Raw genomic sequence first — 57,671 nt, 5'->3', positions numbered from 1 at the left:
GAGTAGAACTGACCCATGCAGGGCAAGTCTTTTATACGGATGCGGTAAATATTCTTGCTGATGTGGAACGCGCTAAAGCAAAAGCCCGACAGATTGCCCGTGGTGAAAATACGCAGGTTAAAATTGGGTTCGCGACGTCAACATCAACCTGCATTAAGGTATTGGAGAGGATTGGGCGTATTCAAGAGAATGGGGTTCATTTACAGACGGCGGAACTATCAATGCCAGAGCTTGCCACTCAGTTAAAAAGCAAACAACTTGATCTCGCAATCATGCGGCTACCCTGTTACGCCAGTGAGCCTTTTGAGCACAAGGTGTTGTTTAACGACCCGTTTGTCGCGGTGATTCCGGCGGGCCACGAACTGGCAAAATATCCCTGTATCCAGATGAAACAGTTGAGAGGCCATAAAATTGTACTGTTTCCACGAGAGACTGGACCTGCATTGTTTGATGGTATGAGCACACTTTTTGCCGACGCAGGAGTAAGGCTCGAACCACAATTCGCAGCACCGCAACTTCGTACGACGATCGCCATGGCGCAGGCTGGGTTAGGCATTGCTATCGTTCCGCGTTCACTGGCTGAACATCTCGATGACTCTGCGACAGTCGCCGAGATTGATGATATCCCCCTAACCAGTCGTGTTGTCGTTGCTTGGGAGGCGTCTAATCTCAATAAACAAGCGTTGAAAGTAGCCATGAACATCGGTCATGTTGAGGCTTAAAGATGAGTCATCGAACTGGCTCTGATAGCCACAGACAAATGTGATACTCTCACTCGTTATATGCAAAGCTATGCTTTGGTTGAATAGACAAATCTTACTCAACGAATAGAACTTACTGAGGATGTACCAATGATATACGCTGCGGTCTTTGATATGGACGGGTTGCTGATTGATTCAGAACCTTTGTGGAAGGAAGCGGAAAAGCAGGTGTTTTCATCAGTTGGTGTCCAAGTGACCGAAGTGCTGTCAAAGCAGACTGCAACTATGACGACAGGTGAAGTAACAAGGTTTTGGTATGAACGTAATCCTTGGCAAGAAAAGAGCCTAGAGGAAGTAGAGAATGCTGTTGTGGATAAAGTGGAGGCATTAATAATTGAAAAAGGATGCGAATTAGAGGGTGTTACAGAAACACTCAAATTGCTTAAGGAAAAAGGGTTTAAGATAGGGTTGTCTACTAATTCACCTTATCAACTCATTCCCATCATTTTGAACAAACTCGGTATTGCCAGTTACTTTGACGCGATATCATCGTCAGACGATGTAGAGCAGGGTAAGCCAGAGCCAGATGTCTACCTTTCAACAATCAATAAACTAGGTGTAGATTCAAGTAACTGTATTGCCTTTGAAGACTCTTATTCGGGTATGCTTGCGGCAACACGAGCAAACATAAAAACAGTCGTGATACCTCAACCTGATAAGTTCTACCAAGAGTTCAATGAAGCCAGACTAAAGCTGCAAAAGCTATCAGAGTTTAATGAAAGCCATTTGGCGAGTTTAATGGACTTGAATTTGAAAGCAACAATTGCACCAACACCGCATGAAAGTTTTTTAGAAGAAGGACTTGATTGTGAATAGTCGGTCACTGAAAAAATACCTACTGCCAATGTTCTTATTGGTTTTACCTATAGAATCATTCGCAAAAGATACGACTATGTTGGACGAGCTCAATAATCGATTTGTTACATTTGAAAGGCGATTTGATGATTGTATCAACTCTGCTTCTCAAAATGATGTGAGTGAAAACATTGTCGATAAGATTCAAGCGCTTAATATTGATTTTGAAATTTCTGTTGGCTATTTATACAAACAATCACTTTATTTATGCTCTGATAATGAATTCAGTGAGTTAGCAAGGATTATCATGATAATTGAAACCTCCGATAATGATGGATTGCAATTATCAAAGGAAAAAGCTAGTCAAATTAGAAAGCTACTTTTTAGCAAAGTGGATTTACGTTTAGAGTCGAAGTTTCAAAGTTTACCGCAAGATAAAAAGGAAGCATTACTGAACCTTGCGAAAAAGCTTGAACCTTTTGATCTCGTAAGCATGCATGAACGACTTCAGGCAATGTAGACTTATGAAAGAGTGTTTTGAGTAGATTCTTAACGCTTGGCTTTTTCATTAAGATTGAGTATTAGGTTCAACGCCTCTAGCTCTTACACAAGATCTAGAGGCATCCATTTTTTATTGACTTAAACGTGTCGAGCTAAGATTTTAACCCTGCAGCGGTCATCATGACGCGAAATAACATAGACACTAACCCTAATGCAGCGACGCTAACGACCCAAATTCCAACCATCCAAGCCCACTGGCGGCACCAATTTTTGATTTTCATACTCACTCCTTATCAACTCGTTAATGGTACGCTTCGTCTTCTTTCACTTTTCCGGAGAAGACGTAGTAACTCCAAAAGGTGTAAGCCAGAATGATCGGGATGATGATCACCGCTCCAACGAGCATAAAGCGCTGACTGCTTGCAGGAGCCGCTGCTTCCCATATCGATATGCTAGGAGGAATGATATTTGGCCAGATACTGATGCCAAGCCCAGCGAACCCGAGAATCACGATCACCAATGCCATCACGAAAGGGCTGCGCTCTTTACGCTTTTTAACGGAGTCGGCAATCTTCAAACATACCAGCCCAGTAATGACAGGTACGGGCAGTAAGTAGAACAAATTAGGCAGAGAAAACCATCTTTCCGCAATGGCAGGGTAAGCAAGTGGAGTCCAAGCGCTCACAATGACTAATGCGGAGATCATTGCCAGTAGTGTTTTGTTAGTGAAGCGGTACATCGTGTTTTGCAGTTCACCTTCCGTCTTCATGATGAGCCATGTGCTACCAAGCAGCGCGTACGTTGCGACTAAACCCAAACCACAAAAGATGGGAAAAGGGCTGAGCCAGTCGAGTTGGCTACCTACGAAGACGCGGTTTTCCACCGCAAAGCCTTGAATTACCGCGCCAACAACGATGCCTTGGAAAAACGTGGTTAAAATCGAGCCGACCATAAAAGAGCGATCCCAGAACTTTAAGTGGCTTTCCAATGCTTTAAAGCGAAACTCAAACGCGACGCCACGAAAGATCAAAGCAATCAACATCAACGTTAAAGGGATGGTTAGCGCTTCAATAATCACCGCGTAAGCCATCGGAAAAGCGCCAAATAGAGATGCGCCTCCAAGCACAATCCAAGTTTCGTTGCCGTCCCAAACTGGCGCGACACTGTTGACCATGACGTCTTTTTGTTTTTCATCCTTGATGAAGGGCATCAGTATTCCAATACCCAAATCGAAGCCGTCCATGATGATGTACATCAAAGTGGCAAAAACGATGATCGCGAACCAAATCACGGATAAATCAAAATGCATATTCTCTACCTTCACTTTGTGACAAATTCTAAATGCGACCTGAAACGGTCGTCATGTCGTGCTCATCGTGTTCGATTGCATCGGGGCCTTTCTTGATTTGGTGGATCATGTAGTAATAACCAAAACCAAATACCAAGCTGTATACAACAAGGAAACACAGCAGGCTGATGCTCATTTGTAGGTCTCCGTGTGCAGAAACCGCATCACGCGTTTTTTGTACGCCATACACGACCCAAGGTTGCCGACCAACCTCTGTCGTAAACCAGCCAGCGAGTATTGCGATAAGACCAGATGGCCCCATAAACAATGAAAACTTGAGGAACCAACGCGAAGTATAAAGCGTGTTCTTTTTTCGTAACCATATGCTGTAGAAGCTTTGAAAAATCATCAGAAGTCCTAGCCCGACCATGATTCGAAATGACCAAAAGACGATAGGTGAGTTCGGTCGTTCCTCTTTCGGGAAGTCTTTCAGCGCCGGGATTGGCTCAGTTAAACTGTGGCGTAGGATCAAACTTCCTAAAACAGGAATTTCTAAGGCATAGTCTGTGCGTTCTTGTTCCATGTTTGGCATGCCGAACAATATCAATGGGGTTGGTTTGCCATCGCTGTTATCCCAATGTCCTTCGATGGCAGCGATTTTGGCGGGCTGGTGTTCCAGAGTGTTTAGCCCGTGCACATCGCCAATCACGGCTTGGAGTGGCGCAAGGAACACTAAGATCCCGAGCGACATCGAAAACATGGTTTTTACCGCAGTCGATTGATTGCCTCTCAATAAATGCCAAGCGGCTGACGCGCCTACAAAGAGTGCTGAACTGACGAAAGCCGCGACGCTCATGTGCGCCAAACGATAAGGAAATGAAGGATTGAAAACGATAGCAAACCAGTCGGTTGGCACCACACGTCCGTCGACAATTTCATAGCCTTGTGGCGTTTGCATCCAACTGTTGGAGGCGAGAATCCAGAACGTCGAAATGATCGTTCCTAACGCCACCATCGAGGTTGCAAAAAAGTGCAGCTTTTCGCCGACGCGACGCCACCCAAACAGCATTACGCCAAGAAATCCGGCTTCGAGAAAGAAAGCCGTTAACACTTCATAAGTCAGTAATGGGCCTGTGATAGAACCAGCGAAGTCGGAGAAACCACTCCAGTTGGTGCCGAATTGATAAGCCATGACAAGACCAGATACAACACCCATTCCAAAGTTAACCGCAAAAATTTTCGACCAGAAGTGATAGAGCTTTTGGTAATCGGGATTACGTGTTTTTAGCCATAAGCCTTCCAGCACGGCGAGATAGGTGGCCAAACCTATGGTGATAGCGGGGAAAATAATATGAAAGGATACCGTAAAGGCGAACTGTATCCGTGCAAGCATAAATGCGTCGAGGCCAAACATTAAACTTCCTTTGATCTTTTAAGTTTTATGAGAGAGCTATTTTAAAAGGAGCGGAATGAGGGAAGTAGGTACAGACAGTGACTATAAACCTATAACAGATTAAATATTGAAGTGTTATTATTTTGAATTCGGCTTTATGGAAGGGGATTTGCGTTTGGCGAAGTATCAAGAGTTAGTGGAACAGCTTAAAAGGCAGATAAAATCGGGGATATGGCATCCGGGTGACAAGCTGCCTTCGCTGCGTCGCCAATCTGAACACTCGGGTTTGAGCTTGATGACGGTGTTGCACGCGTATCAAATTCTGGAATCTCAAGGCTGGGTCACGTCACAGCCGCGCTCTGGTTATCGAGTCGCGCCCAATATTAAGAGTTCAAGTGAACCCCAAGCGCCAGCAGCAGTTTCGTGGACAGAGCAGGTAGACATCAATGAGTTTATCTTTGATGTTCTGCAGGCGAGCAAAAATCCATCCATGATCAATTTTGGCTTTGCCTATCCAGACCCAAGTTTGTATCCACGCTATCACGTGAATCGGGCGATGAGCGCAGCCGCTCGCAATATGCCGATTTCCACCACCTTTGATAACTTACCGCCGGGAAACGAACAATTACGCACCATCATCGCGAAGCGTTATGCTGCGAAAGGCATTGAAATTTCACCCGATGAAATTGTCATTACGGCAGGCGCGCTGGAGGCGTTAACGCTCAGTTTGCAAGCCTGCACAAGACCGGGAGATTGGGTGGTTGTGGAGTCGCCTGCATTTTATGGTGCTTTGCAATCCTTAGAGCGGTTAGGCTTGAAAGCGCTCTCAGTAAGAACAGACCCAGTCACGGGCATTGACCTAGACTCATTGGAACGAGCGCTGCAAACACACGATGTGAAAGCATGTTGGCTGATGTCGAACTTCCAAAATCCTCTGGGTTTTACGCTCACCAACGAGAAAAAACAAAAGCTGATTGAGCTGACACAGCGATATAACGTGCCAGTGATTGAAGATGATGTGTACAGCGAACTGCATGCCGAGAATGACTCGGTCTACCCACTAAGAATGTTTGATGACACGGGCAATGCCATGTTGTGCTCCTCGTTTTCAAAATCATTAATCGCAGGGCTACGTATTGGTTGGGTTGCGGCGGGAAAGCGGGCGCTAGAGGTACAAAAGTTACAGCTAATGAGTACATTAGCGACGAGTGCACCAGTGCAAATGACATTGGTGCATTATTTAACAAGCCGCAATTATGAATCGCATTTGAAGCAGTTACGGAAAAAGCTGTTTGAACGTAAAAGTAAGATGACGGATCTGCTTAGTGAGCTGTTACCTGAAGCAGTCAAAGTGTTAAGCCAAAGCGGCGGGTACTTTATTTGGTTAGAGCTTCCCAAGCATATCGACGCCTTGCAGATATATCGAGAAGCGCTAAAAGATAATATCAGCATCGCACCGGGAAAGATGTTCAGCCTGACAGAACAATACGATCACTGTATTCGTCTTAACGCTTCTTTTGAGCTCAATGACAAATACGTCCATGCTCTCAATCTGCTTGCCAACATTATTCGCTGTCATTTGGCGAAATAGCGACTTTCTTCAGTTTTTTGGTTTAATAGAGCGCGCGGGATTTCCAGCAACTCGATCGCCCGGCGCAACGTCTTTGGTTATGACAGAGCCAGCGCCGACGACGGCCTCATCGCCAATGGTCACGCCTGGCAGTATGATAGCGCCCCCACCAATCCAAACGTTATTGCCGATTTTTACCGGTTTGGCGATCTCATCTCCGGCTAAGCGTCTTTGTGTATCGAGTGAATGAGCGGCTGTGTAAATTTGCACTCTAGGCCCAATCATGACGTCCGCGCCAATCTTAACCTGCCCATTGTCCAGAATAATGGCATCCCAGTTGATGTAGGAGTTTTCCCCGATGGACAAGTGACAACCGTAGGTAAGTTGAAGCGGTGGCTCTATACAGGCGCTGTTTTCTAATTGGACGCCCATTTCCGCCAATAGTTGTCTACGGATACTTGGGTTTGGCTCGTGGTTAAATTGGAAGACAAGCTGCGCGGTTTTGGCGCGCATCAGCTTTAGTTCTTCATCCAGACAATTATAGGTTTCTCCAGAGCGCATCCGAGTCAGTTCTGACATAACAATCATTCCATCAATGTTGTTTGCAATAAGGTGCATAATAATAAATGAAGGTGATTCGAAGTGAAAATTTGATGCTTAAAAATCAGAAAGTTATCACTGATTTGCCTTGCGTATTCAGTCGGTTGATTGGCTCGTTGAGTACACAAAGACGTACTCCTTAAATGGCTTAATCGTGTTGAAGCCAAAGCGGGAAACCACTCGAAGCGTTTTACGTAGATTACAATATAGTTAATAAGTAGAACTTAATTGAGTCGCTTGCGCTATCGATTGACCTAAAAATTTAAGACTTATGCGCTCTGGCTTGCTGGCAACGATGAATCAAGAGTGAGCACTTTATGTTCGAACGGGTCATTTCATTTTTAGAAACAACGCTGTTTACCTTTAACGAACAACCTATCACGTTGTGGGCGATATTGATGGTGCCGACATGGGTGATTGTCGCTTTATGGTTGTCCAAAATTTTAATCAAAACCGTTACGTCAAGAATGTCCTCATCGGGGAAAGATCCAAACGTCATTCATTTGGTTAAACGGATATTATTTGTCATCGCTCTCGCCATTATTTTTATGACCACACTTTCGATGATCAATGTGCCAATCACCGCGTTCGCCTTTCTGTCTGGTGCCATCGCTATCGGCTTCGGTTTTGGTGCACAAAACATCATTAACAACTTCATAAGTGGCTGGATTTTGATTGGTGAAAAGCCAATCCGAATTGGGGACTTTTTAGAGGTCGAGGGAGCCAAAGGCATTGTCGAGCAAATAAATACGCGTTCAACGCGAATCAGGCGAACCGATGGCGTTCACATGCTCATTCCCAACAGTCAATTGATTGAGAACGTGGTGATCAACTGGACGTTATGCGACAGATTAGTCCGTGGCTCGGTCGTCGTCGGCGTCGCGTATGGGAGCGATGTCAAACAGGTTGCTGCCTTAATGGCGGAGGTGACTTCGCAGCAAGCGCAAGTTCTGAGTTCGCCAGCTCCAGACGTGTTTTTTCAAGACTTTGGCGATAATGCTTTGATCTTCGAATCTTATTTTTGGATTAACTCAACGGTTGAAGGCGGGATTCGATCGGTCGCAAGTGCCATACGTTTTGAAATCTATGAAGCTTTCGAAAAGCACGGTATTGAAATCGCGTTTCCACAACGAGATGTGCACATTGATGGGGAAATCAAGTTGTCTAGGGAGAGAAACGGATAGGGCGATAAGCGGTGTAGGTGCCCTTATCTTGGCTTCGAGTAGTGATAGCGAGGCGGTCACAATATGGATTCACCTCGCTAGAAACCAGTTTGAAGGCGTTATTGGTTGTCCCACATGACTTCGCATTCTTCTTTGATTGCTGATTTTAGCAACTCAATCAGTGGAAACGCTCTGCGTCCTAGGCTTACCGCGGGCTCTGCTTGTTCTTCCTCTTCGTCTACATCAGTAGGGAGGTTTTCTTCAGCTGCATTTTTCGCAGATAGAGCAGAAGTTAATCTTGATAGCGCGTCAGGAACATCTTGAGCGGAAATTGATCCCGGCACCGTGCCGCTGTGACCCATCATTTTGAGCATATCTAATGCAATATCACCAAACATTGTGACGTTTGAGTGGCTTCGACAACGAAATGTTATGAGCATTTACCTGATCCTGTTTTATATGTTCGGTTTGAAACTAAATTGTAGCTGAAATCAGACACTAATTAATGTGATGAAGACCGTTGAGCGTTAAGGTTTTTATGAGTAACAACAAAAAACGGGCACGTACGTCTGCATGCCCGTTGAAATACATTACCTGATTGGTTGTTGATGATTTACAAGCTATACGGATCGCCTAGAGCCAATGCGACCCTAGAAGCAGGAGACTTTCCTAACGCACGGCAAATTTGCCAACCCGCTTCATTGATGACGCCAAGGTCAACGCCTGTTTCAATCCCAAGTTGCTCACACAGATAAAGTACATCTTCCGTTGCAACATTGCCACTGGCTCCTTTCGCGTAAGGGCAGCCGCCGAGCCCCGCTACTGCGCTATCAATGGTGTTGATGCCCATTAACAAGGCTTGGTAGATATTGGCTAATGCTTGTCCATAAGTGTCATGAAAATGTACTGCGAGCGCGTCTTTTGGCAGTAGCGTTAACAACGAATCCAGCATGGCGATAACGCGATTAGGCGTTGCTTTACCGACAGTATCACCGAGCGAAATCTCATAACATCCCATATCAAACAACGTATTGGCGACCTTGGTAGTTTGCTCTGGCTTGATTACTCCCTCATATGGACACACCATGGTACAAGACAAGTACCCGCGTACAGGAATGTTGTGCTGGTTCGCCAATTCGATAACGGGTTCAAATCGAGCGAGACTTTCGGTAATGCTGCAGTTGATGTTCTTCTGGCTGAACGTTTCTGAAGCGGAGCCAAACACCGCAATTCGCTTTACACTGCTTTCCAGCGCACGTTCTAACCCTGCGAGATTTGGTGTGAGCGCGCTATAAACCACGTCAGGCTTTTTTGAGATACCAGCAAACACCTGATCGGAATCGGCCATTTGAGGCACCCACCTTGGAGAGACGAAAGATCCCGCCTCAATATGCTTTAAGCCACTGCTGCTTAGTTGGTTAATCAAACGGATTTTATCAACCAGCGTCACTGCCGTTTCATTTTGCAGACCATCACGAGCGCCGACTTCGACGATATTAACCTTCGCTGGTAGCATATTCGCGCTCCTTATCTTCACTGACGTTATCCGATATCAAAGACAAATTCAGCAGTATGGAACCGTGCTGTACTTGGTCCCCGTGCTGATAAAACAATTCGTCGACTGTTGCTGCGACCGGAGCCGTGATGGTGTATTCCATTTTCATTGCTTCGAGTACCAAAAGCGGATCGCCCGCCGCCACTTCGTCACCTTTAGCCACCATAACTGCTGAAATTATGCCGTTGAGTGGTGCGGTTGGACTTAGTTCATCATCTACATCTTTTGCAGAGTCAAAGTTAGGTTGATGAGCGAACGTACGCTGCTGACCAAGATAAAATAGTGTTGTTCTTTGTTCATCGCTAAGTGCATTAAAGGTGTAACGCACATTATCAATATCGACGATAATCTGGTTGTCACTTTCAAGCAGGATGACCTGATGCACCTCCTCACCACATCGGACAGTGAAGTGAGATCCTGTATCTTGCGATGATTGTTGCAAACGTACCTGATGGTTGGCATTGGCATCCGTGAAGTTAAATCGGTAAACGTTGTCAACTGACAGTCTAAAACCTCGTCTGGTTGGCGCGGGTAACGTTGAGCTGTCTGATTTTGAAATGAGATCATTCCGGTGAGCAACCGCCGCCAATGTAAGCCAGATTGAATCCGACACGTCTTGCTGCTCATTTATGCCTTGTTGATGTGTTACGAGGAAACCTGTATCGAGCTCAATCTCGGCAAAGGCTGGCTGCGAAATAATACTGTGCAGATAACCAATGTTTGTCGTTACTCCACGTACGTGATATTGAGTTAACGCCTGCTTAAGCTGCTTTAGCGCGATATCACGAGTTTGCCCCCAGACGATCAGTTTGCTGATCATTGGATCGTAATATTCGCTGATGCTATCGCCTTGGGTAACACCACTATCAACGCGTACGCACGCTAGGCGCACATTACTGTCTGATACGGGTTCTTTTAAGTAGTCAATGCGGCCAGTCGACGGCATAAAGTCATTGTCTGTATCTTCTGCGTAAATTCGCAGCTCAATTGAATGGCCGTTGTGGGTGATTTCAGATTGCGAAATAGGTAAATGCTCGCCAGCTGCAACTTTGAATTGCCACTCCACCAAATCAACGCTGGTGATCAATTCAGTGACAGGGTGTTCAACTTGCAGACGGGTATTCATCTCCATGAAGTAGAATTGACCTCGGCTATCGAGTAAGAACTCCACCGTGCCCGCGCCAACATAGTCGATCGCTTGAGCGGCCTGAACCGCAGCTTCACCCATTTGTTTACGCAGTTCATCACTAAGACCGGGAGCTGGTGCTTCCTCCACAACTTTTTGGTGACGGCGTTGAATGGAGCAATCGCGATCAGAAAGATAGACACAGTTGCCATGTTGGTCAGCAAATACCTGAACTTCAACGTGGCGAGGCTGCAATATGCATTTTTCGATTAGAAGCCGCTTGTCGCCAAAGCTTGAAAGTGCTTCACGCTGCGCACCGTCGATGGCCAGCGGCATTTCGGCTGCGCTATTGACTACTCGCATGCCTTTACCGCCACCCCCTTGGGTTGCTTTAAGCATCACTGGGTAACCGATTTTTTCAGCTTCCGCTAATAAGTGCTCTACGCTGTTGTCTGTGCCGTGATAGCCGGGAACCAAGGGCACGTTCGCCTCAGACATGATGGCTTTGGCTTGCGACTTCGAACCCATCGCCTCAATTGCGCTGGTGGAAGGGCCAATAAAGACAATGCCATTTTCGCTGCACGCTTTGGCTAGTTTCGGGTTCTCGGAAAGAAAACCATACCCAGGGTGGATAGCATCGGCTTGCCATTTTTTCGCAGCGCCGATAATCGCATCGATATCGAGATACGATTCACTCGCAGGAGCGGGGCCAATGAATTCAGCGAAATCCGCTTGTTTAACATGTAAGCTGCTGCGATCCGCTTCGGAATAGACGGCTACCGTCTCGATAGCCATGCTTTTTGCGGTTTTAATGATTCGGCAGGCAATTTCACCGCGGTTTGCGATCAGTATTCTTTTAAACATGATTCCTCCAATTGGCGGCGCGCTTTTCAAAAAATGCAGCTAGTCCTTCTTGTCCTTCACTGGACACGCGAGCGGTTGCAATAGCTTGGCTGGTGTATTCAATTAATGAATGATCGATAGGTTGGTTATCACAGCGTAAACAAAGTGCTTTTGCAGCCTGCATGGCTTGTGGACCGTTGTTGAGCAGGTGATCAATGGTGCGATTGACGGCTTCACGTGGTTGAGCGTCTATCTGATGAAGAATACTCATCGATAGCGCGGTTTCGGCATCAATCAGTTCCGCGGTTAAAAAGTAGCGTCGGTTTTGTCGTTGTCCAATCGCTCGGATTACGTAAGGTCCGATGGTGGCGGGTAACAAACCGAGCTTCACTTCACTCAAACAGAAGCGGCTTTCAGGTGTACCAATAGCGATATCGCAGCAGCAGATAAGCCCAAGTGCGCCGCCAAATGCAGCGCCATGCACCATAGCAATGGTTGGTTTGCTAAAGGTATCCAGTTTGTGCAAGAGCAACGCTAACTGCTGTGCATCTTGCAGATTTTCCCCCTCGGTTTTGGTGGCCATTGACTGCATCCAGCCAAGATCCGCACCCGCAGAAAAGTGTTTACCTTGCGCCGTTAGTACCAATGCACGTAGAGAGTTGTCTCTCTCAAGTTTTTCCAAGGTTTCGATAAGTGAAGCAATTAATTCATCATTAAACGCGTTGTGTTTCTCTGGTCGATTGAGGCTCAACCAAGCAACGCCATTGCTGTCTTTTTCAAGCAGTAGTCCGGTCATGTGACTTCCTTTGTCTGACATTTCAGTCTGTATTTCAATGCTCGCTAACCATTAGTTTTTAAACATCGGTATTCGCGAGGAGTTAAGGTTTGCCTTGCATCCGGCTACATGCGGAAGATGCCAAATTTACTGTTTGGTATTGGCGCATTAAGCGCAGCAGACAGAGCAATGCCGACAACATCACGGGTTTTCGCAGGGTCAATAATGCCGTCGTCCCACAGGCGTGCACTGGCGTAGTATGCATGGCTTTGAGTCTGATATTGCTCCGCAATTGGACGTTTGAACGCTTCTTCTTCCTCTACGCTCCAGCTTTCACCTTTGCGAGTTTTGATATCGCGGGTCACTTGCGCCATCACGCCAGCCGCTTGCTCTCCACCCATGACGGAGATGCGCGCGTTTGGCCACATCCACATCATGGTTGGATCATAAGCGCGGCCACACATGCCGTAGTTCCCAGCGCCATACGAGCCACCAATAACCACGGTAAACTTCGGCACGTCTGCACACGCAACAGCAGTTACCATTTTCGCACCATGTTTGGCGATGCCTTCGGCTTCGTACTTCTGACCGACCATAAAGCCCGTGATGTTCTGTAAGAAGAGCAGAGGAATTTTGCGTTGTGCGCACAGCTCAATAAAATGCGCGCCTTTTTGTGCTGATTCCGAAAATAGAATGCCGTTGTTAGCGACAATGCCAATCGGCATACCGTGAATATGGGCAAAGCCACAGACCAAGGTTTCGCCGAACAAGGCTTTAAATTCATCGAACTGGGAATCATCAACAATTCGGGCAATGACCTCTTTAACATCAAACGGCTTTTTGAGATCGGTTCCGACGATGCCGTACAGCTCTTGGGCAGGAAAACGCGGCTCCAGTGGCGTTTTTTGCTTGAGTTGGACGGGTTTCAAGTGGTTAATTTGAGAAACCGCTTGTCTTGCCAACTCTAACGCGTGGTGATCATTTTCTGCGTAATAGTCCGCCACGCCAGAGGTGCGACAGTGAACGTCTGCGCCACCAAGATCTTCCGCGCTGACTTCTTCACCTGTCGCTGCTTTTACAAGAGGTGGACCTGCCAAAAAAATCGTGCCTTGTTCTTTGACTATGATGGATACGTCGCACATGGCAGGAACATAAGCGCCGCCAGCGGTACATAGCCCCATGACCACCGCAATTTGTGGAATGCCTTTGGCCGACATACGGGCTTGGTTGTAGAAAATACGGCCAAAATGGTCTTTATCTGGGAATACCTCATCTTGGCGGGGTAGGTTAGCGCCGCCAGAGTCGACTAAGTAAACACACGGCAGTTGGCATTTTTCTGCAATTTCTTGTGCTCTTAAGTGCTTTTTCACGGTGAGTGGGTAGTAACTGCCGCCTTTTACCGTCACGTCGTTGGCAACGATCATACACTCGGTGCCGTCAATTACACCCACACCGGCAACCACTCCAGCACATGGAACGTAATCTGGATACACATCCCAGCCAGCAAATTGACCAATTTCTAGAAAGGACGAACTAGGGTCGAGTAGGGCAAGAATGCGCTCACGTACCGGAAGTTTGCCTTTCTTCTGCTGATGCTCGCGGGCTTTCTCACCGCCACCATCTTCTATTTGGGCAGTCACGGTATAAAGTTGATCTACAAGTGACGCCATAGAGCGGTAGTTTTCCTGATACTGCTCTGAATGGGTATTAATATTGGTCGTCAAACAAGCCATAAATAGCCGATCTCCATTCGGTAGACGGGTGTCACCACCCGTCTTTATTTAGGTTGAATAAGATTTAGATTGAATAAGGAAGTTGTTTCGAGTTCGAACCGCCTAGGTATGATGATTAGGCGCTTTCGTTAAACAATTCGCGACCAATAAGCATGCGGCGAATTTCTGAAGTGCCCGCACCGATTTCATACAGCTTGGCATCTCGCAACAAACGGCCCGTATCAAACTCGTTGATGTAGCCGTTACCGCCAAGTAGTTGAATCGCATCCAGTGCCATCTTGGTTGCCAGCTCTGCGCTGTAGAGGATCGCGCCAGCAGAATCTTTACGTGTGGTTTCACCGCGATCACAAGCGGCAGCGACGGCGTAAACATACGCTTTAGCGGCATTCATTTGTGTGTACATATCCGCGATTTTTGCTTGAACTAGCTGGAATTCACCGATGGATTTACCGAACTGTTTACGGTCGTGAATGTAAGGCACAACGATATCCATACACGCCTGCATGATGCCAAGTGGGCCGCCTGCAAGCACCACACGTTCGTAGTCGAGGCCGCTCATCAATACTTTCACGCCTTGGTTTTCTTCGCCGAGAATATTTTCCGCAGGGACTTCGCAGTTTTGGAAGACCAGCTCACACGTATTCGAGCCGCGCATACCCAACTTGTCGAGTTTTTGTGCTTGAGTAAATCCAGGGAATCCGCGTTCCACAATAAATGCCGTGATGCCTTTGGAGTGCTGGCTTGGGTCGGTTTTTGCGTAGACAACATAGGTGTGTGCATCAGGGCCGTTTGTGATCCACATTTTGTTGCCGTTTAGCAGGAAAATATCGCCTTTACGTTCGGCTTTAAGCTGCATAGAGACCACATCAGAGCCGGCGCCGGGTTCACTCATTGCAAGGGCGCCGATATGTTCACCGGAGATGAGCTTAGGTAGGTATTTCTCTTTTTGCGCTTGTGTGCCGTTACGGTGGATTTGGTTGACGCAAAGGTTGGAGTGAGCGCCGTAACTTAACGCAACCGAAGCGGATGCTCGGCTGATTTCTTCCATAGCGATAACGTGGGCGAGATAGCCCATGCCTGCACCACCAAACTGTTCGCTGGTGGTCACACCTAAAAGACCCATGTCACCTAATTTGGACCAAAGATGGTTTGGAAAGTCGTTAGTTTGGTCGATAGATTGCGCTAGCGGCGCAATTTCTCTTGCAGCAAAACTATTGATTTGCTCGCGAAGCAAATCGGTATTTTCGTCATAAACAAAGTTCAGGGAAGAGTAGGTAGATTTCATTGCGTGTCCTTGCCTTTACGTCACCTACATCCCAGAGTTGAGGTGTTAGGTGACTTTTTCGCCTTTCATGGATCTCAGTGTGTTTTGGCATCGCAACTGCGCAGCATTTAACTCCATCATTACCGCTTGAATGTCGTTTGCTTGCTGTTGCAATGCTGCCTTCTTCTCTTCGATCAACCGAATCATATAGTTCAACTGCTCAGTACTTTGATCGGTATCGTAGAGTTCAAATAACTCTTTGATATCTGCAAGAGAAAAGCCCAATCGCTTACCTCGCAAAATCAGTTTTAGTCTAATTCGATCACGACCATTGTAGATTCGAGTGTTGCCTTTACGTTCTGGAGTTAGGAGACCTAAATCTTCGTAGAAGCGAATGCTTCGAGTAGTAATGTCGAACTCTTTCGCGAGCTCGCTGATCTTAAATGTGTTCATTCCTTAACCTTACGACTTTCGTATAACATTTACATGAATATACAATTCGTTAACGTTAAAGTAAACAAACAACATTCACTCTTGAGCCTTGATATCACTCGCATTTACTCGAAATCAAAGAATCACTCGAACAAACAATAACCTCAAACTTGACGTTAACGTAAATGTTAGTATAGTTATGACGTAAACGTCAACAAAAGGTTAATGGAATGAAAAATGAAACATGGATTGTTGCCGCTAAGCGAACGCCTATCGGCTCTTTTCAAGGTGCATTAGCTTCAACAGATGTCACGGAACTCGGTGCGAAAGCCATTCAAGGGGCGCTAGCCGAAAGCCAACTCGATGTGCACAAAATAGACGAAGTGTTGATGGGGTGCGTTTTACCCGCCGGTGTGGGGCAAGCGCCTGCAAGACAAGCAAGCCTTAAAGCTGAAATGCCACAATCGATTGGTTGTACGACACTGAACAAAGTTTGTGGATCGGGTATGAAAACCGTGATGCTGGCATATGACCTTATTCAATCTGGTAATGCGCATGCTGTCATCGCTGGTGGCATGGAAAACATGTCGTCTTCTCCTTATCTATTAAAGAAAGCGCGTGATGGTTTCCGTTTAGGTCACGAGCAAGTGCTTGATCACATGTTTTATGACGGTTTGCAGGATGCCTACCAAGGCGAGCTGATGGGTGTCTTTGCAGAACAGACGGCGCAAAAGTATCAGTTCAGCCGTGAAAGTATGGATGCCTGGGCGCAGCAGTCGGTGACTCGTGCGCAGCAAGCAATTGAACAAGGTTTGTTCAAAGAAGAGATCGTGCCCGTTAACGTAAAAAGTCGACGCGGCGAAACCTTGGTTGTAGATGATGAGCAACCGAGCAAACTCGACGTCACTAAAATTCCTACCTTACGCCCTGCGTTTGCCAAAGATGGCGGCGTAACCGCAGCAAACTCTAGTTCCATTTCGGATGGTGCGTCGGCAATGATCTTAGTCGATAGTGAGTTTGGTCGTCAGGAAAACCTTCAGCCTCTAGCCAAAATTGTCGCGTACAGCACGCATGCAAGACAGCCTGATGAGTTCACCATCGCACCAGTCTTCGCGATTGAATCGCTGCTGGAAAAAACGGGCTGGGACAAATCAGACGTGGACCTTTGGGAAATCAATGAAGCTTTTGCTGTCGTGACTCAATACGCGGTGAAAGCTCTCGAACTGAACGAGAGCAAAGTGAACCCTCGCGGAGGGGCTTGTGCGCTGGGGCATCCAATAGGCGCAAGTGGCAATCGAATCCTTGTCACTTTGATTCATGCGCTAAAACAAACTGGTGGTAAGCGTGGCGTTGCATCGCTTTGTATTGGCGGCGGCGAAGCTACCGCTATCGCGATTGAAATCTGCTAAATCACTCTCAACAAAGTTTCACTTACATAACAGTAGTCAGTAACAAGCTGAAAAATACAAGGATGTCATCATGACAGAACAAGTAAAGCAGTATATCGGTGGTGAATTTGCCATCTCCGATTCAAAACAATGGCTAGATGTAACCAACCCGGCAACCAACGAAGTGATTGCACAAGTACCTTGTGCCACGGAATCGGAAATGAATGCGGCGATTGCCAGCGCAACAGAAACGTTCAAACGCTGGAAAGAAGTTGCAGCGCCGGAGCGTGCTAGATTGATGTTGCGCTACCAACATCTGTTAAAAGAGCAACACGATGAGTTGGCGATACTGCTTTCAAGTGAGACAGGCAAAACCCTCGCGGATGCAAAGGGTGACATTTGGCGCGGAATTGAAGTGGTAGAGCAAGCTGCAAACATTTGTAGCTCAATGATGGGCGAAACGGTTGAGAACGTCGCGACCAATATTGATGGTTACTCTTACATTCAACCGCTCGGCGTTTGTGCTGGCATTACACCGTTTAACTTCCCTGCGATGATCCCATTGTGGATGTTCCCGATGGCGATCGCTTGTGGCAACACCTTTGTTTTGAAGCCGTCAGAGCAAGTGCCACTAACGGCAATGAAACTGGCGGAGCTGTTTGAACAAGCTGGCGCACCAAAAGGCGTATTGCAAGTTGTTCACGGGACCAAAGAGCAAGTCGACCGCATTCTGACTGATCCAGTTGTTCGTGCGATCTCTTTTGTTGGCTCTGTGCCCGTTGGTGAGTACATCTACAAAACAGGTACAGACAACCTGAAACGCGTGCAGTCATTTGCAGGTGCTAAGAACCACATGGTCATCATGCCGGATGCAAACAAACAGCAAGTCATCAATAACCTAGTTGGCGCGTCAGTTGGTGCTGCAGGCCAACGCTGTATGGCTATTTCGGTTGCCGTATTTGTCGGCGAAACCAAAGAATGGATTCCAGAGCTTAAAGAGGCGTTAGCTCAGGTTCAGCCTGGCGCGTGGGATGATGAAACCGCTGGTTATGGTCCGCTGATTAGCCCTCAAGCGAAGCAGCGAGTGGTGAATCTGATTAATGAAGGCAAAGCGTCAGGCGCGAATTGTGTTCTGGACGGGACAGACTGCCAAGTGCCTGGCTTTCCGAACGGTAACTGGGTGGGGCCAACACTGTTTACCAACGTGACCACAGACATGTCGATTTATCAGGAAGAAATTTTCGGGCCTGTGCTGTTAACTATGGAAGTGGATGACCTAGATGAAGCGATTGAACTGATCAATGCAAACCGCTTTGGTAATGGTACGTCTATTTTTACGGCGAACGGCGCTGCCGCGAGAAAGTATCAACACAATATCGAAGTAGGTAACGTAGGCATCAACGTGCCGATTCCGGTGCCATTGCCATTTTTCTCATTTACTGGGTGGAAAGGCAGCTTCTACGGCGACCTGCATGCTTACGGTAAACAAGCGGTTCGCTTCTACACCGAGACGAAAACTGTCACCGCGCGTTGGTTTGAAGATGACATTCCAAGCGGTCCAAACATGACTATTCAACTTAGCTAATTACTGGATTAGCGACACCTCTAGCCAAGCCCTTCATCCTTTTAGAGGGCTTGGCTCGGATACAAATGCAACGAATTAGACCTTAGGACTTCAAGATGGATTTTGAATTAAACGAAGATCAACTCGCGTTTGCCGAAGTAGCAAAGCAGTTTGCAGACCAAATGTTAGCGCCGCACGCGGCCGAGTGGGATGAAAACCATCACTTCCCTAAAGATGTACTGCGTCAGGCGGGTGAGCTGGGCTTTTTGAGTATCTACACGCCACCAGAGCACGGTGGCTTGGGGTTATCTCGTTTGGATGCGGCGATCATTTTCGAGCAGTTGGCTATGGGTTGTACCGCGACTACTGCGTTTATGACCATTCACAACATGGCGACGTGGATGATCACCAGCTTTGCCAAAGCCGAAGTGGCGCAGCAATTTAGCGCGGATCTAATTTCGGGTGAAAAGCTCGCTTCCTACTGTTTAACCGAACCTAATGCCGGCTCTGACGCCGCTTCTCTAACGACTAGCGCAGTGCGTGATGGCGATGAGTTTGTTCTCAATGGCGCAAAAGTGTTTATCTCGGGTGCCGGTGATACAGATGTATTAGTCGTGATGGCGCGTTCCTGTGGTGAAGGAGCGAGTGGCGTTTCTGCATTCGTTGTTCCTGCTGATTGCGAAGGCATTAGCTACGGTAAAAAAGAAGCCAAAATGGGTTGGAACTGCCAGCCAACTCGCATGATTACCTTCGAAAATGTCCGCATTCCGGCTGACTATCTGTTGGGTGAAGAGGGAGAAGGCTTTAAGTTCGCCATGCTTGGTCTGGATGGCGGTCGAATCAATATCGCCACGTGTTCCGTCGGTACTGCGCAACAAGCACTGAACGAAGCCAAGCAATACATGAACGAACGCAAACAGTTCGGCCGTTCACTGGCGCAATTTCAAGCGTTGCAGTTCAAGCTTGCTGATATGGCGACTGAGCTGGTCGCTGCGCGTCAAATGGTGCGACTCGCTGCCGCTAAACTCGATGCCCAGCACGCAGAAAAAAGTGCGTACTGTGCCATGGCAAAACGCTTTGCTACTGATGTGGGCTTTAAAGTCTGCGATCAGGCGCTGCAAATTCACGGTGGTTATGGCTACATCAAAGAATATCCAGTCGAGCGCTATTTCCGAGACGTTCGTGTTCACCAAATTCTTGAAGGTACCAACGAAATCATGCGTCTGATCGTCGCAAGACGATTACTAACGGAAGGCGTTGAGCTGCTTTAGTCAGCGAGACACAGCCTTACCTAAAGAAATTAAAAAGGACTGAAAGATTATGACGGCACAAATCAAACTAGAGCGTGAAGCGCACATTGCCAAGCTCACGATTAGTAACCCGCCAGCAAACACCTGGACGCTTGAATCTTTGAATCAGCTAAAAGAGTTGGCGATTGAACTCAGTAATGATCGCTCCATTTATGCGTTGGTATTAACAGGCGAAGGCGAGAAATTCTTTTCTGCTGGAGCGGATCTCAACAACTTTGCATCCGGCGATAAATCGCAAGCAGCAGATATGGCGTTCGCATTTGGTGAAGCCTTTGAAGCGCTGTCTGCGTTCGATGGTGTTTCCATCGCAGCAATTAATGGTTACGCGATGGGCGGCGGTTTGGAAGTGGCGATGGCGTGTGACATTCGTATCGCAGAAGAACAAGTACAAATGGCACTTCCTGAAGCATCGGTAGGCTTGTTGCCGTGTGCGGGCGGGACGCAAAACCTGACCGCGTTGGTAGGTGAAGGTTGGGCGAAGCGTATGATCCTGTGTGGCGAGCGTGTGACGGCCGAGCGAGCGGAAAAAATTGGGTTAGTCGAAGAGGTGGTGGCGAAAGGTCAAGCACTCGAAGCGGCTATGGAGCTAGCACAGCGTGTTGCAGGTCAATCACCGAAATCTGTGTCTGCGTGCAAAACGCTCATTCAAGGTCGACGCAGCCAAACTCATGCAGCTGGATTGGTTTTGGAGCGTGAACTGTTTTTACAGCTGTTCAATACACAAGATCAGACTGAGGGTGTGAATGCGTTTTTGCAAAAGCGCAAGCCACAATGGACAAACAGCTAGCGGAGGCCAAATGACAGGTACAGTAAATGTTTCAAAACTTGAGTGCGCTGATGGCTCTGTTATTGGTGTGCTAGAGCTTGATAACCCAGCAGCTCTCAACGCGTTGAGTTACGTGATGATTGAGAAGTTGTACAAACAGCTTAATGAATGGCAAACGGACGACAGCGTCGTCGCGGTATTCTTGCATGCTCAAGGTGAAAAAGCGTTTTGTGCTGGTGGTGATATTCAAGCGATCTACCGTGCACTTGAAAACAAAGAGCAAGACTTTGATTCTGCGTTTTCAGCGATGGAAACCTTCTTTGACCTCGAATATCGCTGTGATCATCTTATTCACACTTATCCAAAACCGATCATCGCGTGGGGGCATGGTTATCTGATGGGCGGCGGTGTGGGCTTATTTATGGGCGCAAGTCATCGCGTAGCAGAAACCACCACACGCTTTGCGATGCCAGAGATCAAGATCGGCCTTTACCCAGACGTAGGCGCTACCTATTTCCTAAATCAGTTACCAAAACATTTGGCACTTTTCTTAAGTTTGACGGCTTGCCAAATTAACGCGACAGACATGAAAGCGTTGGGATTAAGCCAATGGATTGCAAAGCCAGAAAGCAAACAAGCACTGTTGGATCTGCTTGCATCGGTAAGTTGGAAAGGTGAAGCGAACATCAACGAAAAAATCGCCACTGTGCTGCGTTCGGTACAAGTGGACGAGCCAAGCGAAGGGATGTTGATGCCATATGCGGGATTGATTGAGCAGCTTTGTTCGGGTGATTTAGATTCGATTGTTCGCGCAATCAGCAGTGCCGACGTTGATGATAAGTGGTTCATCAATGCGCAAAAAGCATTGAATTATGGCAGTCCGTTATCGCTCAATATCACTTATCAGCAGCTAACACAGTATCAAAACCTCTCTTTGAAAGCGTGTTTTGATATGGAATTTAATCTGACGTTACGTTGTGGCTTAGAAGGTGATTTTAGGGAAGGGGTTCGTGCGCTGATTATCGATAAAACCAATCAACCGACTTGGCAACATCGCACGGTTTCTGACGTAACGCCACAAGTTTTGGAACGCTTCTTCGCGCCAATTGATTCAGCAGAATGCCCACTGACCGCATCGTCGGTCGCTATAGCGGCACTTTAGTACAAGGAAGAAATACGATATGGACAAAATTGCATTTATTGGCCTGGGTAACATGGGTGCGCCTATGGCTAAGAATCTACTCAAAGCGGGCTTGAACGTCGAAGTATTTGATTTGAACCCAAACGCAGTTGAGGAGTTGACCGCATTGGGCGCTTCAAGTGCCGATTCCGTTCAGCAGGCAGTACAAGGTGTTGACGTGGTTGTCACTATGCTGCCAGCGAGCCAACACGTTCAAAGCGTTTATCTTGGTCAAGATGGCATCTTAGATAGCGTCGAATCAGGTACCTTGCTGATTGATTCTTCCACCATCGATCCGGCGACTGCTCGTTTGGTTGGCGAAAAAGCATCGCAACTTGGTATCAGTTTTGTTGATGCACCAGTATCTGGTGGCGTTGCGGGCGCAGCAACAGGCACGTTAACTTTCATTGTTGGCGGCTCACAAGAGAACTTTGTTCAAGCCAAAGCGGTGCTTAGCCACATGGGTAAAAACATCTTCCATGCAGGCGATGCTGGAGATGGTCAGGTGGCGAAGATCTGCAATAACATGATGTTGGGCATTTTGATGAGCGGCACCTGTGAAGCACTCAATTTAGGGATGGAAAACGGACTCGATCCCAAAGTGCTTTCCGACATCATGTTGCAAAGTTCAGGACGTAACTGGGCGCTAGAGCTTTATAACCCTTGTCCAGGTGTGATGGAAAATACGCCTGCAAGCAATGGTTATCAAGGCGGCTTTATGAGCCAGTTAATGGCTAAAGATCTGGGTCTTGCGATGGAAGCGGCAGTTGCCAGTCAAACATCAACGCCAATGGGCAGCTTGGCTCGTAACCTGTTTAATTTTCACAACGGTCAGGGCAACGGGCAAAAAGATTTCTCAAGCTTGTTTGAGTTCTACCAAAAGCAAAATCAGGCCTAAGGAGCGCTTATGGAGTTAGCAAATAAGGTCATTGCGATCACGGGGGCAGGGCAGGGGCTGGGTAAACAAATGGCACTGTCACTGGCGGAAAATGGCGTTCATCTTGCGCTTATCGACCTCAATTCAGATCAACTGGCTGAAACGAAAGCGGAATGTGAATCTCTCGGCGTTACCGCTCGTTTTTATGTGACGAACGTGACTGACGAACAGCAGGTGTGCACTGCTTTTGAGCAAATTGAGGCAGATTTCAAGCAGCTCAATGGCGTTATCAATAACGCAGGTATTATGCGTGATGGTATGTTCATTAAAGTCAAAGATGGTCAGGTTAACACGATGTCGCTGGAACAATTTCAGTCTGTTCTAGATGTGAATGTAACAGGCACTTTCCTGTGTGGCCGTGAAGCGAGCAAGGTAATGCTGAACACCGATAGCAAAGGGGTTCTGATCAACATATCCAGCGTTGCGCGTGCCGGGAATATTGGTCAAACCAACTATTCAGCATCTAAAGCGGCGGTAGCCACCATGGCAACGGTGTGGGCGAAAGAGTTAGGGCGTTTCGGAATTCGCTCAGTGGCGATTGCTCCGGGTGTCATCAAAACTGCCATGACAGACCAAATAAAACCTGAAGCGATGGAACGTTTAATCGGAATGATTCCGGTTGGACGTTTAGGTTTGGCGGATGAAATTTCATCGACCATAAAATACGTGTTAACCAACGAATTCGTGACCGGAAGAGTGTTCGAAGTCGATGGCGGAATGCGAATGTAACCCCTTCTGCAACATAAAAAAGGGGAGCGAGTTTGATTGTCCGCTTCCTTCCATTTTCTCCTTTCTTTTATTGCTTCTATCTGAAAAATGTATTGGATGCATGGTCGACTGCTATCTCATCGAACGGTATAAAAATTGATTCTATTTCTAATGTGAATGGTTAGTTCTATATTGCTTGTCATGTAAATGTATCAACTCACAACTAAGACGATCTTTTGTCTCACTAACGAGATCGTCATTCTTGGTGTGTAAAAAACATTCTTATTGGTCATATTGTAACCGAAAACTATTTCGGCATCTAAAGATGGTGATTTATTATTCAGCGCAAAATACATGGGAATATGAGGCTGACTGAATAACCTTCAGTTGTCTTAATAATAAATAATCAGAATTCTCAATTACACTGAAGTAACTACCCATTAGGGAAGAGCAATAATGTCACTATTTCATTCGCTTAGGACGATGCCGCTATTATTGGGGTGTCTGTGTTTTTCTGTTCAGGCCTCCACAGAAAAGGTGGAACAGAAAGGTAAGTTTTTACAGTCGTTAGAAGGCATCGAAAATCAAATTTACGCATTACCTCAGAGTTCTTTAGCTTTGATTGAAGCGTTAGAAGAAGAGTCTTTACTACAAAACCAACCAACAGCGCTGTTGGTGCGTTACTGGCTTGCCAAGGCCACGGTTTTAGAGCTGCTAGGGCGCGTAGAAGAGAGTCAGAGTGTCGTTCAAAAAGGATTGGAGCTTGTGCGTCCACAGAGCCATGAGTATCTCCTGTTTAAGTTGATTCAGATGCGAACTATGGTTGGAAAGAGCGATATCGATACCGCGCTTTCTGCGTTGGATAGCTTGTTGGAAACATCGCGTGAGAATGGTGATAAGCAACTTGAATCAGAAATCCTGTTGCTAAAAGGACGCTATTACGATGAGCAAGGTGAGTTTAAAAAATCCTATGCTGCACTTATGTCGTCCATGGATGCGGCTGAATCTTCAGGTGTTCACGGGTTGGTCGAACGTGCAGCATTAGAGCTAGGTGACGTGCTTGTCAAAATTCAGGGCTACGACCGATCTGAGGCGCTTTTGGAACAAGCATATCGCTACTTTAGGGATAGGCGTATGTCGTTCAATGAGTTGTTGAGCGTTTTGACGATAGCGAAACTTCATAAAGCACAGTTCCAATACGAAGAGGCGATAGCGTCATATCAGCGAGCGTTAAAGCTGGCTCAAATTATCGGTGATGGACGCTTTAGATTTCGAGTTAACCTTGAACTTGCAGCTTTATATCGCGAGACGAATCAAGAAAAGAAGATGGTTAACCACTTGAAGCTGGCGGAGAATTTACAGTACAGAGAAACGTCTAGCGCATATTTGGCAACATTTAAGTTGTTACAAGCCGAATATATGTTAGAGCAGCAGCAATTTGAAATACTTTTAGCGATGATCGCGCCAATGCTGCCGGAGATTATAGAGAGTCGATACGTCAAGCAACAGCAAATGGAGCTACTAAAAGTCGCCGCTATGGCCTATGCGGGAAGCAATGACTTTAAACTAGCATTCGAAACTTACGGTAACTATCACGATAAATTTATCCAATTTAGCAATCAAAGAGAAGTTGAAAATCTTGAGCGCCAGCAGACGTTATTTGAGTTGGAACGACTTGAATATGAGAACGAAGATCTCAATTGGAACAATGTGTTGCAGCGTATGGAGCTAGAAAATAACCGTCGTACTTTTTACTTATTGGGTGAAGCGCTACTTGCGCTCATCGGTGTTCTATTTTTGATGGCGGTAGTATTTCTCGTCGTCAATCGCTCGCGTTTGAGAATGCGTCGCCTCGCAAAGACAGACACATTGACAGGGTTGTTCAATCGCCGTTTTTTAGAGGACTGGTTCACTAAGCCAGTAGAAGTGAGGCGTGAGCGAAAAGAAAAACCGGTACCTCAATCTAAGCAAGAAAAGATACAACACTTTGTTTTTGAGCAAGTCGAGCAAGTTAAGTACGGTTATCTAGCTTTAAATAAATGGGTAGATAGCAAACTCGATAAACAGAAAATGGTGCCAAATAAACCACAATCGGGGCCAGTAACTTTAGCGTTAATCGATGTGGATTATTTCAAGCAGGTAAATGATACCTATGGGCATGTGTTTGGAGATACCGTACTAACGGGCGTTGCCAAAGTGTTGGAGGAAACTGTACGTGAGAACGACATTGTTGCTCGCTTTGGTGGTGAAGAGTTTGTTGTTGTTATGCCCAATACAGACCATAAAAACGCCCTTATTACTGCAGAACGTTTACGTAGCGCTTTATCCCTACATGGCTTTGTTACGGAACAGAAAGAAGAAGTGAGAGTGACCTGTAGTTTTGGAGTCGTTACCACTGAAGATAATGAGATGAGTTTTAAATCACTTTGCGATCAGGCCGATAAATTGCTTTATCAAGCGAAAGCGAACGGACGCAACTGCGTGAAAGGTCGCTCGCTAGCGTAACAGAAATCAAAAGTTCAGGCTCATCGCACGATGAATCTGAACTTATCCCTCCCATTTACTTTGATAGCCAAGTGACTTTGAGATCCTTGCTTCGAATATAAAACGCTGAATCTAACATCTTAAAGTCACTTGGCGATATTACTTAAAAATGGCTTAAGGATATCGAATCGCATATTCATGGCGTTCAATATAACCTCTCTTTTTGCCTCCTTCACCTTCAAAGTGCGAATGCCACTTGTGTATACAAAACTATAACAAACTAGTGTGTCTATTCTTTGTACAAACAAACCATGTACAGGTGAAATGATTAGTGGTCGATATAAATTTTTTGTGGCACAGATTTTTGTTGTTCAAAAATCAACTCGTTCATCATCGTTTTAAAAATAGAGAAAGAGTTAAGTGTTTGATTTTGTTTTTCTTGTTTGTTTGTTCTTAAACTGAAATCTAGTTATCCCAACAAGTTCTTACCGAGCGATTTTTCGTACACCCTCAACTTTTCATCCTTTTTTACTAACATTTTTCTTTAAAAATAATTTGAGTTCGAATTAATTTTCAGGCATTTTATATTTAACTAACCGTTCAATTAAAAATAACAGGGACGCAAAATGCCAAAGGTGGGGATGCCTGAAATCAGAAAACCGCAGCTTGTGAAAGCGACAATGTCAGTGATTGATAGAGTCGGTTTACACGCGGCGAGTATTTCGTTAATCAGCAAAGAAGCCGGTGTATCAACGGGGATTATCAACCACTATTTCGGTGGTAAGCACGGATTGCTGGAGGAAACGATGCGAGAAATCTTGCGTCAGCTTTCGTCCACTATCACACAGAAGTTACGTGAGCTGCCAAGTGATGCTCATCACCAAAGAATTAACGCCATCATTGATGGTAACTTTGTCGGCTATCAGGCAGAAAACCAAGTTGCTAAGACTTGGCTGGCGTTTTGGTCGTACTCAATGCATGACGAGCAGCTCAAGCGTTTGCAGCGTGTCAACGAACGACGTCTATTGTCCCATCTAAGAAAAGAACTCAAAGCATTATTAAATGCAGAGCAGGCTGAATTGGTTGCTCATGGTATTGCATCACTTATTGATGGAATTTGGCTGCGCGGAACGCTCAACCCGCAAGGCATTGATGCAGAAAGAGCGAGAATCATCATCAACGATTATCTCGAAAAACAACTTACGTTTTATTCTGAAAAAATATAAAAGTTACAGGTCTTCAAAATGGAAATGAAAGCACACTATATCAATGGTGCGATGTACGACGGGTGTTCAGATGAACACTTCACCACTTACAATCCGGCGAATGGTGAGCCATTGGCCAACATTAAACAAGCGAACCAAGACGATCTTCAAGCAGCGATTGAATCGGCCAAGAAAGGTTTTGCTGCATGGTCGGCGATGACTGCGATTGAGCGCAGCCGTATTTTACACAAAGCCGTTGCCATTTTACGTGAGCGTAATGACGAGCTGGCTGCATTGGAAGTGGCAGATACTGGTAAGCCCATTCAAGAAGCTATCGCGGTTGATGTCACAACAGGTGCCGATGTTCTTGAGTACTACGCTGGCCTTGCTCCAAGTCTACAAGGTGAACAGCAGCCACTCAGCGACGATCAGTTTTTCTATACACGTCGTGAGCCATTGGGCATTTGCGCGGGTATTGGCGCTTGGAATTATCCAATTCAAATTGCGATGTGGAAATCGGCGCCAGCACTCGCTGCGGGCAACGCAATGATCTTCAAGCCATCAGAAGAAACACCATTAACGGCGCTTAAGCTCGCCGAAATTTATTCAGAAGCGGGCATGCCAGATGGCGTATTTAATGTCGTGCAAGGGGATTACCGAGTAGGACAGATGCTAACGGCGCATCCTGATATCGCAAAAGTGTCATTCACGGGTGAGTCAGGCACCGGTAAAGTCGTCATGAGTGACAGCGCTAAGACACTAAAACAAGTAACGATGGAGCTGGGTGGCAAGTCTCCGCTGATTATTTTTGATGATGCGAAGTTAAACGATGCCGTTTCTGCGGCCATGGTGGCGAACTTCTACACCCAAGGTGAGGTTTGTACGCATGGTACACGTGTATTTGTCCATGAAGGTATTTATGACGACTTTATCGCACAGCTTAAAGCCCGAACCGAGCTGTTAGTCGTCGGCGATCCGCTTGATGAGAACACGCAAATTGGCGCGCTAATCTCTAAAGATCATGAATCGAAAGTTCTAGGAGCGATTGAAGCCGCGAAAGCGAGTGGCGCGACGTTACTGACTGGCGGCTACAAAGTAACAGACAATGGTCTAGCTAATGGTAACTTTGTTGCTCCAACCGTATTTGTCGATTGCGATGATGACATGAGCCACGTTCAACAAGAAATCTTTGGCCCGGTAATGTCAGTTCTGAAATTCCGCGATGAGTCGGAAGTGATTGCGCGTGCAAATGGCACCGATTATGGCTTAGCGGCAGGTGTATTTACTCAAAACCTATCTCGTGCGCACCGTGTGATCCATCAAATTCAAGCGGGTATTTGTTGGGTGAACACATGGGGTGACTCACCTGCAGAAATGCCAGTTGGCGGCTACAAGCAATCAGGTGTTGGCCGTGAAAACGGAGTCGAAACCCTTAAACATTACACGCAAACGAAGAGTGTTCTGGTTCAGCTAAGCGACTTCGAAAGCCCTTACAAATGATACCAATCGTAGTAGATAACTGACCACTTTAGCTTGAAAAAATGCTCGATAACTGCGTTGTCAATTTTGATTGTAGGTTAACTACTTATCGAAAATTTCCGCCTTGTTCTCAAGCATTTTTCCTACGCTAATTTCGTTCACTTATCTACGGTGATGAGTATTAACTCCTAGGAGAATAAAAATGCAACAACACTACGATTACATCATCGTCGGTGCGGGTTCGGCCGGCTGTGTGTTAGCGGATCGCTTAAGTGAAAGTGGTCAAAATTCGGTCCTATTACTCGAAGCGGGTGGGTCGGATAAAAGTATTTTTATCCAAATGCCAACGGCGCTTTCTTACCCGATGAACACTGAAAAATACGCGTGGCAGTTTGAGACGGTTGAAGAGCAAGGGTTGGATGGCCGTCAACTTCATTGCCCTCGCGGAAAAGTTCTGGGTGGTAGCTCATCCATCAACGGCATGGTTTACGTTCGCGGACACGCTTGTGACTTTGACCAGTGGGAAGAGGAAGGCGCGAAAGGCTGGAATTATCAGTCGTGTTTGCCTTATTTCCGTAAAGCAGAGTCTTGGATTGGTGGTGCTGATGAATATCGGGGCGATCACGGTCCAGTCGGCACATGTAACGGCAACGATATGAAGCTCAATCCACTGTACCAAGCTTTTATTGATGCAGGCAAAGAAGCGGGCTACCCAGAAACAAAAGATTACAACGGTTATCAACAAGAGGGCTTTGGCCCAATGCATATGACCGTCGACAAAGGCGTACGCGCTTCGACCTCTAATGCATACTTAAGCCGCGCTAAAAAACGCAAAAACTTCACCCTAATGAAGAGGGTGACGGTTCATCGAGTTTTATTAGAAGAAACTGGTGCAGAAGGTAAGAAAGCGGTAGGCGTTGAATTTGAAAAGTCAGGTTCAATTCAGCAATGTTTTGCGAATAATGAAGTGATTTCGAGTGCGGGTTCGGTTGGCTCCGTTCAGCTGTTGCAGCTTTCAGGCATTGGCCCTAAGGCAGTATTAGAAAAAGCGGGCATTGAGGTGAAACACTCGTTGGAAGGGGTAGGTAAAAACCTGCAAGATCACTTAGAAGTGTACTTCCAATATCACTGTAAGCAACCTATCACGCTCAACAGCAAATTAGGTTTGGTGAGCAAGGGCTTGATTGGCACTGAGTGGATATTAACTCGCAAAGGCCTTGGTGCTACTAACCACTTTGAATCGTGTGCGTTTATCCGCTCTCGTGAAGGACTAAAGTGGCCAAATATTCAATATCACTTCTTGCCAGCGGCAATGCGCTATGACGGGCAAGCTGCTTTTGATGGTCATGGTTTCCAAGTGCACGTTGGACCTAACAAGCCAGAAAGTCGCGGGTCGGTTGAAGTTGTCTCTGCGAATCCGAATGATAAGCCGAAGATTGAGTTTAACTACATTTCCACTGAACAAGATAAGCAGGATTGGCGTGATTGTATTCGCCTTACTCGCGAGATCCTCAATCAGCCAGCCATGGATGAGTTTCGTGGGGATGAGATCCAACCCGGTCTGAACATCACAACGGATGAACAGATTGATGAATGGGTGAAGCAAAACGTCGAGAGTGCTTACCATCCATCTTGTACCTGCAAAATGGGCGCAGATAACGACCCATTAGCCGTCTTAAATGAGCGATGCCAAGTACGCGGTATTCAAGGCTTGCGTGTGGTGGACTCTTCTATTTTCCCAACCATTCCGAACGGTAATTTAAATGCGCCAACGATTATGGTGGCAGAACGCGCCGCGGATATGATTTTGGATAACGCCCTAGAAACGTCGAACAACGTACCAGTTTGGATTGCACCGGACTGGCAAGAGATGCAACGAATGCATCCGCCAAAAAGAGATCTCGATTCGATCTCATAAAATGAAAAAGTCAGTAATCATTACAAGGAATTCAACATGTCTAAGATGACAAAAATCTTCTCAACAATTGCACTAAGTACTTTAGCAACAGGCGCTTACGCCAACCAATGTGAAACGGTTCGTTTCGCAGATGTAGGTTGGACTGACATCACTGCGACCACTGCCGTTACATCAGAGTTACTTAAAGGGTTGGGGTACAAAACGAAGACTGACCTTCTGTCTGTGCCTGTAACTTACTCCTCTATGGCTAATGGCGATATCGACATTTTCCTAGGTAACTGGATGCCAACGATGGAAGGTGATATCGCGAAATACCGTGATGCAGGTACTGTTGAAACCGTACGCGCGAACCTCGTTGGCGCAAAGTACACGCTAGCGGTTCCAAAATACGTTTATGACGCAGGCGTAACCAACTTCGCTGACCTAGTAAAACATGCCGACAAATTTAAAGACCGCATTTACGGCATTGAACCAGGAAACGATGGCAACCGCTTAATTCAGTCAATGATTGATAGCAACGCATTCGGCCTAAAAGATTTCAGCCTAGTTGAGTCCAGTGAAGCTGGCATGGTGTCTCAAGTATCACGTGCCGCACGCCGCAATCAATGGATTGTGTACCTAGGTTGGGCGCCGCACCCAATGAATAGTAACGTTGAAATGGAATATCTAGCGGGTGGCGATGACTTCTTCGGTCCTAACTACGGCGGCGCGAACGTCTACACAAACGTACGTAAAAATTACCTCGCTGAGTGTCCAAATGTAGGTCAGCTAGTGAAAAATCTAGAGTTTAACCTAGAAATGGAAAATGAACTGATGGAAGCGATTCTTAACCAGAAACAGAAGCCATCAAAAGCAGCGCAAGCATGGTTGAATGCAAACCAAGAGCAAATTGAAGCGTGGCTAGAGGGCGTGAAAACGGTAGATGGCCAAGATGCGCTAACAGCTATTACAAACTACTTAAAAACAAACGCTTAATAAGCAGTATTTGAGCTCGTTTTTTTAAAAGAAAGTGGGCAGAGTTTTGCCCGCTTCATTAACACAAAGGTTTTATTTTGAATTTTATTACGGACAACAAACTACCGTTGGGCCAATGGATGGAAACTGGCGTCGATTGGTTAACCATCAATGCATCGGGTTTTTTCGATGCAATCTCTATTACACTTGAAACGATCATTCTTTTCGTGGTGGACATTTTTAAATGGATGCCACCTGCAGCGCCAATCATTATGACGGCGGCAATTGCTTGGTTCTTACACCGCAGCATTCCGCTTGTTGTATTCATCGTGTTGGCCTTGCTCGCAATTCTCAACCTTGGTTACTGGCAAGAAATGCTGGAAACCTTTGTCCTTGTGTTTGCAGCGACAACGATTTCCGTATTAATTGGCGTGCCGTTGGGCATTATGGCGGCGCACCGTCCTTGGTTATACACCTTGTTGCGGCCAATACTCGATTTAATGCAGACCGTCCCGACATTCGTTTACTTAATTCCAACCTTGGTTCTGTTTGGATTGGGTATTGTCCCTGGTCTAATCTCGACCATCATTTTCGCTATCGCTGCGCCAATTCGATTGACGTACCTCGGCATTATTAAAGTGCCGGAGGAGCTACTTGAAGCGGGTAAAGCATTTGGTGCCAGCCGCATGAAGCTACTGTTTAAGGTGGAGTTACCTGCGGCATTGCCAAGTATTATGGCTGGCGTTACGCAGTGCATTATGTTGTCTCTGTCTATGGTAGTCATTGCGGCGCTTGTTGGTGCTGATGGACTTGGTAAACCAGTCGTACGCGCACTGAATACGGTAAACATCTCGCAAGGTTTTGAAGCTGGTTTAGCGATTGTACTCGTTGCCATCATTCTTGATCGCTTGTGTAAAGCACCAAACCAGAAGGAGGCATAATCATGGACGCTATTACTATTAAAAATCTTGATGTCGTTTTTGGTCAGCAACAAGCACAGGCGCTAGCACTGTTAGATCAAGGGAAGTCTCGACAAGAAATCATCGACGAAACTGGCCAAGTGGTTGGGGTTGATAATGTTTCGCTGAACGTGAAACAGGGTGAGATCTGTGTTTTGATGGGGCTTTCAGGCTCGGGTAAATCAAGTTTGCTGCGAACAGTTAACGGGTTGAACGAAATTTCTCGTGGCTCTCTGAAAATTAAAGACGGCGACGACATGGTTGAGCTCTCTAACTGTGACGAACAGAAACTGCGCCACCTTCGTACGCACCGCGTGTCCATGGTGTTTCAGAAGTTTGCATTGATGCCTTGGTTAACGGTGTTAGACAATGTAGCGTTTGGTCTAGAGATGCAAGGCATTGGTAAAGCAGAGCGTCGTAAAAAGGCGCGTGAACAGCTCGAAATGGTCGGTTTATCTGAGTGGGAAACCAAATTCCCGCACGAGCTTTCTGGTGGTATGCAGCAGCGTGTTGGCCTAGCGCGAGCGTTCGCGATGGACACTGATATCTTGTTAATGGATGAACCGTTTTCAGCACTTGATCCATTGATTCGTGCTCAGCTTCAAGATGAATTGATTCTGCTTCAGGAAAAGCTAAACAAAACCATTCTTTTTGTGAGTCACGACTTGGATGAAGCACTTAAAATCGGTAACAACATCGCCATTATGGAATCAGGAAAGCTGATTCAACATGGCAAGCCAGAACAGATCATTCTTGCTCCAGAAAACGATTATGTGGCGGACTTTGTTGCTCACACTAATCCATTAAATGTGCTGAAGGGACGTTCCTTAATGCGTGACGATTTGGTTCGCGAAGATACGCGTGTTCTGATTTGCCCTGATAAAGATATTTGGGTGATACAAGAGAGCAAGGGGTTAAGTTTAGCGGATAAAGATAAATCGTTGATTCAATGGAAGAGCGATTCTTCGAACCTTGACGAAGTTAATGAAAACTCTCTGGTTCAGGTTAGTCCAGAAATCAGTATGCGAGAAGCGATTGAACTTAAACAGCGTAGCAATCAGCCTCTGCTTATGGTTGAAGATAATAAGCTGGTTGGTGTGTTAAGCGACAATGAGCTTTACGATGCATTGCTTGGTAATTTTAAGTCAGAGCAAGTTGCGTAAAGTTGACGCAGAACCAAGTAAAAAAGAGCCGCACATTAATGCGGCTCTTTTTAGTTTAAACAATGATTTAAGTCGCTAAGCTAAGACAATGGTCGACTATAGAGTCGTAATTACGTCATCCATTGCAAGGCGCGCTTTTGGAAGACCATGATTATAATCTTCCCCATCTTTATGGTAGCCAATCGCTAGCGCAACTTCACAAATATGGCCCTCGAGCTCTTCTTTAAACTCTTCTCCAATCAGAGCCGGATCGACACCTTCCATCGGTGTTGAATCAATGCCTAGTCGAGCCAATGTGTGTAGTAGGTTACCTAGTGCCAAATAGACTTGTGCTTTTGTCCAGCTTCCGTTGAAGCCATTTTCGTCCGTATTTGCATCGGCAAAAGCGTAAGCACCCATAAAGTTGTTGTACATCTCCGCTGGCAAGTGGCCAGATGTTACTTCTGCATCCACACGCTTCGCAAATTTCTCTTTAGTAAATTTAGGATCGTAAGCAAACAGAATCGTATGTGATGCGGCTTTCGCGTGTGGTTGGTTAAACTGATGCATATTTGCAAACGTATTGTGGAAACGTTGCTTCGCTTCATCACTTTCAATAACGATGAATTTCCATGGTTGTGAGTTGATAGAAGACGCCGACAAACGCAGTGCTTCTTTGATTATCGCCATGTCTTCTTGAGAAACGCGCTTGGTTTCATCATATTTTTTTGCAGTGTAACGGTTATTTAGATCGGTAATGATTTGATGGGACACGTTTATATCCTCTTTATGTGATGACAGATGAAGATGCACTAGCATCGACAACCATGCGTACCTCGAATATGGGTTCATGATAATGGATATTTTTTCATTGATAAGAGGGTGTTTATTTAAATCACTTTTTACTTTTTGTTGAAAATCGATGTGAGTTGATCGATTTGAAACTTAAAAGTCCTTATTTGGAAGCTTTTATTTGATATTAAATTAAACTCATATTGAGGCGTAGGGGAAAGCAACATGAACGTGATTGAAGTTTTTAATGATAGCTATGAACGTTGTACTTCAGATCAGGAGTTTTTCGACTTGTTCTACAAAAATTTATGGTCGAAAAGCGCCAACTTTAGACAGAAGTTTGACGGTATAGACATGCACCAACAAGTGAGAATGCTTAGAGGGTCTATCGTATTTTTTATGATGGCAGATACCTCGACCGAAGCGCACAAAATGGTGGAAAAGTATGGGAAAAAGCATGCAAGTGCCGAAATTGGTATAGAGCCGCAGGATTTTGATGTTTGGCTTGAGAGTTTGTTAGAAACGGTTCGACAGTGTGATTCCGGGTACGATACCGATGTTGAAACCGCTTGGCGAACATGCTTTAAAACGGGCTTAGAAGTAATGAAACAAGAGTGTGATAAAGAAGATGGGCACATCCTTAAAGCGAGTTCCAAATAAGGAAGTAACGTGAGTGGTCGTTACTTCCTAGGGTCAGAACCTTACTTATCTTGTGTCTCTTTATTCTTTTTCACCGCTTCGGCGATATCACTGACAGCTTCGACAAGATTGATCGGCATTGGAAAAATAATAGTGGATGTTTTGTCTGTAGTGATTTCAGTGAGTGTCTGCATGTAACGTAATTGCAGTGCATTCGGTGCTTCGTTGAGCATTTGCGCTGCTTCTTTTAATTTATTTGAAGCCTCTAACTCACCAGTAGCGTGAATGATCTTCGCCCTACGGTTACGTTCTGCTTCTGCCTGACGGGCTAGGGCTCTGACCATGCTGTCATTTAAATCAACATGTTTGACTTCAACCGTAGCAATCTTGATTCCCCAGTCATCAGTCTGTTGATCGAGAATGGATTGTAAATCCTTATTGAGGCGTTCTCGCTCTGATAGCAATTCATCGAGTTCATGCTGACCCAATACCGAGCGCAGCGTGGTTTGTGCTAACTGACTGGTGGCATCGCTGTAGCTTTCAATATTGTTAATCGCCATTTGAGGATCGACTACGCGAAAATAAACGACCGCGTTGACGCGCACAGAAACGTTATCTTTGGTAATTAAATCTTGTGTCGGCACATCCAAAACGACAGTACGTAAATCAACCCTCACCATTTGCTGAATAAATGGGATAAGGATGATCAAACCAGGTCCTTTGACTTCTTGAAATCGACCAAGAAAGAACACAACCCCACGTTCGTATTCTCTCAAAACCTTGAACATTTGGGTCGCTAGTGCGAACAGCAGCACCACGATCACCGCAACGGTATAGAGCATCATAAAGCGCCTCCTATTTATTTTGGCGGTCATCAGGCATCACAGTTAAGGTCAGCCCTTTAACATTAACAATGGTGACGTGATCACCTTGTTTGAATTGTTGATGGTCTTTGGCTTTAGCTCGCCATAACGCACCGTTGAGTTGAACGCGTCCTTCGCCATCGATAAAGTCATCGCTTACCACGGCGACCTTCCCAGGGTAAGTCTCTAAACCCGTCGTTACACGCCGGCGACGAATTTTGAGCAGCAGGCCGACGGTCAGCACGATTAGAGCCACGGAAAATATGGCAATACCAAAAATCAAAGGAAGGGCGATCTGGAATCCTGGTAACTCACTGTCCATGAGAAATATCGAACCGAGTACAAAGGCGACAACGCCGCCTAAGCCCAAAATACCAAAGCTCGGGCTGAATGCTTCCGCTATCATTAGTGCAATACCGAGTAACAGCAGACCAAGACCTGCGTAGTTGACGGGCATCATTTGTAGTGCGTACATGGCAAGAAGCAGACAAATCCCACCTAGCACACCGGGTAAGCCAATTCCTGGGTTGTAAAATTCAAGAAGTAAACCGTAGATGCCGATGAGCATTAGAATGTAGGCAACGTTTGGATTGGTTATAACGGCTAGCATTTCTGCTCGCCAATCGGGTGTTCTTTCAATCCATACGGGATTTTCCAGTGACAATGTCACATCACGATTGTTAACTTTAACAGTTTGTCCATCAATGGCTTTGACTAAATCCTCTGGTGAGTTGGCTATATAATCAATAACGTTTAATTCCAATGCCTCTGTGGCGTCCAAACTCGCTGCTTCGCTCACTGCTTTCTCTGCCCACTCTGCATTTCGGCCATGAAGCTTTGCTAAGCCTTTAATATAGGCTCTAGCATCATTAATCACCTTTTTCTCCATTGCGGTTTTCGCGGGAACTTTCTCTGAACCTTCGTTGGTTCCTTCTGACGTTTCTTCCGCGTTTTGATCTTTGCCATCATCCGATGAAGGGGGCTGAGGGGCACCACCTAACGCGACGGGCGTTGCCGCGCCAAGGTTGGTGGCTTCAGCCATGGCGGCAACGTGGCTGGCGAGTAAAATGTATGTCCCTGCGCTAGCCGCTCTAGATCCTGACGGGCCAACCCAAGTCGCAATTGGAGTGGAGGAGGTGGTAATCGCGTGAATAATATCTCGCATTGCGCTATCTAAGCCGCCTGGTGTGTCCATCTCTAAGATCATTAAACTGACACCGTTTAGTTGAGCTTCTTCTATTTCACGAGATAAATAGTCGCTAGTAGCAGGCCCTATAGCGCCTTTGACAGGAACAATCCAAACGGTATTCGCCAGTGCTTGACTGGCAATCAAGAGTAAAGGTAAGAACCATATCCATAGTCGTTTCATGCAGTCCTCCTTGTGTGGTCACAGGGACTTTTTGAAATCCTAATTCAAGTATATCCAAATAACTTAGAGATGCTTGAGTATAGGTTCTAATGAATAAGTTCCCGAGGCTAATTAGGAGACTACTTTTTTATATATAAACGCTGTGTGAGATAGTAAACTATACCGAATCAACTTGAAGATGCTGGCTTGAGAACCTGAAAATTATCATTAATTCGAGATGTCAAAGAGCCTGCGATCTCTGGAAGAGTCACTGCAAAAAATTGGTCTATTGCCGCCTTGAAGTCCCGTTTTCTTTTGAAGTAAACGTTGTTCCTCGACTTCTCATTCATTACTTTCCATAGCCGCTCGATTGGGTTGAGGTTTGGACTGTAAGGTGGAAGATAATGCAGTTCAATATTCAGGACAAACGCCGCATCTTTGACTAAGTCACTGCGGTGATATCCCGCACCATCCAAGATGATATGAAGCTTATGAGCTAAGGGATAACTCTTTCTTAACTCACAGAAAAAGCGAACAATCGATTCACTGTTAATGCTCTCATAGTTGTGAACAATGGTTGCTCCAATATCCGACAAGTTCAGTGCGCCAATAATGTTCAATCGGCTACGATTACCCGTTGTTTCAATCACTTTATCCTGACCAGTTCGTATCCAGCCATGAGATATTTTTGTTGATAGTGTTGGGTGAACTGCGTCGATAAAGACTATCGATTCATCCTTGCCACAGCTTGCCTTTAACGCTTCATAAGCCTCTATAAATGCTTGCTGTTGTGCTTCATCAAACTTGTGTGGTACGCCTTTCGGTTGCTTGTAGCTAAAACCATTGTGGTGAAGCCATTTATTCATACCAGAAACCGTGTAATCCAGTCCAAATGTCTCTTTAACGTAAGTGACAATTTGATGCGTATGAGAATAGGTTTTCTCAGTCAAATGCTCGATTAGGTGCATGGTTTGAGTAGCAGAAAGCTTGCTTTGGCTTCCGCCATTTTCAGGCTTAAGTTTTTCAGAAAGAACGTAGTCGCTGAGATGACGAGCAACGGTCGATTCATGAATACGAAGAGCTTGTGAAATCATAGTCTGACTCCAGCCTTCAGAAGCCAGCAAAACAGCCTTAATACGGTCGCAAACTCGACTATCACGTTCAATGTCGTGCATTTGTTCGAGTTGCAGTTTCTGTTGAGGAGTCAGTGTAATTTTCATGGTTCGTAGCATGCTCCTGATTCTATCGAAAATCAAGCATCTTCAATGATCACGGGTATAAAGCAAATTATTGGTAATTGTGATGTTTATGTTTATTGTTCAGCGTTTGATTAAGTTGGCCGTTATCTGTGCCGTATTCTTTACTATTTTCGATCTGATCTCGTATGGAGAGGTGACTTGGTTTCAACGGTTTTTGGCTTTTCTACACTAAACTCAGATTTCAATACGTTAGCTACTCATAAGGCGATCGATTTCTTCCTATTCGCCTTATTACTCCTTCTTCAACCAAAGCCTTAAACAAAGCAATACTTAACTCGTTTTTTCAACTTCCTGTCGGTGGAAAAAACGTCAAAATGCAACTAAATTCATATCAATGACAAGTTTAAGGTATGTAGTTGATGAGGCAATTCAGCGCAATCGCACTAGCTGTTGTAACACTCATTTTGAGCCAAACAACAACCGCAAGAAACGCGAAGATGTTAGGTGATATCTCTCTAGTTCAGCCCATACAGGGTGATCCTAATGTGGATATTAAGCTAGCGAGAATTGGCTGGCATCTCTTCCGCGATCCTCAATTATCGTCAAATGGTAATGTCAGCTGCGCGACATGCCACAATCTGCAAACCAATGGCGCTGAAAATACACCTGTCTCTACGGGGGTGAAAGGTGATGGAATTAGAAATTCTATAACAGTGTTTAATGCAGCGTTAAATTATCGTTTTTTATGGGATGGTACGGAAAACACCTTGATGGCTCAGATTGATGGTCCAATCCATAATCCAATGGAAATGGACTCAAACTGGCAAACAATAGAGCAATATGTAAAAGAGAGTGAACATTATCAAGCGCTATTTAGTCGTGACGATGAATTGCCGATTAACGTTCATAATATCAAGTCCGCTATTGTGGAGTTTGTTGAAGGGCTGCAGACGCCTGGCGCACCATTCGATGCTTACTTATTGGGTTACACGCATGTACTGAGTGAACAGCAAATCAGAGGTTGGAAAACATTTCAGACTTCAGGTTGTGTGCAGTGTCATCAGGGCAAAAATATCGGCGGAGCGATGATCCAAAGGTTCGCCTATTTCAAGGATAAGCCAGTAGTAGAGGACTCGGGCCGGCAACTCGTTACGATAGAAGATGAAGAGCGATTCTATTTTAGAGTAGCCAGTTTACGCAATGTCGCGCTAACGAGTCCTTATTTTCATAATGGGCAAGTCGATAAGTTATCCGACGCGATACAAATCATGGCTAAAACCCAGCTCGGTATTACGATGAACGATGAGAATGTCGCGGACATTGAAGCATTCTTGCAGTCGTTGACAGCACCTAGACCCATAATTTTAGAGGTGTTGGAAAATGAATAAATTCAAACTGATCAACTTTTGCTTTTTTATTGGGATACTGACGTGCTGCACACTGGCGTATATGTCGTATATGAATTCAAAAAACGCTCAAGAATTTCATGCAGGGCTAATGAATATCGGACATGAGTTGATTGAAGAGCGTGATGTTATCGTGAACCGATATGCCGTTGAAGATAGGAAAAACTATGAGTTAACAACATCTTTAGTAGAGATAGAAATCGCAGCACAGGCACTGTTGGAATCATCAAAGGCATCAGTTTGGTTTCCCGTGACACCCAATCGTATAAAAGTTAGGGATACGCTTGAACAGTTTAAGGAGCGAGTGCTTCAAACAACGTTGAAGCTTGATATGTTAATTGGTGTTCAGGTAGAAAATCGGTATGCATTACTCATGTTGTTCAATTTATATCAGCAAGAGGTTTCTACCGAGAGCGGTCAATCATTGGGTGGCAGTCGTTATTTTGAATTTCTCAACCAGTTGCTTCTAACACAAACTGAAGTTGAGAGTGAAAAAGAAGCGAACTTCCTTAAACGGCTTCAAACGAGTGATAAAAGAATTGAATTGCTGACGAATGAACTGCTTGATCACACTTATATTGAGTTTGTCGAAAGCTTAGAGCATCGGTTACTCAATATTGCTCAAAGTGAGGCGCGTTTTACGTGGTTGTTTGTATTTATCGCGGTGATGTTTCTAGTTAGCGCGTTTGTTTATCAGTCACATCACCGAATGCATAACTTAAAACAGTTGAATCTTGAAATTGAAGAGGCGAGAAACAAAGCCGAGCGAGCGGCAAAAGCGAAATCAAATTTTCTCGCTGCAATGAGTCACGAACTAAGGACGCCGATGAATGGTGTACTAGGGCTTTCTCAAATGATTGCAGAAGAGACCAAAGAGCCGACGACGAAAGAGCATATTAGGGTTATTCTTGATTCTGGCCAGCATCTGATGACTATCCTCAACGATATTTTGGATTTTTCTAAAGTTGAAGAAAACAAACTGGAATTTGAGCAAGCTAAGTTTAAGCTCGATCAAGTGCTTTCTCCGGTGTGTAGCGCAATAAAACCACTTGTTGATGAAAAAAATATCGAGTTAATCTTGGAAAACGAGGTTTCTGAATATACTGAATTTACTGGAGATTGTGCGCGTTTACGACAGATCTTGTTTAATCTCGCCGGTAACGCGGTGAAGTTTACCAATGAAGGGCATGTGCTGGTTAGAACTGAGTTAGATGAATCGAATCAGTTGTTGGTCATGCGCGTGAGCGACACCGGTATTGGTATTGCGCCAGACAAGCACGAGCATATTTTTAACTCGTTTGAGCAAGCAGACTCATCAACGACTCGAAGGTTCGGCGGAACAGGGCTTGGGTTAGCCATCGTCAAAAAACTAACCGATTTGATGGGTGGCCATATTACTCTGAAGAGTATAGAAGGCGTTGGAAGTCAATTTATCGTTGAGTTGCCGATTCCTTGGGTAGAATCTGCTCCGAAAAAGCAGCAAGAAGCGCCGAAACCTCGTGCAAAATCACACCATTTAAAGATACTACTTGCTGATGATAACCGTGTGAATGCCATTGTGGCAAAAGGGTTTTGCGAAAAGCTTGGGCATGAAGTGGAAGTTGCAGAAAATGGATTAATCGCGGTTAAAAAGGCGAAAGAGAACGAGTACGACCTGATCTTGATGGACAACCATATGCCCGAGATGAATGGCGTTGAGGCGACACGCGTTATCCGACAAGAGTTAGGTATCAAGACATTACTCTTTGCGTACACGGCAGACGTATTTCGTGAAGCTCACGATAGCTTTATTGAAGCAGGAGCAGACCATGTGCTTACAAAACCGCTACAGCATGAGAGCTTTTCAGACGCTCTCAAACAGTTTGCCGCCAGACTCGAACCGAAACAGAATCCGCCACTAACGAGTGACAGCAATGTGCTTCAATTGCAACGTAAGCCAATCGAGAACTTAAGGTTAACAGAGGAAGAACTCTCCCGTTCAGGCATGTTTACTTCTTTACGAGATGAGCCAGAAGCGCTCGACGAGTTGCTAAAAAGCATTATTGTCGATTTTGAGACTTCTGTTGATGAACTTATTGAATACTTTATGGCTGAAGACTTTGCTTCATTAGCGCTGACGTTGCACAAAACGAAAGGGATGGCACTGAACCTAAGTTTACCTATTTTGGCGAGCCAAACGGAGGCCCTGGAAACTCAACTTAAAGCCAACCAAAGTCCCGAGATTGAGCAGTTGCAGATGCTGATCAATCGGTTACAGGTCAACATCCATCAGTCTCATAGACTTTTGGATGATATCCAGAAGAACAATACCGATCCTCAACAGATTTTATAGTCCCTGTGAGTGCGATGCTTTCCTTAACTCATTTTGTTGTGGTTTACTGTGGCAAGGACGGATAGTGTTGATTCGTCGTCGGAAAATCAGGGAGTTAGAATGAGTAAGCATTCCGCTTTAATCAAATGGCATCGTAAAGCTGGGGAAGAGTTTAGTGATAATAAGTATAGTAGGGCACACATTTGGCAATTTGATGGAGGGTTGCAAGTCCCAGCATCTCCATCTCCCCACGTAGTACCATTACCACTATCCGTAGAAGAAAACGTTGATCCAGAAGAAGCGTTTGTCGCGGCACTTTCTAGTTGTCATATGCTCGTTTTCCTGTCTATTGCAGCAAAGCGACGTTATGTTGTGGACAGTTACTTAGATGAAGCAGTAGGGGAGCTTGAAAAAGGCGAAAACGGAAAAGAGTGGGTATCAAAGGTAACGTTAAACCCTAAGATAACATTTTCAGGTGAAAAACAACCGACACCATCTCAATTAGAAAAACTGCACCACATGGCCCATGAGAATTGCTTTATCGCCAACTCCGTTAAAACAGAAGTGACAACGCTTATTGCGAATTAAGTGAAGCTCTTTATCAAAAGCGCGGCCTATTACAGAGTTATATTAAGCCAGCAGTCATCCCGCTGGCTCGTTCATCTAGACGACACCTTGCTCAATCATTGCATCAGCGACTTTTCTAAAGCCTGCAATGTTGGCGCCTAAAACTAAATTTCCAGGTTGGCCAAACTCTTTACTGGTTTCGTTTGCATTGATGAAAATATTTTTCATGATGGTTTGCAACTGACTATCCACTTGTTCAAACGTCCAGTTTTGCATGCTCGCGTTTTGCGCCATTTCAAGTTGACTGGTTGCAACGCCGCCTGCATTGGCTGCTTTGGCAGGCCCATAAGCTATGTCCGAGTCCACGATAATATTGGCAGCATCACGGGTGGTTGGCATGTTCGCCCCTTCACTAATCAAAATACATCCGTTTTCGATAAGAGCCAGTGCGTCGTCTGACGTTAATTCATTTTGAGTCGCACAAGGGAAGGCAGCATCAGCCTGATATCGCCAAACAGCATGTCCTTCATTAGGATAGTCGCCCTCTGGTGTGTATTCTGCTTCAGGGTAAGTTTCTAAATATTCTTCTAAGCTTGCTCTTTTCACTTCTTTCAGTTGTTTTAGGAGCTTAAGATCAATACCGTGCTCATGATAGATCGTACCTCGAGAGTCGCTGCATGTAACCGGCGTTGCTCCCATATGGTACAGTTTTTCAATGGCGTAGATAGCCACGTTGCCAGCACCAGAAACGAGGCAAGTTTTCCCTTTCAATGAATCGTTGCGGTCGTTGAGCATGCATTCTGCAAAATAGACGGCGCCATATCCTGTCGCTTCTTTTCTGGCGAGTGATCCACCCCAAAGAAGACTCTTGCCTGTAAGCACACCTTCGTAGCGCCCCGTCAATCGTTTGTATTGACCAAACATATAGCCAATTTCGCGCGCCCCGACGCCGATATCGCCTGCGGGAACATCGGTGGCAGGACCGATATGACGGTACAACTCGTTCATAAATGATTGGCAAAATCGCATGATCTCGCCGTCGGATTTTCCTTTAGGATCGAAGTTTGAACCGCCTTTGCCGCCACCGATAGGAAGGCCAGTCAGTGCGTTTTTAAAGATTTGCTCAAAGCCGAGAAATTTTATGATGCTCGCATTGACTGAGTGATGGAATCTCAATCCTCCTTTGTACGGCCCCAAAGCAGAGTTGAATTCAACTCGATAACCTTTGTTTACTTGTACATTTCCAGCATCATCAACCCAAGGAACTCGAAACATGATTTGACGTTCTGGCTCGACGATCCTCTGGATAATCGCTTGTTCCTTATATTTATTATTGCCTTCTATTACCGGCGCGAGAGAAGTTAATACTTCTTCTACCGCTTGGTAAAATTCTTTTTGCGCAGGGCTACTGTGTTGCAACGCAACAATAGTATCGTGTATGTATGACATAGATTTCTTCCTTGATGTGAATAAGCAATCAGTTTATATGAATGTATTTCCATTAAATAGTGATTTTGACCAAGATTCAATGGTTGTAGTGGTATTTCCTGCGGATGAGAATGTGCAGCTTATAACCCGGGCAGTGTTGGTTGAGATAGGTAGGGTGAGCTAAGTAAGCGGGTGGTTGAGTGATCAGTTTCACATATAACAAGCAGAAATCACTTTAGTCGATGTTGTTGTGCAGTTACGCAAATTGTTTATGTTAACGTCATGTTAAAGTTTTTGTGTGTGATAACTTGTGAAAAGACAACTATATGGATGAGCTTAAGGTTCTGAACTCGTTTATTCAGCAGAATGGTCTACCAGCGTTTGGCCACCTTGATGGAATTCCAACATCGTTACAGCTAGATAAATTTACTTACCTCGATGAGATGGATAAGCCAGTGTCTAAGTGGCGCCGTTACCGCGATTATAAGCAGTTTCAGTTCGTCAATTTGGTCACACCTGATTACGTCATTGGAGTAGCGATTGCTGATATACGGTATTTAGCATCCGGCTTTTGCTACCTGTTTGATATTAAAAAGAATAAGTTGATTGAGCAACAATGGTTGAAACCTTTTAATATAGGTTATCAAACTCAGCCTTCCAGTTGGTGCAGTCTTGCCCATCTTGCTAACAAAAGAGTTCAGTTTTCTATTAAGGATGGTATTTGGCACGTCCACTTTGTGACAGAGTCAGTCAATGCGGATCTCTATTTACGTCCAGAAAATATGAGTTTGCCATTAATGTTGTGTACGCCAACAGGTTATGCGGGTTGGACATATACTCAGAAGCACAATGCGTTAGCAGTAGACGGTAACTTGTTCATATTAGGAAAAGAGCAAGATCTATCAGAGGTGGCTGCTGGTTACGATTTTTCCGCTGGGTACATGCGACGAGAAACAAGTTGGCGCTGGGCAAGTATCAATTGCTTTGAGGATGACAGGCGTCTGGGGTTGAACTTGGCAGCTGGCGTTAATGAAACTGGCTATTGCGAAAATGTATTGTGGATTAATGGTCAGCGTCACTTTTTGCAACCTGTGCAGTTTCAGTTTTCACGAAGTGATGAAGGGCAAAAGTGGCATATTACGTCTGAAGATAAACGAGTTAACTTACAGTTCACGCCTTTGAATCGACGCTCAGAGAAGAAAAATTTTTGGCTTCTCAAAAGTAACTTTCGTCAGTACATCGGTTATTTCTCTGGCTATATTATCGATGGAAATGGCATCAAACATCAGTTAGAAGAAGTTATGGGTCTTACTGAAGATCACTATGCAAAATGGTAGAAACACAATGGATTGGACGCAGTTGATGGACCGCCCAGAATTACTTCTGATGATTCTGGCTCCAGTTTTCTTTTTCTGCATGCTTGCCGAATATTGGTTCGGACAAAGAAGGGGACGCTTGCCTGAAAGCGCGACGTATTACTTCCCTGAAGTAGCGTGTAATTTTGTTCTTGCGGGCTTACACCAAGCGACAGACATACTCACGGGTTTACTGATTGCTCAGTTGTATTTGTGGTGGTTTGATTGGCGTTTGTTTGATATCGAAATGAGCGTCTCAGCTTTTCTTTTACTTGTTGTCCTGCAAGATTTTTTCTATTACTGGTTTCATCGGGCTAGCCATCGTATTCGTTGGATGTGGGCCGCGCACGTTGTTCATCACAGTTCGGAAAGAATGAACTTCAGTACCGCCTTTCGTCAAAGTTTAATGTATCCGCTAGCGGGGATGTGGATTTTTTGGTTGCCCTTGGTGATTATTGGTTTTGAGCCAAAATGGGTTGTCTTCGTTGTGTTGTTTAATCTGGGCTTACAGTTTTTTGTTCACACCCAATCAATTCGTTCGCTCGGGCCACTAGAGTGGGTATTTAACACGCCGTCTCATCATCGCGTTCATCATGGTGTGAACCGTCAGTACATCGACAAAAATTATGCGGGTGTATTAATTATTTGGGATCGAATGTTCGGAACGTTTGAACCAGAGGTGGAAACGGTTCGGTATGGGGTTTCTAAACCTGTAAACAGCTTTAATCCCATCCGCGTGACGTTTGCAGAATGGAAAGACATGTTTTATGACGTAACTCGACCAAACTTATCATGGAAACAACGCTGCCGCCGTTTGTTCGCTCCGCCATCGGATTTTTATGAATAAATTGAGATAAAGAGATTGGAGCGGGCAGCGGGAATCGAACCCGCATCATCAGCTTGGAAGGCTGAGGTAATAGCCATTATACGATGCCCGCGCATCGATAGGACTCAGTTAATATGCCACACTGGACGAAAAAGAAAAGTCTTTTCTCATCAAATGTTTGTCAGTTGCCTAAAAAAGTAGCGGACTGATGTTAAAGTGTTCATTGTCTCTGGTTTTTTGTGGCACTCGCGATTCTGCTACTAAGCCTAGGGGCTTCCAATTAGGTCGTAAACACCGAATTCTTAGGTGTTTAGATGTTGATGATATTCAAGATTTTCTGTGTAAAGGTTAATCTCGTTTATTGAACAGTCACGTTTCATGGTCAAGACTAGATATTGAAATGATTACTTTTTACTGTTGATGCGTATGTATAACACAGGGTAATTCTGCTGAAACAGTCAGCTTAACCAAAGGAGATTTAACATGATGAGAGGTTTGATATTAGGGCTGGTGGTGATGCTGGTATCTGCTTGTACTACCGTTACAACCGATGTAGATAAACAAGCCGACTTTTCAGCTTACAGAACGTTTGACTTCGGTGCTCAGGCGGAAGCTCCTACCAGTATTGATGGTCGACGTATTGAGCAAGGGCTTGCTGAACAGCTTGAGGGTAAGGGTTTAATTAAGGTAAATAGTGGCGGTGACCTTTACGTACATCATGATATCGTAGAAGAATCCGAGCTTGTTTCTTCAGGATCGTCGGTGAGCTTTGGCTATGGCTGGAATAGCTTTGGTGTGATCACTTCAAGCCCAGAAAGATATAAAGAGCGTAAGTATGGGAAGTTGGTGGTTGAACTGGTTGATGCAAAGGCTAATCAAGTCGTTTGGAAAGGCGTTTCAAGTCGTAAACTGTCTGAGTCAATGAGCTCTGAGAAAAGAGAATCTCTCATCCAAGAAGAAATCGCGAAGATGTTTGAAAGCTACCCTTACGGTGAAAAATAATTAGTATTCTTAACGATTAAGAATACTAATTGCCAATAGCTACGCACAGGGTTAAAAGAACTTATTATTTTGGTTTTGGTTACCTTTGTGCGTACGACTCTGATTGCTTTACTCGGACTACTTTTCTGCTTGCTGGCTCCGAGCATGAGCCTGGCGCACTCACACCCAAATTTTCTTTCCTTTCATAACCAGCATATCGCTGTTGACGCTAAGTCGAAGCACTTTTCAGAACATCCTATCTCTCCAATACAACAAGACTATCCGAGTTTAAACAGCCGGAATGTAGTGAGGGTTAGCCATGCTAAGGAAATGAGCTCGAACGACGATGTAGAACCCGAATGGTTTGAAATGCTTGATGTAGCATGGTGGGCGCATCGTTCGGCAATTTACTCGATGAAGTGGCTAAAACGCATCGGCAATGAGGCTTTAGATTGTTGTATTGAATGTATTTTTACTCACTCTAAATACAGAATCGGCGTGAGAAAAGAATCGAATTTCATATACCGCTTTATACATGCTCGCTAACACATTCCATGTTTTTGCAACTTTTGGTTAATTATGCTTAGGAGCGGTTTATGTTTGATTCGATCATTCAGGTCTTGAGTGCTTTTTGGCATCAAGATTTCACGGCGTTAATGGCGCCAGGCAGTGCAGGTTTGGTTTATTTTGTTGTTGCTGTGATTATCTTTTTGGAAAGTGGTTTTATTCCTGCTGCACCTTTCCCATGCGACAGTGTCGTCGTACTATCCGGTACGCTGGCGGCGGTTAGCGTCCTTGACCCAATTATGATCATGTTGGTGATAGCTGTTAGTGCGGGGTTGGGAAGTTGGGCGGCTTATTTACAAGGCAAGTGGCTAAATCGCTTACCTAAGGTCCAAGGCTGGGTGAGTGCGGTTCCTCAAAAGCGTTTGGAACAAGTCGACGTATTACTCAGTAAACATGGATTGGTTGCGCTTTTGTGCGCGCGGTTTATTCCGGTTGTTCGTTCCCTATTGCCATTAATGATGGGGTTGCGAGTGAAACGTATTAGTAAATTCCATTACTTTGCGTGGCTGAGTGCGATTTTATGGACGCTGATATTATGCGGTTTTGGTTCATTACTTCCTTTGCTACCGGAAAATATGAGCAAAGCAATCACAATGCTATTAATGGCGGCACCAATAATTACTCTTGTGATTGGAGTGCTTAGTTTCTTGTTTGTTAAAGCACGTCGAGCGTTCTGTAAACCCAAGGATGTGTCTGAGTTTTCTCAGTAAGTTTACTTGATTTGCACTTTTAAGCTTGTATGCAGATTAGACATCTAATCGACAGGTTTTTATCAGTAAAAAGAAAGGCGCATACATTGCGCCTTTCTTTTTGAGTGTCGTTAGGGTTTCGAATTTAATAGCCAATGCTATATAAGTATTCGCCAACTTCTTTGCACTGAGACTTGTAGATGTTCTCTACTTCAGACTCATTCTTATCTGCTGCTTTAAATTCAAGTTCGGCAGACGATAGCTGGTCAAAGCTGTAGTCTCTCTCAGACATTAAGTAGTGTCTGAACATCGCTCTGTGTTCCGGAACTGCAATACGTGCGTTAGAAACGTTGGCACACTCTAACAGAGTGTCGTTACTCATTTCTTCTGGCTTAGTTTCTGTGTTTGCTAAGGTTGAGCCCGCTGCAAATAGTAATGCTAGTGCGATGGTTGTAGCGATTCTTGTCATTATATGGACCTCAAATTGGTTCTAGTAACAATGAGCATATTGGCTCTTATCGTTACATTTTCGTGTTCTCTGTATGTCATAAAAAGTTAAACAACAGAGAAGGCGTTGCGACCATGAGTAAAGACGTACATTAAGTTCGCTTCCTTTCTTCCTGAGAGGCGATAAAGAGAGCGTTGACTCATGAGTCCGCCATAACTGTCTAGAGGTAAGCGAGATGCTTGTTTTGCCAACTCCAGTAGTGGTGGAGAAGAGAAAGCAATAAGTAAAAAATAATCAGGAGTAAAATCTGATGATAAAACGCCATCAGTAGCTGATGTTCGGCGACAGGAGACAAGCCCGAACAACTCGCGCTTTATATGTAGGTAGTAACTTTCTGAACCCCAAGAGCTCAGAGAAGCTGAGGCATGAAAATCAGTGTGTGCTAGCTCAAAATCGTCTTGTTGAGAGAGTTTAAGTAGGCGCTCGGAAGTGTAATGTTTGGTGTGGTGCCACTCATGCGCATATGAAGCTGTGATGAGCCCTGAGAGCAGGGAAAAAGAAAGCATCAATAATATACGGTGTAGATAACGCAAGAAGTAACCCTAAACATATAAAGCCACAGTTACCCACCATGATTAAGGAATCTTAGTGGAACTATGATAACGATGAAAGCCAGTGTCTGATCAACTCAGCGTATACTAACGAGATGGAAGGGGGATGAACAGAGTTTTCTGATCGCACTTAGGTATATCAGCGAATAACACAATAGTTTTCGCTTTCGAGTAAGCGAAAATGGAAAGAGAGTCGTTGCACAAGGACGATTAAGCTAACAGGATTATTACTGGGGAAGAAATAGAATCTTCTTTTTTCTTCCCCATATGTATCGCATCGGTATTACGCGCTTGCGTAAATAACGCTGCCGCCTTTTATAGTGTCAATGATCTCGCGAGACAACTTCTCTGGCAAAGCAGGGCAACCCCAACTGCGTCCGAGGTATCCATTCTTCTTGATGAAGGAAGGGTTTGCGTAATCGGCACCGTGCACGACAATGTAACGCTCGCGAGCTTTGTCGTTTAATCCAGAGCTTAGCCCATCTAATCGAAGTGAATAGCCATTTGAGCCGTAGTAAGTGGTATCAGTCAAAAAAGTGCCCAATGATGTTTTTCGCGAGTTTACGACATTTGAAAACTGTGTCGCTGTTTTCTTTCCGCTGTTCACGCCGTGAGAAACATACGTATTGTAGATTAGCTTCTTTTTATCTAAATCAACCACATAAAAACGCTTTTCAGTTGATGGTTTACTATAGTCGATGATCGTTAGTACCGACTTCTTTCTATCGGGTGTCTTCTGATAAGCGATGTAAGCGTCACTGAACAACTTAAAGTCTACTATGCCATCTAGCTTGGCTTGTTTAAACACATGTTCAACTTGCTTTGGTCGTAAATGATCCCTGGGTTCGTTATCTGATTGTTTTGCAAAAGCAAAAGGTGAGACAGACAACAGCGCACATGTAAATAATAAAATTAACTTTTTCATCTTGGCTAAATAAAACTCTATGGTGTTACAAATTTACCGATTGCTTCATGCATTCGTTAAAACAACATGCACATCAATATAATTCTATTCCCAATGTTTCTTATTGCACGCTTAGGTGCTTGATATTGGGTTGACGATAAGTTTTCGAGTTAAAAACTAACTAATTGAAACTTATAAAAAATATGAAGTTTAACGATGATTTCTATAAACTTCGGCGTAAATAATATCTGATATATGTAATTAATAAAACTGTGTTTAAGGATATTTGTGAAGTTGCTAATTTATAAAAACGGCGTTTTATTTTTCGTACTTTAGAAACTCTTTTTATTTCAATGTGTTTTCTTTTTCTACGCTTTATCCAATACCTCAAAAGTTTGTGATTTAACTCGTAACAAATCGTAACGCCGAATCGTTATGTGTATAAGTGCATTTATAATGTATGAATAAACAACAGGGTGGTAAGAAAAGGCAGTAAAACAGCAGTGAATCGGTTGTTTTTAATTCACGATTGACAAAGCTAAGTCTAAGTCGTTCAAAAATTGAACTTGTGAATGTGTCGTTTAAGTGAGAGTGATGAGCTCGACAAAAGTGAAGTGACGCGTGCTATTGTTTATTCTCTAATTTATTCGATTACATAAGGAAGGGTACATAGTAAAAATTGAAAAAATAATTCTATCGTGTGGATTAAAGTATATAAATAATAAAACTTCGAAATTAAAAGATAAGAGCGCCAGATATTAATTCATTAAATTTTTGAACATGAAAGTAAACTCTATCTATTATGTTTGGTTTGGTTTGGGTTGATTTGGTGTGAAAGCGCTCGTCTCATTAAGAAAAACGCTCAAAATTATTTAAGGACGGTTATGACAGCATTTAATAAAGTGTTTATTGTCACTCCCAATGTTAATGATTTTGCAATGTTGCAAGAGTCGCCATTGGAAATGTCTCTTCAAGTAACGGCAAGCAAACCTATCCAACTCTATGGAGAGTCTGTTAAAGCCAGTTGGAAAAGTATTGATATTGAATGGTTAGACGTTATGGGTGAAAAGCCATTGCCCAGGCCTGATATTGCAGCATGGGGATCTTTTACTCTTGCTGTATCCGCTTCTATTGCGGATAAGCTCGATGTGTTGAGCGAGAATGTCGAATTTTTACCATTAAATCTACAAGGAAAGCCTTGGCGAGCATTAAACATTGTCACTCAAATTGATGCCATTGATACCTCTGCTACCGAGTATAATCTTCGTCATGGTAAGCTAAGTCGTGCTAGACCGTTTAAGAAACTCGTTTTGAATAGAGAAGCCGTTAATGAATCTGACTTGTTCAGAGTAAAAGGTGCTGGGCTCAGAACGTTTTGCACGGACAAAAAAGGTGGCTTGTACGATAGCGTCAAAGCGCTGAATTTGACCGGTTTGGATTTCAAGGAAGTGCTGGTTTAAAAACGAATAAATAGTGATTTACTCAACTAAAGTCATAGAGATAGGTATGGGGGAACAAAAGCTGAGCATCTATCAATGAAGCTCATATACAGCCGCCACAGTTGTGACTGCTGTACGTCTCCCCTTAACTTATGTTCTTGAAACCCTAATTGAGCTGACCATGGACGCATCAAATCGACTGTCGTCATTTGCCGATTGCCACCACAAGCTCAATTGTTCTTTAGTCATTGGTTTACCAAATAAATAGCCTTGCATATAGTCGCAGCGGTATGCCGATAGCCATTCATGCATCATATTGTGTTCAATACCTTCTGCTGTAACCGTTTTATTTTGGGCATGGCATAGCTCAATAATAGGTTTGATCACATGGCCGTTGTTGGTGTTCATCAATGTAACGAGGAACTCTCGATCAAATTTGATTTTTTGAACCGGATACTGAACGAGCTGAGTTAACGATGTGTAACCAGAACCAAAGTCATCAATTGCAAGACGGTAGCCACGTTTTGATAGCTCATCAAGTAGAGCCGTGCCTTGTTGTTCTGCGGCAAAGGTTTCGGTTATTTCTATCTCAATACATTCTGGTTTAACACTGTGCAGTGTCGCTTGTTCATGGATGTAGTTTGCCATTTCTATCGAGTTTAGCTCTGCTGATGAAAGATTGACCGAAAGAACAATATCCTTACCGAAAATATTCCTTAATTGATGGTATTCCGCCGTTGCATTGGCGAAAACCCAGCGGTCAATTTTATCAAATAATCCGGCTTGCTCTGCAATTGGAATAAACTCCTTTGGGGGGATAGGGCCGATACCTTCGGCTTCCCAGCGCAACAAGACTTCTAACCCCTCAATTTCGTTGCTTCGATTGTTCATATAGGGTTGAAAAACAAGGTGGAATTCTTCCTCTACATTGCTTTTTCGGAGCGCACGTTCAAGCTGACTTCGTCTTTGAGACTCAATATTGAGAGCGGCTGAATAATAGGCGTATTGATTTTTCCCTGCCCGTTTTGCTTGATACATAGCCGCATCGGCACTGGAGAGTAACTTCGCGATGTCAGTACCGTCTTGAGGATATTGTGCAATACCTACGCTTGCCGTAACGGGAAATGAATTACTCCAAGATGAACTGAGATTACTAATCGGTTTTAGTAACTCTGATGCAAGCAAATCAGGCAAGCGTTTTACCTCTTGATTTGAGCTCAGCAAAATTGCAAATTCGTCACCAGACAACCTGGCGGCAAAGCAGGGGCTGTTGTAATCGTGCGAGAACTTTTGACAAGCATTCTTGATGTGTGATGAGAACACTTTTAATAAGTTATCTCCCAATTCATGCCCGTATTTATCATTCACGTATTTAAAGTTATCAAGATCGACGTAAACAACCCACAGAAACTGCGAAGGGGAGATAAGTTCACGAGTGGCAAGCTCATGAAAACGATGGCGATTGGCGAGTTGCGTCAGGTGATCCGTTTCAGCTAGGCGTTTTGTCTTTTTATAGATGACATTAAGTTCCTCATACATATCAAAAAAGCGTGCAGAGAGGCGTCCTATTTCATCGTTTGTTTCTAGCTTTTCAATATTGTCACGTTGATTAGATTCAAGTTCGTTCAGCTGCTTATCAAGGCGAGAAACAGGGCGCAACACATAGCGGTACAACACCAAAATGATTAATGTGATAGTGAAAAACGCCGCTACGCCAAAGGAGAAAGCAAGTTCTAGCCACACTTTATCGACTTTATTCCACATTAAATATTCGGCAGGAGAAAGCACGGCATAAAAGTGCGGCAGCAGCTCAATGGTTTGAGCGAGAGAAATATCAAGATAAATGGGTTTGTCGGCGAAAGTAATCACGCTGTGTGTGTCAAACTCGATTTCATGCTTAATCTCGTTAAAGGCTTCAAGTGATACGGAAACTACCACAAAAAACACATTTTTCGAGTCAAAGCTCAAAGGGTGAGTCCCCGTTCTTTTGTCGACGACCTCATATTGAAGAAGAATGCTTTGTCCACTGGAGTTATAAATAAAGCCAGTGTGACTGAAAGCCTCTCTCTCATTGAAACTTCGTGATATGTACTCTAACACCTTTGGGTCGACCACGCCCGATGATTCGTAATATTTGTTTTCTGTGTAGTAGAGAAGGTTTTGTTTGCCGTCGAGGATCGCCATGCTCGCATCGCCTTTGTAACCATGGCTCAATACTTCAGCGGTCTCGTCTAATCGGTTAAACAAGACTCGTTCACGATAGGGGTTGTTATGATTTACCAAATAGTCTTGTAATACATCACTTTTACTGAGCGTATAGGCATAGCTATTAAGAAAAATATTCGCTTGTCGAAACTGCCCGGCGAGCTTTTCCATCTGCAACTGAATATAGCTGTCTTCCCGCTTGATGAGCGTCACTTTTTGAATGCTATAAATAATATAGCTAGATACTAACGCGCTTAATAAGATCACTGGCGCGACAAGCAAAATGACTCTATTGCTTAACTTCATTATGGTTCTTAGTTTCCGTTTGTGTCCCTACAAACGTCGCGTACCAGGTAAGGTACTGAACGGATGATGTGTTTTGGCAAATTGTAACCAGATTGTAAGGTGAGCGTTCTCCAAAATCAGGCAGCTATCTAAGAATTGTGATGACGTGAAAGGTTTCGAGCTTATTAACTAGAGGTTTTCTCAGTAGTTGGACGTCTCTTTTCCTCCCTCCCTGTATAAAACCTAACTGTAATGACAGGGAAATACTGTCATCGAAACGTTTCGATGATAAAGTGTGACTTAAGTGCACTTTTCCTATTCAATGACAATTGAATTACAGATCATTCTCACACCTTATCGATCTCACACTGGTCAAATTGCGATGACGAATTATTATTTCATCGAAACGTTTCGATGAGTTTTCTGTTAATAACAAAACACTTTAAAACAGGCGCTCATGGTTGTATGAACGTGTAACCGAAAGGTCGATGAGATGAAAAAAAGTACCCTAATTAACTCAGATATTTCTTACTTGGTGGCGACGCTAGGCCACACCGACGAGATCACGATATGTGATGCTGGTCTACCAATCCCAGAGCATGTTCAGCGAATCGATTTGGCGCTAACGCATGGGGTACCAAGTTTTCTTGATACTGTTCGCGTAATTCTATCTGAGTCCCAAATCGAAGGGGTCATCATTGCGGAAGAGTTCTCTGATGCAAGCCCAGTTTTGCATGAAGCGTTGCTCAACGAACTGAGCAAAGAGAGTGAAGAAACGGGCAAATCTATTGAGGTGAGCTACGTGTCACATGAAGCGTTTAAAGCACGCACGGCCCAAAGTCGCGCTATCGTAAGAACGGGCGAATGCTCGCCATATGCGAACGTTATTTTCCAAGCGGGCGTGGTTTTTTAAGCCAGAGATATTGAGGACAGATTATGACTCAAGCCATTCTACAACTAAGCGAAATTGAGAAGGCGTTTCCGGGCGTAAAAGCACTCGACAAAGCAAGCCTGAATGTTTATCCAGGCCGTGTGATGGCGCTGATGGGTGAAAATGGAGCAGGCAAGTCAACGTTAATGAAGGTGTTGACAGGCATTTACCACATGGATGCGGGGAGCATTCAATATCAAGGTCAGCCGGCGGCCTTTAAAGGTCCACGCGATTCACAGGAAGCTGGTATTAGCATTATTCACCAAGAGCTGAACCTGATTCCTGAACTGACGATTGCCGAAAATATTTACTTGGGACGAGAGTTCACTGGCTCCTTAGGGCGTATCCAGTGGGGCAAAATGTATGACGAAGCTGACAAGCTTTTAAAACGTCTGAATGTAAAGCACTCATCAAAAACATTGCTTGGCGATTTAAGCCTTGGTGAACAACAAATGGTGGAAATTGCAAAGGCACTTTCGTTTGAGTCGAAAGTCATCATTATGGATGAGCCAACGGACGCATTGACCGATACCGAAACGGAATCACTGTTTAAAGTGATTAATGAGCTTCGTGCTCAAGGATGCGGCATCGTATACATCTCGCATCGTCTTAAAGAAATCTTTGAAATCTGTGATGATATTACGGTGCTTCGTGATGGTAAGTTTATCGGTGAGTGCAAGGTGTCCGACACTGATGAAGATGGCCTAATTGAAATGATGGTTGGCCGAAAATTAGAAGAGCAATATCCACGTATTGATGTCCAACATGGCGAAACTTGTCTTGAAGTCATTGGTTTGACTGGGTCTGGCGTTCAGGATGTGAGCTTTACTCTCAAGCGTGGTGAGATTCTTGGAATTTCTGGCTTGATGGGCGCAGGCCGCACTGAACTCATGAAAGTCATTTACGGCGCATTACCTAGTGAGCATGGTGTTATCAATCTTGATAACAAAACTATTAACCCGGTTAGCCCGCAAGATGGCTTGGCAAATGGTATCGCTTACATCTCTGAAGATCGCAAAGGCGATGGTTTGGTTTTAGGTCTTTCGGTTAAGGAGAACATGTCACTTTGTTCGCTAAACCAGCTGACCAAAGGCTTCCAGATTCAACACAGCGACGAAGTGATTGCTGTGGAAGATTTTATTAAGTTATTCAACATTAAAACCCCAACGCGAGATCAAATCATCGGCAACTTATCTGGTGGTAACCAGCAAAAAGTTGCGATAGCGAAAGGGTTAATGACGAAACCTAAAGTTCTGATTCTGGATGAGCCGACACGTGGTGTTGATGTCGGAGCAAAAAAAGAGATTTATCAGCTCATCAACAAGTTTAAGGCCGAAGGCATGAGCATCATCTTGGTTTCTTCCGAGATGCCTGAAGTGCTCGGCATGAGCGACCGTATTTTAGTGATGCATGAAGGTCGTATCACTGGCGAATTTGATGCGAAAGACGCCGATCAAGAAAAATTACTCGCCTGTGCCGTAGGCAAAGAGATCAATGAGGAAGCAGCATGAGTACGAATACCATGAGCAAACCAACCGAAACTGGCAACAAGAAGTTGTTCACAAAAGAGTGGCTGATTGAGCAAAAATCACTGATAGCTTTGATCTTTCTGATCGTTGTTGTGTCATTTTTGAACCCGAACTTTTTTACGGTCGACAACATTCTCAACATTCTTCGTCAAACCTCCGTGAATGCCATTATCGCAGTGGGTATGACATTAGTTATTTTAACAGCAGGCATCGACTTAAGTGTTGGTTCGGTATTGGCATTGTGTGGTGCCTTTGCGGCAAGCATGATTGCGCTTGAGGTTCCGGTGCTAGTGGCGGTTCCAACTGCTTTAGTCGCAGGTGCAGCGTTAGGTGCGATCAGCGGTATCATTATTGCGAAGGGTAAGGTGCAGGCATTTATCGCTACGCTGGTTACCATGACGTTACTACGTGGTGTGACCATGGTGTACACCGAAGGTCGACCAATCTCGACAGGCTTTACTGACACCGCAGATGCGTTTGCATGGTTTGGTACTGGCTACGCGCTAGGCATTCCGGTTCCTGTTTGGTTAATGGTGGTTGTGTTCGCAGCGGCTT

At 44.8% G+C, this 57,671-nt stretch carries 52 protein-coding genes and 1 tRNA gene (2 of these 53 cut by a window edge); 32 read left to right on the top strand and 21 right to left on the bottom strand.

Going from position 1 to position 57,671, the window contains the following annotated elements; genetic code table 11:
* The 3 genes from H9L11_RS22310 to H9L11_RS22300 all read left to right on the top strand — a co-directional run.
* Nucleotides 1-722, top strand: partial view of a LysR family transcriptional regulator gene (locus tag H9L11_RS22310; RefSeq protein WP_205391209.1) — the 3' portion only. It extends 160 nt beyond the left edge of the window; the window shows 722 of its 882 coding nt (coding positions 161-882); the start codon falls outside the window, past its left edge; it ends in the stop codon at nt 720-722.
* A gap of 129 nt (nt 723-851) precedes the next feature.
* Nucleotides 852-1,577, top strand: a complete 726-nt coding sequence (gene hxpB, locus H9L11_RS22305) for a hexitol phosphatase HxpB (RefSeq protein WP_205391208.1) — start codon at nt 852-854, stop codon at nt 1,575-1,577.
* Nucleotides 1,570-2,076 carry a hypothetical protein gene (locus H9L11_RS22300; protein ID WP_225455295.1) on the top strand — a complete coding sequence of 169 codons (507 nt, stop codon included), beginning with the start codon at nt 1,570-1,572 and terminating at the stop codon, nt 2,074-2,076. The genes hxpB and H9L11_RS22300 overlap by 8 nt, the downstream gene beginning before the upstream one ends.
* Before the next feature lie 133 nt (nt 2,077-2,209).
* On the opposite strand, the gene H9L11_RS22295 is transcribed toward H9L11_RS22300, so the two are convergent.
* Genes H9L11_RS22295 through H9L11_RS22285 form a run of 3 tightly spaced genes read right to left on the bottom strand, consistent with a single transcriptional unit; the run spans nt 2,210 to nt 4,759 of the window.
* Nucleotides 2,210-2,338 carry a DUF2474 domain-containing protein gene (locus H9L11_RS22295; protein ID WP_005373267.1) on the bottom strand — a complete coding sequence of 43 codons (129 nt, stop codon included), beginning with the start codon at nt 2,336-2,338 and terminating at the stop codon, nt 2,210-2,212.
* Between the two features lie 20 nt (nt 2,339-2,358).
* Nucleotides 2,359-3,366, bottom strand: a complete 1,008-nt coding sequence (cydB, locus tag H9L11_RS22290; RefSeq protein ID WP_017820345.1) for a cytochrome d ubiquinol oxidase subunit II — start codon at nt 3,364-3,366, stop codon at nt 2,359-2,361.
* Between the two features lie 28 nt (nt 3,367-3,394).
* The gene (locus H9L11_RS22285) at nt 3,395-4,759 is read right to left on the bottom strand and encodes a cytochrome ubiquinol oxidase subunit I (RefSeq protein ID WP_005373264.1); all 1,365 of its coding nucleotides are present in this window, start codon (nt 4,757-4,759) and stop codon (nt 3,395-3,397) included.
* 136 nt (nt 4,760-4,895) lie between these two features.
* On the opposite strand from H9L11_RS22285, the gene H9L11_RS22280 reads away from it, so the two are divergent.
* The gene (locus H9L11_RS22280) at nt 4,896-6,329 is read left to right on the top strand and encodes a PLP-dependent aminotransferase family protein (protein WP_205391426.1); all 1,434 of its coding nucleotides are present in this window, start codon (nt 4,896-4,898) and stop codon (nt 6,327-6,329) included.
* Between the two features lie 9 nt (nt 6,330-6,338).
* Here H9L11_RS22280 and H9L11_RS22275 read toward each other — a convergent pair whose 3' ends face one another.
* A complete protein-coding gene (locus H9L11_RS22275; RefSeq protein WP_033906440.1) occupies nt 6,339-6,887 on the bottom strand; it encodes a sugar O-acetyltransferase in 549 nt (182 codons plus the stop codon).
* Nucleotides 6,888-7,225: 338 nt separating this feature from the next.
* Between H9L11_RS22275 and H9L11_RS22270 the strand changes: the two genes are divergently transcribed.
* Nucleotides 7,226-8,092, top strand: a complete 867-nt coding sequence (locus tag H9L11_RS22270) for a mechanosensitive ion channel domain-containing protein (protein ID WP_005463614.1) — start codon at nt 7,226-7,228, stop codon at nt 8,090-8,092.
* A gap of 98 nt (nt 8,093-8,190) precedes the next feature.
* On the opposite strand, the gene H9L11_RS22265 is transcribed toward H9L11_RS22270, so the two are convergent.
* The 7 genes from H9L11_RS22265 to H9L11_RS22235 all read right to left on the bottom strand — a co-directional run bounded on the left by H9L11_RS22265 (nt 8,191) and on the right by H9L11_RS22235 (nt 15,820).
* Entirely contained in the window at nt 8,191-8,511 is a 321-nt protein-coding gene (locus tag H9L11_RS22265) for a DUF1840 domain-containing protein (RefSeq protein WP_005373256.1), read from the bottom strand.
* A gap of 173 nt (nt 8,512-8,684) precedes the next feature.
* The gene (locus H9L11_RS22260; RefSeq protein ID WP_033906441.1) at nt 8,685-9,587 is read right to left on the bottom strand and encodes a hydroxymethylglutaryl-CoA lyase; all 903 of its coding nucleotides are present in this window, start codon (nt 9,585-9,587) and stop codon (nt 8,685-8,687) included.
* The gene (locus H9L11_RS22255; protein ID WP_205391207.1) at nt 9,568-11,616 is read right to left on the bottom strand and encodes an acetyl/propionyl/methylcrotonyl-CoA carboxylase subunit alpha; all 2,049 of its coding nucleotides are present in this window, start codon (nt 11,614-11,616) and stop codon (nt 9,568-9,570) included. The genes H9L11_RS22260 and H9L11_RS22255 overlap by 20 nt, the downstream gene beginning before the upstream one ends.
* Nucleotides 11,609-12,391 (bottom strand): enoyl-CoA hydratase-related protein, encoded by a 783-nt coding sequence (locus H9L11_RS22250; RefSeq protein WP_033906443.1) that lies wholly within the window; start codon nt 12,389-12,391, stop codon nt 11,609-11,611. Before H9L11_RS22250 ends, H9L11_RS22255 begins: the two co-directional genes overlap by 8 nt.
* 104 nt (nt 12,392-12,495) lie before the next feature.
* The gene (locus H9L11_RS22245; protein WP_033906444.1) at nt 12,496-14,103 is read right to left on the bottom strand and encodes a carboxyl transferase domain-containing protein; all 1,608 of its coding nucleotides are present in this window, start codon (nt 14,101-14,103) and stop codon (nt 12,496-12,498) included.
* A 115-nt stretch (nt 14,104-14,218) separates the two neighbouring features.
* Nucleotides 14,219-15,388: an isovaleryl-CoA dehydrogenase gene (locus H9L11_RS22240; protein WP_033906445.1), complete on the bottom strand. Its 1,170-nt coding sequence runs from the start codon at nt 15,386-15,388 to the stop codon at nt 14,219-14,221.
* A 45-nt stretch (nt 15,389-15,433) separates the two neighbouring features.
* Complete coding sequence (locus H9L11_RS22235) at nt 15,434-15,820, bottom strand: MerR family DNA-binding transcriptional regulator (RefSeq protein WP_005373242.1); 387 nt, start codon at nt 15,818-15,820, stop codon at nt 15,434-15,436.
* Nucleotides 15,821-16,029: 209 nt separating this feature from the next.
* On the opposite strand from H9L11_RS22235, the gene H9L11_RS22230 reads away from it, so the two are divergent.
* The 14 genes from H9L11_RS22230 (at nt 16,030) to choV (ending at nt 33,814) form a co-directional block, all read left to right on the top strand.
* Nucleotides 16,030-17,208: a thiolase family protein gene (locus H9L11_RS22230; RefSeq protein WP_033906446.1), complete on the top strand. Its 1,179-nt coding sequence runs from the start codon at nt 16,030-16,032 to the stop codon at nt 17,206-17,208.
* 70 nt (nt 17,209-17,278) lie between these two features.
* On the top strand, nt 17,279-18,772 hold the full coding sequence (locus tag H9L11_RS22225; RefSeq protein ID WP_053304725.1) for a CoA-acylating methylmalonate-semialdehyde dehydrogenase: 1,494 nt from the start codon (nt 17,279-17,281) through the stop codon (nt 18,770-18,772).
* 95 nt (nt 18,773-18,867) lie between these two features.
* Complete coding sequence (locus H9L11_RS22220) at nt 18,868-20,022, top strand: acyl-CoA dehydrogenase family protein (protein WP_205391206.1); 1,155 nt, start codon at nt 18,868-18,870, stop codon at nt 20,020-20,022.
* Between the two features lie 49 nt (nt 20,023-20,071).
* Entirely contained in the window at nt 20,072-20,848 is a 777-nt protein-coding gene (locus tag H9L11_RS22215) for an enoyl-CoA hydratase (RefSeq protein WP_005382662.1), read from the top strand.
* A gap of 10 nt (nt 20,849-20,858) precedes the next feature.
* Complete coding sequence (locus tag H9L11_RS22210) at nt 20,859-21,989, top strand: enoyl-CoA hydratase/isomerase family protein (protein ID WP_104980576.1); 1,131 nt, start codon at nt 20,859-20,861, stop codon at nt 21,987-21,989.
* Nucleotides 21,990-22,008: 19 nt separating this feature from the next.
* A complete protein-coding gene (gene mmsB / locus H9L11_RS22205) occupies nt 22,009-22,905 on the top strand; it encodes a 3-hydroxyisobutyrate dehydrogenase (protein ID WP_205391205.1) in 897 nt (298 codons plus the stop codon).
* A 9-nt stretch (nt 22,906-22,914) separates the two neighbouring features.
* Nucleotides 22,915-23,673 carry an SDR family oxidoreductase gene (locus tag H9L11_RS22200; RefSeq protein ID WP_005373217.1) on the top strand — a complete coding sequence of 253 codons (759 nt, stop codon included), beginning with the start codon at nt 22,915-22,917 and terminating at the stop codon, nt 23,671-23,673.
* A gap of 435 nt (nt 23,674-24,108) precedes the next feature.
* A complete protein-coding gene (locus tag H9L11_RS22195) occupies nt 24,109-26,157 on the top strand; it encodes a tetratricopeptide repeat-containing diguanylate cyclase (RefSeq protein ID WP_205391204.1) in 2,049 nt (682 codons plus the stop codon).
* A gap of 605 nt (nt 26,158-26,762) precedes the next feature.
* Nucleotides 26,763-27,362: a transcriptional regulator BetI gene (betI, locus tag H9L11_RS22190; RefSeq protein WP_017820329.1), complete on the top strand. Its 600-nt coding sequence runs from the start codon at nt 26,763-26,765 to the stop codon at nt 27,360-27,362.
* A gap of 18 nt (nt 27,363-27,380) precedes the next feature.
* Entirely contained in the window at nt 27,381-28,841 is a 1,461-nt protein-coding gene (gene betB, locus H9L11_RS22185; RefSeq protein ID WP_025767886.1) for a betaine-aldehyde dehydrogenase, read from the top strand.
* Between the two features lie 181 nt (nt 28,842-29,022).
* On the top strand, nt 29,023-30,738 hold the full coding sequence (gene betA, locus H9L11_RS22180; RefSeq protein ID WP_005373209.1) for a choline dehydrogenase: 1,716 nt from the start codon (nt 29,023-29,025) through the stop codon (nt 30,736-30,738).
* A gap of 36 nt (nt 30,739-30,774) precedes the next feature.
* The gene (locus H9L11_RS22175) at nt 30,775-31,713 is read left to right on the top strand and encodes a choline ABC transporter substrate-binding protein (RefSeq protein ID WP_005382646.1); all 939 of its coding nucleotides are present in this window, start codon (nt 30,775-30,777) and stop codon (nt 31,711-31,713) included.
* A gap of 77 nt (nt 31,714-31,790) precedes the next feature.
* A complete protein-coding gene (gene choW, locus H9L11_RS22170; protein WP_005392552.1) occupies nt 31,791-32,633 on the top strand; it encodes a choline ABC transporter permease subunit in 843 nt (280 codons plus the stop codon).
* A gap of 2 nt (nt 32,634-32,635) precedes the next feature.
* Nucleotides 32,636-33,814, top strand: coding sequence for a choline ABC transporter ATP-binding protein (gene choV, locus H9L11_RS22165; protein ID WP_115386584.1), 1,179 nt, complete (start codon nt 32,636-32,638; stop codon nt 33,812-33,814).
* A 96-nt stretch (nt 33,815-33,910) separates the two neighbouring features.
* Here the strand turns inward: choV and H9L11_RS22160 are convergent, their stop codons facing one another.
* Entirely contained in the window at nt 33,911-34,567 is a 657-nt protein-coding gene (locus H9L11_RS22160; RefSeq protein ID WP_064376638.1) for an NAD(P)H-dependent oxidoreductase, read from the bottom strand.
* Between the two features lie 243 nt (nt 34,568-34,810).
* On the opposite strand from H9L11_RS22160, the gene H9L11_RS22155 reads away from it, so the two are divergent.
* Nucleotides 34,811-35,245 (top strand): globin, encoded by a 435-nt coding sequence (locus H9L11_RS22155; RefSeq protein WP_053349193.1) that lies wholly within the window; start codon nt 34,811-34,813, stop codon nt 35,243-35,245.
* Nucleotides 35,246-35,286: 41 nt separating this feature from the next.
* Here the strand turns inward: H9L11_RS22155 and H9L11_RS22150 are convergent, their stop codons facing one another.
* The 3 genes from H9L11_RS22150 to H9L11_RS22140 form a co-directional block, all read right to left on the bottom strand.
* A complete protein-coding gene (locus H9L11_RS22150) occupies nt 35,287-36,069 on the bottom strand; it encodes a slipin family protein (protein WP_005373196.1) in 783 nt (260 codons plus the stop codon).
* Between the two features lie 10 nt (nt 36,070-36,079).
* Nucleotides 36,080-37,456: a nodulation protein NfeD gene (locus H9L11_RS22145; RefSeq protein ID WP_205391203.1), complete on the bottom strand. Its 1,377-nt coding sequence runs from the start codon at nt 37,454-37,456 to the stop codon at nt 36,080-36,082.
* Between the two features lie 167 nt (nt 37,457-37,623).
* On the bottom strand, nt 37,624-38,655 hold the full coding sequence (locus H9L11_RS22140; protein WP_001927356.1) for an IS630 family transposase: 1,032 nt from the start codon (nt 38,653-38,655) through the stop codon (nt 37,624-37,626).
* A gap of 398 nt (nt 38,656-39,053) precedes the next feature.
* Here H9L11_RS22140 and H9L11_RS22135 point away from each other — a divergent pair, with 398 nt between their 5' ends.
* The 3 genes from H9L11_RS22135 (at nt 39,054) to H9L11_RS22125 (ending at nt 42,939) form a co-directional block, all read left to right on the top strand.
* Nucleotides 39,054-40,022 (top strand): cytochrome c peroxidase, encoded by a 969-nt coding sequence (locus H9L11_RS22135; RefSeq protein ID WP_005373180.1) that lies wholly within the window; start codon nt 39,054-39,056, stop codon nt 40,020-40,022.
* Nucleotides 40,015-42,372: an ATP-binding protein gene (locus H9L11_RS22130; protein ID WP_205391202.1), complete on the top strand. Its 2,358-nt coding sequence runs from the start codon at nt 40,015-40,017 to the stop codon at nt 42,370-42,372. Before H9L11_RS22135 ends, H9L11_RS22130 begins: the two co-directional genes overlap by 8 nt.
* Nucleotides 42,373-42,471: 99 nt before the next feature.
* Complete coding sequence (locus H9L11_RS22125) at nt 42,472-42,939, top strand: OsmC family protein (RefSeq protein WP_005373176.1); 468 nt, start codon at nt 42,472-42,474, stop codon at nt 42,937-42,939.
* Nucleotides 42,940-43,014: 75 nt separating this feature from the next.
* Here H9L11_RS22125 and gdhA read toward each other — a convergent pair whose 3' ends face one another.
* A complete protein-coding gene (gdhA, locus tag H9L11_RS22120) occupies nt 43,015-44,367 on the bottom strand; it encodes an NADP-specific glutamate dehydrogenase (protein WP_017633658.1) in 1,353 nt (450 codons plus the stop codon).
* Between the two features lie 305 nt (nt 44,368-44,672).
* On the opposite strand from gdhA, the gene H9L11_RS22115 reads away from it, so the two are divergent.
* Together H9L11_RS22115 and H9L11_RS22110 are read left to right on the top strand one after the other, a co-directional pair.
* On the top strand, nt 44,673-45,683 hold the full coding sequence (locus H9L11_RS22115) for a DUF2804 domain-containing protein (protein WP_017633657.1): 1,011 nt from the start codon (nt 44,673-44,675) through the stop codon (nt 45,681-45,683).
* A gap of 7 nt (nt 45,684-45,690) precedes the next feature.
* Nucleotides 45,691-46,548 carry a sterol desaturase family protein gene (locus H9L11_RS22110; protein WP_005373167.1) on the top strand — a complete coding sequence of 286 codons (858 nt, stop codon included), beginning with the start codon at nt 45,691-45,693 and terminating at the stop codon, nt 46,546-46,548.
* 16 nt (nt 46,549-46,564) lie between these two features.
* Here the strand turns inward: H9L11_RS22110 and H9L11_RS22105 are convergent.
* Nucleotides 46,565-46,639, bottom strand: a tRNA-Gly gene (locus H9L11_RS22105).
* 371 nt (nt 46,640-47,010) lie between these two features.
* On the opposite strand from H9L11_RS22105, the gene H9L11_RS22100 reads away from it, so the two are divergent.
* The 3 genes from H9L11_RS22100 to H9L11_RS22090 all read left to right on the top strand — a co-directional run bounded on the left by H9L11_RS22100 (nt 47,011) and on the right by H9L11_RS22090 (nt 48,785).
* On the top strand, nt 47,011-47,529 hold the full coding sequence (locus tag H9L11_RS22100) for a DUF4136 domain-containing protein (protein ID WP_005382627.1): 519 nt from the start codon (nt 47,011-47,013) through the stop codon (nt 47,527-47,529).
* An 87-nt stretch (nt 47,530-47,616) separates the two neighbouring features.
* On the top strand, nt 47,617-48,054 hold the full coding sequence (locus H9L11_RS22095; RefSeq protein ID WP_230238006.1) for a hypothetical protein: 438 nt from the start codon (nt 47,617-47,619) through the stop codon (nt 48,052-48,054).
* Between the two features lie 50 nt (nt 48,055-48,104).
* Nucleotides 48,105-48,785, top strand: coding sequence for a DedA family protein (locus H9L11_RS22090; RefSeq protein ID WP_033906460.1), 681 nt, complete (start codon nt 48,105-48,107; stop codon nt 48,783-48,785).
* 124 nt (nt 48,786-48,909) lie between these two features.
* Here H9L11_RS22090 and H9L11_RS22085 read toward each other — a convergent pair whose 3' ends face one another.
* From H9L11_RS22085 to H9L11_RS22075, 3 genes are all read right to left on the bottom strand, one after another.
* Complete coding sequence (locus H9L11_RS22085; protein ID WP_005373158.1) at nt 48,910-49,233, bottom strand: hypothetical protein; 324 nt, start codon at nt 49,231-49,233, stop codon at nt 48,910-48,912.
* Nucleotides 49,234-49,319: 86 nt separating this feature from the next.
* Complete coding sequence (locus tag H9L11_RS22080; RefSeq protein ID WP_033906462.1) at nt 49,320-49,778, bottom strand: hypothetical protein; 459 nt, start codon at nt 49,776-49,778, stop codon at nt 49,320-49,322.
* Nucleotides 49,779-50,106: 328 nt separating this feature from the next.
* Nucleotides 50,107-50,748 (bottom strand): murein L,D-transpeptidase catalytic domain family protein, encoded by a 642-nt coding sequence (locus H9L11_RS22075; RefSeq protein WP_005373154.1) that lies wholly within the window; start codon nt 50,746-50,748, stop codon nt 50,107-50,109.
* 863 nt (nt 50,749-51,611) lie between these two features.
* Here H9L11_RS22075 and H9L11_RS22070 point away from each other — a divergent pair.
* The gene (locus H9L11_RS22070; protein ID WP_017635389.1) at nt 51,612-52,187 is read left to right on the top strand and encodes a DUF1629 domain-containing protein; all 576 of its coding nucleotides are present in this window, start codon (nt 51,612-51,614) and stop codon (nt 52,185-52,187) included.
* Between the two features lie 129 nt (nt 52,188-52,316).
* Here the strand turns inward: H9L11_RS22070 and H9L11_RS22065 are convergent, their stop codons facing one another.
* A complete protein-coding gene (locus tag H9L11_RS22065) occupies nt 52,317-54,677 on the bottom strand; it encodes an EAL domain-containing protein (protein WP_033906465.1) in 2,361 nt (786 codons plus the stop codon).
* Between the two features lie 472 nt (nt 54,678-55,149).
* On the opposite strand from H9L11_RS22065, the gene rbsD reads away from it, so the two are divergent.
* The 3 genes in view from rbsD to rbsC are tightly spaced (at most 23 nt apart) and all read left to right on the top strand, a layout consistent with a single transcriptional unit that may run on beyond the window.
* Nucleotides 55,150-55,569 (top strand): D-ribose pyranase, encoded by a 420-nt coding sequence (rbsD, locus tag H9L11_RS22060; RefSeq protein WP_005382620.1) that lies wholly within the window; start codon nt 55,150-55,152, stop codon nt 55,567-55,569.
* Between the two features lie 23 nt (nt 55,570-55,592).
* Entirely contained in the window at nt 55,593-57,098 is a 1,506-nt protein-coding gene (gene rbsA, locus H9L11_RS22055) for a ribose ABC transporter ATP-binding protein RbsA (protein ID WP_025767874.1), read from the top strand.
* Nucleotides 57,095-57,671, top strand: partial view of a ribose ABC transporter permease gene (gene rbsC, locus H9L11_RS22050; RefSeq protein ID WP_005382618.1) — the 5' portion only. 407 nt of this gene lie beyond the right edge of the window; the window shows 577 of its 984 coding nt (coding positions 1-577); its start codon is at nt 57,095-57,097; its stop codon lies off the right edge, out of view. The genes rbsA and rbsC overlap by 4 nt, the downstream gene beginning before the upstream one ends.

It is taken from the genome of Vibrio sp. sp1 (genome assembly GCF_016920955.1).
Classification (GTDB): domain Bacteria; phylum Pseudomonadota; class Gammaproteobacteria; order Enterobacterales; family Vibrionaceae; genus Vibrio; species Vibrio alginolyticus.
The sequence above is the reverse complement of the archived record's forward strand: the minus strand, read 5'-3'. Positions and strand labels throughout refer to the sequence as shown.

Bases quoted from the DNA above. Each gene is read 5' to 3' on its own strand.
- hxpB (WP_205391208.1), top strand. From the start codon at position 852: ATGATATACGCTGCGGTCTTTGATATGGACGGGTTGCTGATTGATTCA.
- H9L11_RS22295 (WP_005373267.1), bottom strand. From the start codon at position 2,338: ATGAAAATCAAAAATTGGTGCCGCCAGTGGGCTTGGATGGTTGGAATT.
- cydB (WP_017820345.1), bottom strand. From the start codon at position 3,366: ATGCATTTTGATTTATCCGTGATTTGGTTCGCGATCATCGTTTTTGCC.
- H9L11_RS22285 (WP_005373264.1), bottom strand. From the start codon at position 4,759: ATGTTTGGCCTCGACGCATTTATGCTTGCACGGATACAGTTCGCCTTT.
- H9L11_RS22280 (WP_205391426.1), top strand. From the start codon at position 4,896: ATGGAAGGGGATTTGCGTTTGGCGAAGTATCAAGAGTTAGTGGAACAG.
- H9L11_RS22275 (WP_033906440.1), bottom strand. From the start codon at position 6,887: ATGTCAGAACTGACTCGGATGCGCTCTGGAGAAACCTATAATTGTCTG.
- H9L11_RS22270 (WP_005463614.1), top strand. From the start codon at position 7,226: ATGTTCGAACGGGTCATTTCATTTTTAGAAACAACGCTGTTTACCTTT.
- H9L11_RS22265 (WP_005373256.1), bottom strand. From the start codon at position 8,511: ATGCTCATAACATTTCGTTGTCGAAGCCACTCAAACGTCACAATGTTT.
- H9L11_RS22260 (WP_033906441.1), bottom strand. From the start codon at position 9,587: ATGCTACCAGCGAAGGTTAATATCGTCGAAGTCGGCGCTCGTGATGGT.
- H9L11_RS22255 (WP_205391207.1), bottom strand. From the start codon at position 11,616: ATGTTTAAAAGAATACTGATCGCAAACCGCGGTGAAATTGCCTGCCGA.
- H9L11_RS22250 (WP_033906443.1), bottom strand. From the start codon at position 12,391: ATGACCGGACTACTGCTTGAAAAAGACAGCAATGGCGTTGCTTGGTTG.
- H9L11_RS22245 (WP_033906444.1), bottom strand. From the start codon at position 14,103: ATGGCTTGTTTGACGACCAATATTAATACCCATTCAGAGCAGTATCAG.
- H9L11_RS22240 (WP_033906445.1), bottom strand. From the start codon at position 15,388: ATGAAATCTACCTACTCTTCCCTGAACTTTGTTTATGACGAAAATACC.
- H9L11_RS22235 (WP_005373242.1), bottom strand. From the start codon at position 15,820: ATGAACACATTTAAGATCAGCGAGCTCGCGAAAGAGTTCGACATTACT.
- H9L11_RS22230 (WP_033906446.1), top strand. From the start codon at position 16,030: ATGAAAAATGAAACATGGATTGTTGCCGCTAAGCGAACGCCTATCGGC.
- H9L11_RS22225 (WP_053304725.1), top strand. From the start codon at position 17,279: ATGACAGAACAAGTAAAGCAGTATATCGGTGGTGAATTTGCCATCTCC.
- H9L11_RS22220 (WP_205391206.1), top strand. From the start codon at position 18,868: ATGGATTTTGAATTAAACGAAGATCAACTCGCGTTTGCCGAAGTAGCA.
- H9L11_RS22215 (WP_005382662.1), top strand. From the start codon at position 20,072: ATGACGGCACAAATCAAACTAGAGCGTGAAGCGCACATTGCCAAGCTC.
- H9L11_RS22210 (WP_104980576.1), top strand. From the start codon at position 20,859: ATGACAGGTACAGTAAATGTTTCAAAACTTGAGTGCGCTGATGGCTCT.
- mmsB (WP_205391205.1), top strand. From the start codon at position 22,009: ATGGACAAAATTGCATTTATTGGCCTGGGTAACATGGGTGCGCCTATG.
- H9L11_RS22200 (WP_005373217.1), top strand. From the start codon at position 22,915: ATGGAGTTAGCAAATAAGGTCATTGCGATCACGGGGGCAGGGCAGGGG.
- H9L11_RS22195 (WP_205391204.1), top strand. From the start codon at position 24,109: ATGTCACTATTTCATTCGCTTAGGACGATGCCGCTATTATTGGGGTGT.
- betI (WP_017820329.1), top strand. From the start codon at position 26,763: ATGCCAAAGGTGGGGATGCCTGAAATCAGAAAACCGCAGCTTGTGAAA.
- betB (WP_025767886.1), top strand. From the start codon at position 27,381: ATGGAAATGAAAGCACACTATATCAATGGTGCGATGTACGACGGGTGT.
- betA (WP_005373209.1), top strand. From the start codon at position 29,023: ATGCAACAACACTACGATTACATCATCGTCGGTGCGGGTTCGGCCGGC.
- H9L11_RS22175 (WP_005382646.1), top strand. From the start codon at position 30,775: ATGTCTAAGATGACAAAAATCTTCTCAACAATTGCACTAAGTACTTTA.
- choV (WP_115386584.1), top strand. From the start codon at position 32,636: ATGGACGCTATTACTATTAAAAATCTTGATGTCGTTTTTGGTCAGCAA.
- H9L11_RS22155 (WP_053349193.1), top strand. From the start codon at position 34,811: ATGAACGTGATTGAAGTTTTTAATGATAGCTATGAACGTTGTACTTCA.
- H9L11_RS22150 (WP_005373196.1), bottom strand. From the start codon at position 36,069: ATGATGCTCTATACCGTTGCGGTGATCGTGGTGCTGCTGTTCGCACTA.
- H9L11_RS22145 (WP_205391203.1), bottom strand. From the start codon at position 37,456: ATGAAACGACTATGGATATGGTTCTTACCTTTACTCTTGATTGCCAGT.
- H9L11_RS22140 (WP_001927356.1), bottom strand. From the start codon at position 38,655: ATGAAAATTACACTGACTCCTCAACAGAAACTGCAACTCGAACAAATG.
- H9L11_RS22135 (WP_005373180.1), top strand. From the start codon at position 39,054: ATGAGGCAATTCAGCGCAATCGCACTAGCTGTTGTAACACTCATTTTG.
- H9L11_RS22130 (WP_205391202.1), top strand. From the start codon at position 40,015: ATGAATAAATTCAAACTGATCAACTTTTGCTTTTTTATTGGGATACTG.
- H9L11_RS22125 (WP_005373176.1), top strand. From the start codon at position 42,472: ATGAGTAAGCATTCCGCTTTAATCAAATGGCATCGTAAAGCTGGGGAA.
- gdhA (WP_017633658.1), bottom strand. From the start codon at position 44,367: ATGTCATACATACACGATACTATTGTTGCGTTGCAACACAGTAGCCCT.
- H9L11_RS22115 (WP_017633657.1), top strand. From the start codon at position 44,673: ATGGATGAGCTTAAGGTTCTGAACTCGTTTATTCAGCAGAATGGTCTA.
- H9L11_RS22110 (WP_005373167.1), top strand. From the start codon at position 45,691: ATGGATTGGACGCAGTTGATGGACCGCCCAGAATTACTTCTGATGATT.
- H9L11_RS22100 (WP_005382627.1), top strand. From the start codon at position 47,011: ATGATGAGAGGTTTGATATTAGGGCTGGTGGTGATGCTGGTATCTGCT.
- H9L11_RS22090 (WP_033906460.1), top strand. From the start codon at position 48,105: ATGTTTGATTCGATCATTCAGGTCTTGAGTGCTTTTTGGCATCAAGAT.
- H9L11_RS22085 (WP_005373158.1), bottom strand. From the start codon at position 49,233: ATGACAAGAATCGCTACAACCATCGCACTAGCATTACTATTTGCAGCG.
- H9L11_RS22080 (WP_033906462.1), bottom strand. From the start codon at position 49,778: ATGCTTTCTTTTTCCCTGCTCTCAGGGCTCATCACAGCTTCATATGCG.
- H9L11_RS22075 (WP_005373154.1), bottom strand. From the start codon at position 50,748: ATGAAAAAGTTAATTTTATTATTTACATGTGCGCTGTTGTCTGTCTCA.
- H9L11_RS22070 (WP_017635389.1), top strand. From the start codon at position 51,612: ATGACAGCATTTAATAAAGTGTTTATTGTCACTCCCAATGTTAATGAT.
- H9L11_RS22065 (WP_033906465.1), bottom strand. From the start codon at position 54,677: ATGAAGTTAAGCAATAGAGTCATTTTGCTTGTCGCGCCAGTGATCTTA.
- rbsD (WP_005382620.1), top strand. From the start codon at position 55,150: ATGAAAAAAAGTACCCTAATTAACTCAGATATTTCTTACTTGGTGGCG.
- rbsA (WP_025767874.1), top strand. From the start codon at position 55,593: ATGACTCAAGCCATTCTACAACTAAGCGAAATTGAGAAGGCGTTTCCG.